The sequence below is a fragment of the Bellilinea sp. genome (genome assembly GCF_034432615.1).
Lineage (GTDB): Bacteria > Chloroflexota > Anaerolineae > Anaerolineales > Anaerolineaceae > Bellilinea.
This window is the reverse complement of record NZ_DAOUBL010000003.1, coordinates 1-42,682: the sequence shown is the minus strand read 5'-3', so window position 1 is coordinate 42,682 and position 42,682 is coordinate 1. Positions and strand designations below refer to the sequence as shown.

Annotated in this window: 42 protein-coding genes and 1 tRNA gene; 16 read left to right on the top strand and 27 right to left on the bottom strand. The window is 49.8% G+C overall.

What is annotated here, in order from left to right:
• Positions 1–872: branched-chain amino acid ABC transporter permease (locus VAE48_RS00310; RefSeq protein ID WP_416181001.1), on the bottom strand; the 872-nt coding region annotated here is incomplete at its 3' end.
• Between the two features lie 328 nt (positions 873–1,200).
• Complete coding sequence (locus tag VAE48_RS00305; protein WP_322791312.1) at positions 1,201–2,367, bottom strand: ABC transporter substrate-binding protein; 1,167 nt, start codon at positions 2,365–2,367, stop codon at positions 1,201–1,203.
• Between the two features lie 358 nt (positions 2,368–2,725).
• Here VAE48_RS00305 and VAE48_RS00300 point away from each other — a divergent pair, with 358 nt between their 5' ends.
• Entirely contained in the window at positions 2,726–3,142 is a 417-nt protein-coding gene (locus VAE48_RS00300; RefSeq protein WP_322791311.1) for a hypothetical protein, read from the top strand.
• Positions 3,143–3,228: 86 nt separating this feature from the next.
• Here VAE48_RS00300 and VAE48_RS00295 read toward each other — a convergent pair whose 3' ends face one another.
• The 5 genes from VAE48_RS00295 to VAE48_RS00275 all read right to left on the bottom strand — a co-directional run bounded on the left by VAE48_RS00295 (position 3,229) and on the right by VAE48_RS00275 (position 8,919).
• A complete protein-coding gene (locus tag VAE48_RS00295; RefSeq protein WP_322791310.1) occupies positions 3,229–4,386 on the bottom strand; it encodes an HD-GYP domain-containing protein in 1,158 nt (385 codons plus the stop codon).
• A 93-nt stretch (positions 4,387–4,479) separates the two neighbouring features.
• Positions 4,480–4,767, bottom strand: a complete 288-nt coding sequence (locus VAE48_RS00290) for a hypothetical protein (RefSeq protein ID WP_322791309.1) — start codon at positions 4,765–4,767, stop codon at positions 4,480–4,482.
• 2 nt (positions 4,768–4,769) lie between these two features.
• Positions 4,770–5,357 carry a DUF5317 domain-containing protein gene (locus VAE48_RS00285; protein ID WP_322791308.1) on the bottom strand — a complete coding sequence of 196 codons (588 nt, stop codon included), beginning with the start codon at positions 5,355–5,357 and terminating at the stop codon, positions 4,770–4,772.
• A gap of 23 nt (positions 5,358–5,380) precedes the next feature.
• Positions 5,381–5,506: a hypothetical protein gene (locus tag VAE48_RS00280; protein ID WP_322791307.1), complete on the bottom strand. Its 126-nt coding sequence runs from the start codon at positions 5,504–5,506 to the stop codon at positions 5,381–5,383.
• A 143-nt stretch (positions 5,507–5,649) separates the two neighbouring features.
• On the bottom strand, positions 5,650–8,919 hold the full coding sequence (locus tag VAE48_RS00275) for a tetratricopeptide repeat protein (RefSeq protein ID WP_322791306.1): 3,270 nt from the start codon (positions 8,917–8,919) through the stop codon (positions 5,650–5,652).
• A gap of 267 nt (positions 8,920–9,186) precedes the next feature.
• Between VAE48_RS00275 and VAE48_RS00270 the strand changes: the two genes are divergently transcribed.
• On the top strand, positions 9,187–10,179 hold the full coding sequence (locus VAE48_RS00270) for an aldo/keto reductase (protein ID WP_322791305.1): 993 nt from the start codon (positions 9,187–9,189) through the stop codon (positions 10,177–10,179).
• A 57-nt stretch (positions 10,180–10,236) separates the two neighbouring features.
• Here VAE48_RS00270 and VAE48_RS00265 read toward each other — a convergent pair whose 3' ends face one another.
• Positions 10,237–10,812, bottom strand: coding sequence for a hypothetical protein (locus tag VAE48_RS00265; RefSeq protein WP_322791304.1), 576 nt, complete (start codon positions 10,810–10,812; stop codon positions 10,237–10,239).
• Between the two features lie 131 nt (positions 10,813–10,943).
• Here VAE48_RS00265 and VAE48_RS00260 point away from each other — a divergent pair, with 131 nt between their 5' ends.
• From VAE48_RS00260 to VAE48_RS00240, 5 genes are read left to right on the top strand one after another with little or no spacing between them, the layout of a single operon-like run.
• Positions 10,944–12,800 carry an HD domain-containing protein gene (locus VAE48_RS00260; RefSeq protein WP_322791303.1) on the top strand — a complete coding sequence of 619 codons (1,857 nt, stop codon included), beginning with the start codon at positions 10,944–10,946 and terminating at the stop codon, positions 12,798–12,800.
• Positions 12,801–12,805: 5 nt separating this feature from the next.
• On the top strand, positions 12,806–13,300 hold the full coding sequence (locus VAE48_RS00255; RefSeq protein WP_322791302.1) for a YfcE family phosphodiesterase: 495 nt from the start codon (positions 12,806–12,808) through the stop codon (positions 13,298–13,300).
• Between the two features lie 36 nt (positions 13,301–13,336).
• Entirely contained in the window at positions 13,337–13,984 is a 648-nt protein-coding gene (udk, locus tag VAE48_RS00250) for a uridine kinase (RefSeq protein ID WP_322791301.1), read from the top strand.
• Positions 13,981–14,520: a VTT domain-containing protein gene (locus VAE48_RS00245; protein ID WP_322791300.1), complete on the top strand. Its 540-nt coding sequence runs from the start codon at positions 13,981–13,983 to the stop codon at positions 14,518–14,520. Before udk ends, VAE48_RS00245 begins: the two co-directional genes overlap by 4 nt.
• Before the next feature lie 26 nt (positions 14,521–14,546).
• Positions 14,547–15,920, top strand: coding sequence for a M20/M25/M40 family metallo-hydrolase (locus tag VAE48_RS00240; protein WP_322791299.1), 1,374 nt, complete (start codon positions 14,547–14,549; stop codon positions 15,918–15,920).
• Between the two features lie 18 nt (positions 15,921–15,938).
• Here the strand turns inward: VAE48_RS00240 and VAE48_RS00235 are convergent, their stop codons facing one another.
• The 10 genes from VAE48_RS00235 to hisG all read right to left on the bottom strand — a co-directional run bounded on the left by VAE48_RS00235 (position 15,939) and on the right by hisG (position 23,344).
• On the bottom strand, positions 15,939–16,733 hold the full coding sequence (locus tag VAE48_RS00235; protein ID WP_322791298.1) for an SAM-dependent chlorinase/fluorinase: 795 nt from the start codon (positions 16,731–16,733) through the stop codon (positions 15,939–15,941).
• A 22-nt stretch (positions 16,734–16,755) separates the two neighbouring features.
• Positions 16,756–17,325: an SET domain-containing protein gene (locus tag VAE48_RS00230; protein ID WP_322791297.1), complete on the bottom strand. Its 570-nt coding sequence runs from the start codon at positions 17,323–17,325 to the stop codon at positions 16,756–16,758.
• Positions 17,326–17,788: 463 nt separating this feature from the next.
• Positions 17,789–18,070: a phosphoribosyl-ATP diphosphatase gene (gene hisE, locus VAE48_RS00225; RefSeq protein ID WP_322791296.1), complete on the bottom strand. Its 282-nt coding sequence runs from the start codon at positions 18,068–18,070 to the stop codon at positions 17,789–17,791.
• Positions 18,070–18,408: a phosphoribosyl-AMP cyclohydrolase gene (gene hisI, locus VAE48_RS00220; protein ID WP_322791295.1), complete on the bottom strand. Its 339-nt coding sequence runs from the start codon at positions 18,406–18,408 to the stop codon at positions 18,070–18,072. The genes hisE and hisI overlap by 1 nt, the downstream gene beginning before the upstream one ends.
• Positions 18,405–19,196: an imidazole glycerol phosphate synthase subunit HisF gene (hisF, locus tag VAE48_RS00215; protein ID WP_322791294.1), complete on the bottom strand. Its 792-nt coding sequence runs from the start codon at positions 19,194–19,196 to the stop codon at positions 18,405–18,407. Before hisF ends, hisI begins: the two co-directional genes overlap by 4 nt.
• Positions 19,186–19,938 (bottom strand): 1-(5-phosphoribosyl)-5-[(5-phosphoribosylamino)methylideneamino] imidazole-4-carboxamide isomerase, encoded by a 753-nt coding sequence (locus VAE48_RS00210; RefSeq protein WP_322791293.1) that lies wholly within the window; start codon positions 19,936–19,938, stop codon positions 19,186–19,188. The genes hisF and VAE48_RS00210 overlap by 11 nt, the downstream gene beginning before the upstream one ends.
• A gap of 17 nt (positions 19,939–19,955) precedes the next feature.
• Positions 19,956–20,570, bottom strand: a complete 615-nt coding sequence (gene hisH / locus VAE48_RS00205; RefSeq protein ID WP_322791292.1) for an imidazole glycerol phosphate synthase subunit HisH — start codon at positions 20,568–20,570, stop codon at positions 19,956–19,958.
• Positions 20,563–21,177 (bottom strand): imidazoleglycerol-phosphate dehydratase HisB, encoded by a 615-nt coding sequence (gene hisB / locus VAE48_RS00200; protein ID WP_322791291.1) that lies wholly within the window; start codon positions 21,175–21,177, stop codon positions 20,563–20,565. The genes hisH and hisB overlap by 8 nt, the downstream gene beginning before the upstream one ends.
• Positions 21,174–22,310, bottom strand: a complete 1,137-nt coding sequence (gene hisC, locus VAE48_RS00195) for a histidinol-phosphate transaminase (RefSeq protein ID WP_322791290.1) — start codon at positions 22,308–22,310, stop codon at positions 21,174–21,176. The genes hisB and hisC overlap by 4 nt, the downstream gene beginning before the upstream one ends.
• Positions 22,307–23,344: an ATP phosphoribosyltransferase gene (gene hisG / locus VAE48_RS00190; protein ID WP_322791289.1), complete on the bottom strand. Its 1,038-nt coding sequence runs from the start codon at positions 23,342–23,344 to the stop codon at positions 22,307–22,309. Before hisG ends, hisC begins: the two co-directional genes overlap by 4 nt.
• Before the next feature lie 334 nt (positions 23,345–23,678).
• Between hisG and VAE48_RS00185 the strand changes: the two genes are divergently transcribed.
• The gene (locus VAE48_RS00185) at positions 23,679–23,879 is read left to right on the top strand and encodes a hypothetical protein (protein ID WP_322791288.1); all 201 of its coding nucleotides are present in this window, start codon (positions 23,679–23,681) and stop codon (positions 23,877–23,879) included.
• A 207-nt stretch (positions 23,880–24,086) separates the two neighbouring features.
• Here the strand turns inward: VAE48_RS00185 and VAE48_RS00180 are convergent.
• A tRNA-Thr gene (locus VAE48_RS00180) sits at positions 24,087–24,159 on the bottom strand.
• Between the two features lie 50 nt (positions 24,160–24,209).
• Between VAE48_RS00180 and VAE48_RS00175 the strand changes: the two genes are divergently transcribed.
• Positions 24,210–25,496 carry a glycosyltransferase gene (locus VAE48_RS00175; RefSeq protein ID WP_322791287.1) on the top strand — a complete coding sequence of 429 codons (1,287 nt, stop codon included), beginning with the start codon at positions 24,210–24,212 and terminating at the stop codon, positions 25,494–25,496.
• Between the two features lie 11 nt (positions 25,497–25,507).
• On the opposite strand, the gene VAE48_RS00170 is transcribed toward VAE48_RS00175, so the two are convergent.
• Both VAE48_RS00170 and VAE48_RS00165 read right to left on the bottom strand, forming a co-directional pair.
• Positions 25,508–26,323, bottom strand: coding sequence for a hypothetical protein (locus VAE48_RS00170; protein ID WP_322791286.1), 816 nt, complete (start codon positions 26,321–26,323; stop codon positions 25,508–25,510).
• Between the two features lie 143 nt (positions 26,324–26,466).
• A complete protein-coding gene (locus VAE48_RS00165) occupies positions 26,467–27,153 on the bottom strand; it encodes an FHA domain-containing protein (protein ID WP_322791285.1) in 687 nt (228 codons plus the stop codon).
• A 190-nt stretch (positions 27,154–27,343) separates the two neighbouring features.
• Here VAE48_RS00165 and VAE48_RS00160 point away from each other — a divergent pair, with 190 nt between their 5' ends.
• A complete protein-coding gene (locus tag VAE48_RS00160; protein WP_322791284.1) occupies positions 27,344–28,297 on the top strand; it encodes a serine/threonine-protein kinase in 954 nt (317 codons plus the stop codon).
• On the opposite strand, the gene VAE48_RS00155 is transcribed toward VAE48_RS00160, so the two are convergent.
• Genes VAE48_RS00155 through VAE48_RS00145 form a run of 3 tightly spaced genes read right to left on the bottom strand, consistent with a single transcriptional unit; the run spans position 28,294 to position 33,217 of the window.
• Positions 28,294–31,122: a glycoside hydrolase family 3 protein gene (locus VAE48_RS00155; protein WP_322791283.1), complete on the bottom strand. Its 2,829-nt coding sequence runs from the start codon at positions 31,120–31,122 to the stop codon at positions 28,294–28,296. The genes VAE48_RS00160 and VAE48_RS00155 overlap by 4 nt on opposite strands.
• Before the next feature lie 2 nt (positions 31,123–31,124).
• Positions 31,125–31,880 carry a glycerophosphodiester phosphodiesterase gene (locus VAE48_RS00150; RefSeq protein ID WP_322791282.1) on the bottom strand — a complete coding sequence of 252 codons (756 nt, stop codon included), beginning with the start codon at positions 31,878–31,880 and terminating at the stop codon, positions 31,125–31,127.
• A complete protein-coding gene (locus tag VAE48_RS00145) occupies positions 31,877–33,217 on the bottom strand; it encodes an AAA family ATPase (RefSeq protein ID WP_322791281.1) in 1,341 nt (446 codons plus the stop codon). The genes VAE48_RS00150 and VAE48_RS00145 overlap by 4 nt, the downstream gene beginning before the upstream one ends.
• Before the next feature lie 134 nt (positions 33,218–33,351).
• On the opposite strand from VAE48_RS00145, the gene VAE48_RS00140 reads away from it, so the two are divergent.
• Positions 33,352–34,035 (top strand): glycosyltransferase family 2 protein, encoded by a 684-nt coding sequence (locus tag VAE48_RS00140; protein WP_322791280.1) that lies wholly within the window; start codon positions 33,352–33,354, stop codon positions 34,033–34,035.
• Between the two features lie 19 nt (positions 34,036–34,054).
• Here VAE48_RS00140 and recJ read toward each other — a convergent pair whose 3' ends face one another.
• A complete protein-coding gene (gene recJ, locus VAE48_RS00135; protein ID WP_322791279.1) occupies positions 34,055–35,755 on the bottom strand; it encodes a single-stranded-DNA-specific exonuclease RecJ in 1,701 nt (566 codons plus the stop codon).
• A gap of 2 nt (positions 35,756–35,757) precedes the next feature.
• On the bottom strand, positions 35,758–36,945 hold the full coding sequence (gene alr / locus VAE48_RS00130) for an alanine racemase (RefSeq protein WP_322791278.1): 1,188 nt from the start codon (positions 36,943–36,945) through the stop codon (positions 35,758–35,760).
• A gap of 60 nt (positions 36,946–37,005) precedes the next feature.
• Between alr and tgt the strand changes: the two genes are divergently transcribed.
• The 5 genes from tgt to VAE48_RS00105 are packed head-to-tail and all read left to right on the top strand — an operon-like array spanning position 37,006 to position 40,855.
• Positions 37,006–38,127 carry a tRNA guanosine(34) transglycosylase Tgt gene (gene tgt / locus VAE48_RS00125; protein ID WP_322791277.1) on the top strand — a complete coding sequence of 374 codons (1,122 nt, stop codon included), beginning with the start codon at positions 37,006–37,008 and terminating at the stop codon, positions 38,125–38,127.
• On the top strand, positions 38,124–38,948 hold the full coding sequence (uppP, locus tag VAE48_RS00120) for an undecaprenyl-diphosphatase UppP (protein WP_322791276.1): 825 nt from the start codon (positions 38,124–38,126) through the stop codon (positions 38,946–38,948). Before tgt ends, uppP begins: the two co-directional genes overlap by 4 nt.
• 10 nt (positions 38,949–38,958) lie before the next feature.
• A complete protein-coding gene (locus tag VAE48_RS00115) occupies positions 38,959–39,666 on the top strand; it encodes a substrate-binding domain-containing protein (RefSeq protein ID WP_322791275.1) in 708 nt (235 codons plus the stop codon).
• A gap of 53 nt (positions 39,667–39,719) precedes the next feature.
• The gene (locus VAE48_RS00110; RefSeq protein WP_322791274.1) at positions 39,720–39,920 is read left to right on the top strand and encodes a MoaD/ThiS family protein; all 201 of its coding nucleotides are present in this window, start codon (positions 39,720–39,722) and stop codon (positions 39,918–39,920) included.
• Positions 39,917–40,855 (top strand): ATP-binding protein, encoded by a 939-nt coding sequence (locus tag VAE48_RS00105; protein ID WP_322791273.1) that lies wholly within the window; start codon positions 39,917–39,919, stop codon positions 40,853–40,855. Before VAE48_RS00110 ends, VAE48_RS00105 begins: the two co-directional genes overlap by 4 nt.
• Positions 40,856–40,857: 2 nt before the next feature.
• On the opposite strand, the gene glnA is transcribed toward VAE48_RS00105, so the two are convergent.
• Positions 40,858–42,198, bottom strand: coding sequence for a type I glutamate--ammonia ligase (gene glnA, locus VAE48_RS00100; protein ID WP_322791272.1), 1,341 nt, complete (start codon positions 42,196–42,198; stop codon positions 40,858–40,860).
• Positions 42,199–42,682: the final 484 nt, after the last annotated feature.

Sequence of the window (42,682 nt, the reverse complement as noted above, 5' to 3'; positions counted from 1 at the left end):
ATGATCAAGATGGTGAAGGCAACCGCATCGCGCATCGGGGTGGAGATATACCCCATCGTCATCGCTTCCGCCTGCCCCATGATTAAAGCGCCGACAAATGCACCGGGGATACTCCCAATTCCCCCCAACACTGCTGCAACAAAAGCTTTCAAACCGGGTAAAATTCCCAGCTGAGTCCAGATTGAACTGTATGCAATCGCATACAGGACACCACCCAAACCGGCAAATGCAGCGCCAATGGCAAAGGTAAATGAAATTACCGAATCAACGTTGATGCCCATCAGCCGTGCAGCCGGTTTATCGTATGAGGAAGCTCGCATGGCAATACCGATTTTTGTGCGCCGAACCAAAAATTGCAAAAAGATTTGCACAAGAATTGAAGCCAGCATGATAATCACTAAAATATTTGAGAAGGTAATCGCTCCATCAGGCGGCGCTTCCCCTGGTCTGATCAGATGAATCCCATCTTTGATATACCACGCCACAACTTCAAATGGGCGTTCATAAGGAATGAAACGGGGTGAAAAAACAAAATTCAAAGCCCCAAAATATTCCAGGAAAAATGAGACCCCAATTGCTGTGATTAAGGCCGCAATACGCGGCGCATCTCGCAAGGGTTTGTAGGCAACCCGTTCTATGGTCACTGCTAAGGCAGAACAGATTACCATAGAAAGCAAAATAACCGTAATTGAACCAATTACAACACCCAGCCCGGGTGAAATTTGGGGAAATGCTGCCAGGGGCCATTGATGAAGCCGAAAACGGGCAACCGCAAAATAGGATACAAAAGCACCTACCATAAAGACATCGCCGTGGGCAAAATTAATCAGTTTGACAATTCCATACACCATGGTGTAACCCAGAGCGATCATGGCGTACACAAAACCCAATTGCAACCCGCTGATAAAAAATTGCGCAAACAGGGTTGGCTGGCGGATCAGGTTGCTGATCAAAATCGCTGCAACAACAATACCGAGGATAATAAAAAATGCTTGACCAACCCAGGCAAGGGGTGGTCGTTTCTTTCTGGTTGGCGCAGGAATTGCTGCTTGAGATGAACCGCTCAACTGTTGCATCGTTCGAGCACCTCCAAATCGGGAATGCCTGTTTCTTGCAATAAAAACAATGGGAACAGGATCAAACCAAAGATGGAGGGCAACTCGAGGCTGCCCTCCATGGTTCGGTTAGAAACTTGGATAACTAGGGGTTAACAATGGTTTCGAATTTAACCCCATCGGGTTTGACCGCCAGTAATGCAGCCGATTTGATCGGGTTATGGTTGGCATCAAAAGTGATGGTGCCGGAAACACCTTTGTAGGTAATTTTCTCCAGGGTTTCCTTCACTTTAGCCGTATCGGTCGTACCCGCATCGTTGATCGCTTGCAGCAATACATTGGCAGCATCATAAGCCAGCGCCGCTAAAGCATCTGGAACTTTGGGATTACCGCTTTCATCTTTGTACTTTTCGCCGTAGGCTTTCAGGAAATTGACCACCTCGGGGCGCGGGTCATCCGGTGAATAGTGATTGGTGAAGAAGCCGCCTGCAGCAGAATTTACATCCAGATCCGGCGAGTCCCAACCATCACCACCGATGAAGGGCACGTTGATCCCTTTTTCCTTGGCTTGTTTGGTGACCAGATTGACAATGTTGTAATAGTCAGGCAGGTAAACCACGTCCGGTTTGGCATCCGCAATCTTACCAAGAATGACTGAGAAGTCGGTATCGGTGGAAGTGTAGGACTCAGTTCCAACCACCTTGCCACCCATCATCTCAAAATTCTTGGAAAACTCGGTTGCCAGACCCTTAACATAGTCGTTGGCCTGATCCAGCATCACGAAGGCAGTCTTGGCACCCAGCTGATCAATGGCGAATTTGGCGCCCACATAACCCTGGAAAGGATCAATGAAGCAGGCGCGGAAGATGTATGGTTTTACGTTGCCATTGGCATCCACGGTGACTTGCTCGTTCGTGGAAGTTGGGCTGATTTGGATAACGCCCTTGGAATTGGCGATCTCGGATACCGGAATGGATGCTTTGGAGCATACCTCGCCGATGATGAACTTGACCCCATCCTGATCAATCACTTTGTTGGCAGCATTGACGGCAGGGTCGGGTGTACACTGGCTGTCCTCAACGATTGGGACAATCTTCATCCCCAATACCCCGCCTTTGGCATTCCATTCATCAATCGCCATCAAAGCCCCATCGCGGGTAGACACCCCAAAAGTCGGCACTGGGCCGGATAACGGAGCCAGAATAGCCACCTTCAGCTCTTTCTGCTGGCCGCCGGTGCTGCCTCCCTGCGCGCAGGCTGACAGGATCAGGGCAGCCACAATTAACAAACTAAAAAATTTTACGGAACGCATTTTCTCCTCCATATATTGGCAAATGATTGATGAACATATTCAAATTTTATCCCCCGTCAGGCATCAGTCTCAATCTGCGCCTTTGATAATCCCTATTTATGTAGAACAATACCACCTCCTTCCCGAAAGGCAAAATCTCGCATATTCACGATAAAAAAAGAGGGAATTAATCAATACCAGCAATTTCGATATTGCTTGAAATTGCATAGTGCATATAATAGAGAAACATGCTCAAAATGTCAAGTGTTTACTTACCTCCATTTTTTGGTAGCATTGCTTGACAATTGCACTCACCAATTGTAATATTGAGCTGTTAGTTATCCTTTTTTTCCACTTCTATGTCTGGAGCAATTGAATTATGTTGCGGAAAAAACTAGCCCAACCGAATGTTGTCATTATTTTGTTAATTATCCAGTTTTTTCCAATCTTACTGTTACCTCCTGAATCTTACTCGCCTACCACACAGGAATGGTGGTTGCCCTTTCTTCTTGCCATTCTGGCGTTAGTAGCTTCCATTCAACTGGTATTTCGTGGGGCAGTTCAGCTGTGGCCATGGTATCTGATTTCCTTTGCTCATGGCTTCAATATCATCAGTCGCCTCATGCTGCTCATGCCACGCGCCTCAATTCTTGTTGACGGTTCGGTGCGCTTAAACACCTCATATGTTTTTTTAACTCTGCTGAGCATTTTTCTGTCAGCTCTGTATTTGCTTTACACCGACCTGCCAGAAGTCCGGATCAGCCTGATTAATCGGCGCGCCGCTTCTAGCGGGTAAGGCAGATCCTGAAGATCAATTAAAATTGGGTGCCCCGTCGCGCTGTACACTTCGCACGGGGCACCCGGCTTAAGATTGGGATGACTTCACCCTACATCTTCCATCCCATCCGAATCTGCCTTCAACATTTCAAGGAAAACATCCACAACCCGCGGATCAAAATCGGTACCTGCACATCGTTTTAATTCTGCTATTGCATCACGGTAGGATAGAGCCGGCCGATAGATGCGGTCAGTGGTCATTGCACTAAAAGCATCCACCACCGTGAGAATACGCGCGCCCAAAGGGATCGCATCCCCGCTCAAACCATAGGGATACCCGGAGCCATCGTAATGTTCATGATGTGCCAACACCAGTCTGGCAACCTCAGTTAAGCCATGCACCAGCCTCAAGATGCGCGCCCCAATTTCGGGGTGCTGACGCATAATCGCCCATTCACGCTCGGAGAGTGGACCGGGTTTATGTAAGATTTGATCCGGAATTCCAATCTTGCCGATGTCATGAAGCAAGGCAGCCCTTCGAATATCCTGGATCTCCCGGAAGGTACACCCCATGCGCAGGGCTACCTGCTCTGCAGTACGGGTTACTCTACGACAATGCGAACCGGTGGAAAGATCTCTGGACTCAAGAGCCTTGGCTAAGGCCAGCACAATTTCAACTGCCGATTCTTCTTCCGTCAGTGCCAAACCTTCCCGCTGAATGGCTTGGGCGGCCTGTTCAGAGAACATCATCGCCAACGGTAAGCGCTGTTCAATGGAATGGAACCTGTCAAATGAGAGACCGAAAATACCGACCGGTTCGCTTTCCAACCTCATTGGAATGAGCACCAGATTTTCATTGGACTGAAGTTTTAACAAACGACGTTCTTCTGCCCCTAAATATGTATCTCGATAACCAATCAGCACAGGCCCATCACTGAGGGCTACTCTTTGAAGAAAATGATTGAGTCGTTGATAATTGCGTAAAACGCCGTTGGAGCGGCTTAACAAGGTTTGAGCCTGATAATATGCCTGTCGGTGGAAAGTGCCATCTGCACATAAAACCAGCACCTGACAATGCTTAACTTCCAGCAATTCAACTGCTTTGACCACAATTTCAAATAGCAAACTGGACGATCCTTCAACCTGCAGCCATTGTGCAGCCAGATCGCCCGTCTCACCCCAAACCTCTGTTACGAGAGGGGTTTTTAATTTTGCGAGGCGGTTGAAGAAATCACCGCCAAAGTAAAGATTCCCTGTAATCATGGAGTCCATTCCTTGTGAGCTGAAGCGCAGGCTTCGATGTACGGGCAGGGAAACGATTTCCGATATCCCCATACCTTTTTTGTGAATCGACCTTTAATCTCCACACACCGCCGATTGAACCGAGCGGTTTGCGTTGTAACCGCTCAACTGGGAGGCAAAATCTGCCAATGAGGTGGCCCGAATGGCAACCAAACGAGAACGGTCTTCACTGCTAAGCTGAAAAGCCTCACCGCCAAACCCTGCTGCCAGCGCTTTGGCTGGATTGCTTAGCAGTAATTGCCGGAATTGAGCACTGATTACCGCTGCGGTGAGGATGCGGCCGTATTCTTCTGAAACATCCCGATAATTGCTTTTTCTTGTTTCCATAAGTGTAGGTGTCATCGCTAAGTCTCCTTTCTCGAATTTTGCTCTGACCGCCCGCCAACTGACCACAACAACCAGAATGCTCCAAATGCAATCAATACATCCCCTGCGCTGAAGGCAACCCGGTAATACGGGTTATCGGGTGTTCGGAAACGGTCGGAAAGAAATTCGAGTTCGGTTTGTTCAACCGGGAGCACAACATCTTTTCCCGTTCCTAACCGCTCACCGACTTCCCACCCGGCTGAAATAGGGTCACCCCGCAACCAGTGGGTAGTTTCCGGGCTGATGGGCATAAAGCCGCCGTTCAGGCTGATGACCAATAGATTGAGCACCAGACCGGTGATCAGCAGCCAGAAACCGGGAATCTTCCGATTGAACCATGCAAAAATGAGCAAAATAAATTGTGAAAGGACTAAACTGATACTTGCTGCCTCATCCGGGTAAATGGCTCTTGTGAGGGGAAACCCAAAAGCAAGCCACTGGATGATGAGCGCCACCAGAACCATCCAACCCCAGCGCATGGAGAAGGGACGGTAAGGGCGGTTGCCGACTTTTGCTCGAATAAGCCCAAGGGTCAGGCCTGCAATGACCGCTGCAAGGAGTATCATTCAAGCAGAAATTTTGCGCAGGATTACCAACCCGGGAAAGTGATGATGGAGTTGATGATGCCGCCACCGGCCTCCGGTGCGCCCGAACCCAAAACGAACAAGGCAACCGTCAAAACAAACCACACGACACGCGAATTGATCTTTTTCATTTCAGCCTCTCCTTTTTTCTTGTGTTTGGATAAATTCAGTTTAATCAGGGGTAGGCTTCCAAAGAGGCTTCCGTAAACCGGTTTTGAGGCTGTTTTTGGGTGTTTTAATGTTAACGAATGGTTAACATTTTATTAAGATGTGTTCAGATATCGGCTTCGGTTTTGCGGCGATTGCGGGTCAGCAAATCGTAAAGAGATACTGTTTGCGGGCTGGGTTGACTGCCCAATTCTTTTTCCAGCAGGGAACTCAATTTCTGATATTGCTTGACCACCATTCTCACATTACCCATGCTGGCGTAACAGCGCATGATCATTTGATGAACTTCTTCATTCACGGCGTCAAATTGAAGATATTTATTTGCAAACACCAGGGCTTCTACCGGTTGAGAGGTTTGCAAATACAAGTCAACCAACCGCTTAAGCGCGGTCATGAATTTTTGATGCAAACGTTCTCTTTCACCCAACACCCACTCCTCATTGATTTCCGGTAAAAAATCGCCTTTGTACAATTCAACGGCTCTCCGATAATGGGTGATTTCATGTTCCGCTTTTCGGGCAAGCCCGGCCAGTTGAATTTCGCGATTGAAGGTTTCGAAATCGGCTTCGTAATCTATTGCGCGGTTAAAGTAATAAAGGTCGTCCTCAAAGACCACCACATCTTTCCCGGCTGCGTGGCGCAAACGATAGATGGTATTCTTAAATCGAATCTTTAACTCCGCCGGACTGATATCCGGCCAGAAAATTAACCCAATCTGTTCCTTGGTCAAACCTTCGGGGTGCAGCATTAAAAGCAGCATTAAATCCCGCGCTGTTTGAGAACGCCACTCCATCCCACTGATGATGTGATCGCCAAGCGAAACTTGAATCCTTCCAAAAGTCAGAATGGTCAATTCCGGTGGAGAAACGGGCACTTCTTGAGATTGCTGTCTGAGTTGTTTACGAACATTGGGCAGTTGTCGGTTGTGCTGCCGAATCACCTTCAGATAGGGTGCAGATAATACGCGCAGTTCCTCTGAAAAAACGTTGTCTCCCTGGAAAATCCGCTCCAGGGGTTCACCACTGCATCCGATTAAATGATGGAATTTGACATCCCGCACTACCGGCAGCAATTCCTCCATGCGTTTCTTCAGCTCCAATTCATTACCCACGCGGGCATGTACCACCAGCAACAACATTCGGCAGCGGATGGCTTCCACATGATGCCTTTCAATTGAGAAATAGTTTTCCGCTTCTGTGAGACTGTCACGGGCGATGTCAAACTCCCCTTTGGCTATCGCAATTTTCCCGGATACCCATTTACACAGAGCTTCTTCATAGAGTGAACCCGCCTCCATTGCCGTTTGCCACGCGGAAAGCAAGGTTTTTTCCGCTTCGGGAATCTGTTCTTTTGCGAGCAGCAAATCGCTCTTTGCCAGCGTGAGGTAAAACCGAAGGAACTGGTCTTCGATTTGCTGGATTAATGCCGAGGCTTTTTGATAAGCCTGTTCGGCCTCTACAAAAGCACCCACGTCCTTGAACAAATCCCCAAGGCTGGTCAACGCATACGCTTCCAGGCGGCTGTATCCTCCCATTCTGGCATACTGTATGGCTTTTTCCAATTCCTCTATGGCGATTTCGTACAATCCTGCCAGAGAATGCAAAACGCCCAGGTTATTCAATAAATTGGCCTGCCAGATAACGTTACCACTGTTCTGGTAAAACAATAAGGTATCTTTGTAGATCTTCTCGGCATGTTCCAGATTTCCGAGGTAACGATAGACCATGGCAATTTCCATGGCAACTTTGGCAGCCGATTCTTCATCACCTAAATCAAAGAAGATATCTCTGGCCTGAATAAGCCATGTCAACGATTCATTGATTTTTCCCAAATAGTGCAATACCGTTCCTTTGGCATGCAGGGCGCTTGCAAACAATTGCTTTTCCTCTGGAAGATGACTTAAGACTTGAAGGGCTTTATCCGCATCTTCCAGTGCACGACGATATTCACCCTGCATACGGAACGCGCCAGAACGCCGGATTAATGTATGAGCAACCAGAGTGCTCTCATCCTCACCGCAAAGCCCCAACGCGAGGTCAAAGGCTTCAATTCCGCCACGAATATCTCCAAGCATCACCCGCACTGCCCCTTGAATGGACAGCAACAATGGGGAACGCTCGATATACAGGGAGGGCAGATCTTCCATCCAGCTTTGCAGGGTCAGAATTCTGCCTTTGGAAACCAGAATCGCACCGGCTCGTTCAATCAGGCGGGCTTTGGCTTCCTTGTTTCCCACCCGGTCGTAGATGTGATAGGCCCGCTCCCACTCTCCTACCTCCTGGTAATATTCTGAAAGTCGGTCAAGAATCCGCCGGGCTTCATCAGGGAATTCTTTGAATAAGCGATTTTGGAGAAAATCACGAAAGAGATGATGATACCGCAGCCAGATACGGTCTTCTTCGATTACTGGAAGGACAAACAGGTTATTTCTTTGAACTTCCTCCATCAAAATTTGCCAGTTGGCTTGAACCTTCAAGCCTTTTCCAAGCACTTCTTCACAAATTTGCGAATTAAATTCCTCGAAGAGGGAAGTCCGGTACAGAAACTTTTTCAGCTCATCCCTTTGTTGATCCAAAACCTGTTGGGCAAGATAATCATAAATGCTTACACCAGCAACTTTTTTCGGCTGAAAACGAGTTTTAACCTGACCATTTTCAACCTGTGTAGAGAGAATCAACCCCGTAATCCATCCTTCTGTCAGTCGGGAAAGTTCTTCAATCTGTTGCTCCGAAAGCGAGATGCCAAAATTTTGCAAGTATAAATTCTGGATTTCTTCGGGCTGAAAAGCCAGTTCCTCAAAGCTGATGCCGCCAACCAGGGAGCGGGCTACTAATAACGGCATATCGGCCAGCGGGAGCAACCGTCTCGAGGAAATCATCACATGGCAATTTTCATCCGCCAAAAGCAGGAAACGGTTAATGAAATAATTGATTTCCTGAATATTCTCAACCAGATGGTAGTCATCAATCACCAAAACAAAGTGCTCGTCAATGGTTTCGTAAATATCGTTAACAATCAGAGAAACCAGCGATTCCAGATTCAGACGCTCCTGAGGCATACCGTTAATTGCCGGAATGCTGGTTTTTCCAAATTTTGGAAAAACTTCTTGAAGAGCAGCAATAAAGCCGGCAACAAATCGCTGTGGCTCGGCATCCATTGCATCAAGAGAGAGCCAGCCAACCGGCATTGGGGTCTGATGAGCAAAATCAACCAGGAGGGATGTCTTCCCATATCCGGCAGGTGCGGCAATAATGATCAGGCGATTATCACTCAGATCATCCAGAGTGGAAATCAACCGTTGCCGCGTAAGAATATCCGCTCGTCGGCGTGGAAGAATGACCTTGGTTCGGATTACCGGTATGGAAAGCTCTACCATGATGATTTCAAAAAAAGAAAACTATCTGCCGGCGATGGGTCAAAGAAACTGCCTCTCTACCCTTGACCGCACTGGATTAAAAGAATCTATTCTCTTTTTTGATACTGGAATCGGTATTATCATAACAAAAAATTCATTCAAAGAATACCACCATTCGTCATATCTGTGAATTTCGGATGATGGTATGATTACCTGAAAAGACCGGCAATTCACAATATGTATTCATTATCACACTCCTCTATGTAATTTCATCCTCAGGAATGAACTATGAGATATACAGTCTTAGGCAAAACAGGCGTACAGGTTTCATCACTGTGTTTTGGTACAATGTCCTTTGGAGGTGATGCAGACCCGCATACTTCCGCTCAGCTGTACCAACTTTGTCGGGATGCCGGCATCAACTTCTTTGATTGTGCAAATGTATACACTGGCGGCAGATCCGAAGAAATTCTAGGGCAATTGATTCACGGTCACCGTGATGAGGTGATCATCACCAGCAAAGTCTATTTTCCAACCGGCGAAGATATTAACGCCCGCGGGGCATCCCGTCGTCACATTCTGCGTTCTGTTGAAGCATCTCTGAAACGATTGAATACCGATTGGATTGATGTTTACTTCATCCATCATTTTGACGACCTCACTGATTTAGAACAAACTTTACGCGCGCTGGATGATCTCGTTCAGCAGGGAAAGATCTTATATCCTGCGGTCAGCAATTTCGCCGCGTGGCAAATCATGAAAGCGCTGGCCATTTCTCACCAACATGGCTGGGCCGGCATTGAAGTGATTCAGCCGATGTACAACCTTGCCAAACGACAGGCAGAGGTTGAAATTTTACCGATGGCACAAGCCGAACAGCTGGCCGTTATCCCTTACAGCCCTCTGGGCGGCGGGCTGTTAAGCGGTAAATACGGCGTGAATAAAAAACCGCCCAGCGGCCGCCTTGTTGAAAACAAAATGTATCAAACCCGTTACGGCGACCCTTTGCTATACACACTTGCTGAACGGTTCAGCGAATTGGCTCGTTCACACGGCTTTGAACCGGCTCCGCTGGCGGTTGCATGGGTAGCCAGTCACCCGGCCGTTACGGCTCCAATCATCGGCGCACGCAACTCCGAACAGTTAAAACAACTTCTCCAATGCCTGGAAATTGAAATGACCCCGGAATTGCGCGCTGAAATTTCTGCGCTTACTCCCGAACCACCTCCCGCTACAGACCGCAATGAAGAAAGAACTCCCCATCAATACGGTTCACGATAAGGCAGCCCCGCCCTTCTTTCTGAATAATCAGGGAGAAGGGTGGAAAGACTTAATAGATCAATCACTAAACATTTCCAGCACAGTTTGTTTACCTGTGAGATCGGTGCGGAAGACGAAAACAATCCCACCCGATTCAAGCAAAATGCGAAAACCGGGGGTAATGACCATGTTGCAGTTCATCCCCGGTTGTTCCAAACCAAGGCAACTGTCCGGCCAGTCCACTTTTTCAATGGAAACCCAGCGCACAAATTCGGGTTCAACATTCAACCGATTGGCCAGGACCGATTGAGCCGCCTTCAGCGCGATGGGGACGATTCGCATGCGTTCCCCCGTTTGATCACTGCGAAACTCGTATTGAGCACCATCCAGCGAGATGATTCCCTGATAGCCCCGAATCAGCATTTCGGCACATTGCTCATCTACGGCCGGGATGCCAAGACAGGTGTTCGAATAATCTAACTGAGTAATTTTATTGAATTCAATCTGACCGGCTTCCACTTTCAGGTTACGGCTCAACGAATCTACCACGCCCTCAGGTAATTCAACCTTAATCGGCTCGGGGGTTGCTTTCTGACCAGTACAGGCAATTAGAACCATACTGAAGATCAGGAAAACAAGGGGCAACTTTTTCATCAATTGACTACTCCTCAAGGCAGGTTTACGATTGGAATTGACCACACCCCAATTTTAGTCACTTTTTACGGAATGCGCTTAAAATAAATTTTCAATTAAAGTTGGTGCTTATCGGCAAGAAATGGAATCCCATGGTCAATATCAAACCGGTTCACGAAATTCGCCCCCGTCTGGATGATGAGTTCAACCCCGGCGCTTTTATCCCGCGCACACCCGCCATCGCCGAAGCCTACCGCTGGGGTAAAGAACTGCACGCCGGTCAACTGCGATTGAGCGGTGAGCCTTATTTTGAAACGCATTGTGCCTGGGTGGCCGCCTTTGTAGATAAACTGGTAGCCAATGAAGCCTGGACGATTGCCGCATTACTGCATGACAGTGTGGAAGATCAGGGAGAGAGCCTGGAACAGATTAAACGGCACTTTCCGGGCCGACTGGGAGAAGAAATTGCCTATATTGTAGATGGAGTTACCAAAATCAGCGCCCCGCGCGATGGACGCTCGCGGGAAATGGAAACCCTGCGCAAAATTGCCCAATACCGTGATCCGGGCGTGTTCCTGGTCAAACTGGCGGACAAAAGCCACAACCTGCTCACCCTGCACCACATGCCCGCCCACAAACGGCAACTGAAAGCCACTGAAGCCATCCGTGCTTACGGCAAACTGGCAGGGGTGCTTAACTGTTACCGCTGGCGGCGCTGGATCGAAGATCTCGCCTTTCCTTACGCTGAACCGGAAACTTATACCTTTGTCAAATCTACTATTGATGCCGATCCCCGCCTTGACCTGAACTTCATCAATCCCATGATGGAACAACTCGGCGGTATCATGGAAAAAAGCGGTTTGAGCGGTTCAATTGAAATTACTGTCAACGGCTACTGGCAGTCATGGCAGAAACTGCGCCGAATGGCGCGCGCCCGCAAAACTTCCATGAATTCGTTTCGCGATGTAAACGACATCGTTAGTTTTCGCATGGTTGTGGATGAAGATGATGAATCCGCCTGTTATCAATTATTGCCGCGTGTCAACCGCTTCTTGGGACCCTATCTCGACCAAAACCGTTTCGACGATTACATCGCCTGTCCGCAGAATGGGTACCGCGCCTTACAAATCACAGCCTGGCTGCCGGATTTAGGGGCAGTAGAGGTAGCCATTGCCACTCGGGATATGGAAGGGGAAAACCATTGGGGTGTAGTGTACGCTATCCAACAAGGCAAAGACATCAGCCACTACCGCCCGGTAGAAATTTTAACTCCCACCGGCGGCACACGTTTCCTCCCCGAAGGTTCAACCGTTCTGGATGCGGTTGCTTCCATTCAACAGGAATTTTTGCTCGATAAAATCAGCGCCGTCAAAGTGAACGGCGCCCTTGTGCGTCTTTCGGATCGCGTTCATTCTGGAGATGTTATTGAAGTGATTACCGATGGCACTCGCCAGCCTCCCACTGAAGAATGGCTGGCTTATGCCAACAATTCCACCGCCCGCCTGCTCCGCTCTGTGCTGGTTACCGAAGCATTAAAAAAGAGTGCGGAAAAAGGGCGGCAAATCATCAAACCAATTCTGGCTCAGCATGGCATCCTTGCCCTTGAGGATGTTCAGACACTCGAACCGGTGCGCTTTGTGATATTGTTGGAAACACTGGCAGCCTCCAGCCTGGAAGATCTGTATGCCTCGGTTGGATCGGGTGCTATTCGCGAACTGGATTTTGCTGATGCTTTAATCAACGCCGGCATTTCCCAACAAAACCTGAACTGGACGACATTTTCAATCAGCGGAACCAGGAACGCCAATCGTCCGGGAGTGCTGGCGCGTCTTGCCCATCTGGTTTCACAGGCTGGCGGTAACATCCTCCGTTCTGTCAATGACACCCAGCCGGATGGCGGTTTTTACTTACGGCTGGTCATTAAAAACCTCTCCCCCCAAAAGCAAGAAGCCCTGCGGCTGGCTTTTCTCAACGCGGATATTGAGATTGCTTCTCTGGAGGTTGCCTGAGATTCATGAAAATTGCCATTATTTCCGATACCCATAATCACCTGACGAACCTGTATAAAGCCCTGCAGATGATCGAAGACGAGGATATTCATACCATCATCCACTGTGGAGACGTAACCACCACCGAAACTCTTTCGTCCCTCTCGGCTTTTCGGGTTATTCTCACTTTCGGAAATGGCGATTTTACCAGCGGGGAGATGCGCGAAGCCTTATTGAAAATGAATCCCGATTCCTATGCGGGGTCAGTCTTTCAGGGCGAAATTGACGGATTGCGTATCGCAGTTACCCACGGTCACATCTTTTCTCAGTTTCAAACCTTGCTCAACAGTCGGCAATTCGACCTGCTTTTTCACGGTCATACACACCGCCGCGAAGATACCCTGCATGGCAATACCCGTCTGATCAACCCCGGCGCGCTAGGTGGTTTACGCAAAGAAGAGCGTTCTTTTTGCATTTTGGACACTCACAGCCGGCAACTGCGATTTGTTTTGTTGGATTAACCCGCCCTCAAGGGTTTTCGACTATAATCTGGTTAGATGAAACCTGCAATTTCCTCTCTCGTTATTGCCATTGCCGGAGGTTCCGGCTCCGGGAAAACCACCGTTGCAACCGAAATCCTGAAGCGGGTCGGTTCCCACCGGATTGCGTATCTCCCTCACGATGCTTACTACCGCGATTTGAAAGACCTTCCCCCCGCCCAGCGTGAACAGGTCAATTTCGACCATCCCAATTCGCTGGAAACGTCCTTGATGATTGAACACATTAGAAAACTGAAAAACTGGGAACCGATTGAATTGCCGGTTTATGACTTTACCACCCACACCCGCACCAGTCGCACCATTCATATAGAGCCCCAGCGGGTAATTCTGGTAGAGGGCATTCTCATTTTTGCCGAACCTGCACTCAGAGAATTGTTTGATGTCAAAATCTTTGTGGATACCGATCCAGATTTGCGCTTCATCCGCCGGCTGGAACGGGATATCCGCGAACGTGGGCGTACCACCGAGTCGGTTATTCGACAGTACCTCAACACCGTCCGCCCAATGCACATGGATTTTGTGGAGCCTTCCAAACGCTACGCCGATGTGATTATTCCCGAAGGGGGTTTTAATACAGTAGCACTGGATATGGTCATCTCCCGCATCGAAACCCTTTTGGAAAATAAAGAACACAACCCCGAATGAATAAAGAAACCCGCCTCAAAATTGCCCGCATCCTTGCCCTGGTTTTTGTGGTGGGTTTGACCATTTTCCTTTACATTAACCGTGAAAAAGTCCGCGAGCTGGAGTCTTTTGGCTATCCCGGAATTTTTCTGGTATCTTTGCTGGCAAACGCAACGTTGATTTTACCGCTGCCGGGTGTTTTATTCACCTCAGCCATGGGGGCGGTGTTCAATCCCTTTTGGGTGGCAGTTGCCGCTGGCAGTGGCGCAGCCCTGGGGGAACTTTCCGGGTATCTGGCAGGTTTTAGCGGGCAGGGAATTGTCGAAAAGACCGAATGGAGTGAAAAATTTGAACGATGGATGCGCAAATACGGTCCCATTACCATTCTGGTGCTTTCGTTCGTTCCAAATCCCATTTTTGATGTAGCCGGAATCACTGCCGGGATCCTCAAAATGCCATTGTGGCAGTTTTTGCTTTTTTCATGGATTGGCAAGGTATTGAAAATGCTTATTTTTTCCTACGGTGGTTCCTTTATCCTGAACCTTTTCCCGTTTTAGCATTCCATCAATCCAACGGAGGCAGCATGATGACCCTCACCAGCATTGACCGCTATCTGGAAGAACATCTCGAGGAAAGTATCGCCGAACTGAGCCGATTTTGCGAGCAGCCCAGTGTATCAGCACAAAACTGGGGAATTGAAGATACCGCCCGCATGGTGGAAAAAATGCTCAAAAAACGGGGGTTTGAAACCCACATCATCCCCACCGCTGGCGCGCCGGTGGTCACCGCATTTCGGGCGGGCAAATCACCGCGCACCCTCTTATTCTACAATCATTACGATGTGCAACCGCCCGAACCCCTGGAATTATGGGAATCGCCTCCCTTTCAGCCCACGCTGCGGGATGGAAAGTTATTTGCGCGCGGCGTCAGCGACGACAAGGGACATCTGCTCAGCCGCTTGTTTGCAATAGATGCCATCCTTGCCGAGTATGGCGAGCTGCCCTGCAACATCCGCTTCGTCGTCGAGGGAGAGGAAGAGATCGGTAGCCCAAATCTCAAACCATTCATGGAAGCGCATGCTTCAAACTTACAGGCAGACGCCTGCATCTGGGAGTTTGGTGGAGTGGATCACCGCGATGTGCCAGTACAGTACCTCGGTTTACGGGGGTTGTGCTATGTTGAACTCCGGGTTGAAACCGCCAATCAGGATGTTCATTCCGGTCTGGGTGGTTCAATTTTCCCAAATGCCGCCTGGCGGCTGGTTTGGGCATTGAATACCCTCAAATCGCCTGATGAAACCATCCTCCTGGCCGGCTTTTACGATAAAGTCCGCCCACCCTCCAAACGCGACCTTGAATTATTTGAATTAATGCCTGAAACCGCCGACGAATATCGCAACCGCTACGGGATCAAAGAGTTCTTGAAAGGCATGACCGGGGGAGTGGAATTGAGGGTTGCAGAAAGCATGTTGCCCACCTGTACCATCTGCGGTTTAACTTCCGGTTATCAAGGTCCCGGTTCAAAGACGGTACTGCCGGCACGGGCCAGCGCCAAGGTGGATTTTCGGCTGGTTCCCGATCAGACGCCTGAAGATGTACTGCACCAACTGCGCCAGCATCTGGACAATCACGGTTTTAGCGATGTCCAAATTACCTATCTGGGCGGTGAGGCTCCAGCCCGCACCGATGTTGACCATCCCTTTGTCAAGATGGTGGTCGAATCAGCCGCTGAGGTATACGGCCGACCCATGCAAATCATCCCGATGAGTGGTGGTTCCGGCCCCAACCATCTTTTCATGGAAATGCTGCACGTCCCTATTGTTACCGCAGGTATCGGGCATCCCGGTTCACAGGCTCACGCCCCGAACGAAAATATCCGCCTGGATTTATACCTGAAAGGCGCCAAGCACATCGCCCGCATCCTGGTTCAGTTTGGGCTGGAAACAACACAGGATTGAATTTAGTGTGGCTATCCACTAACCTGTAATCACTTCCAGAGGTTCGCCAATCCGCACATTCAACTGCTTTTGGGCATTCCCATTGACCACACAAATGCTCAAATAACCAGAGCTATCAAACATGCTGATTAAAGAACCAGGAGGCGCCTCACCGAAGGTACGGGTGAATTGTTCAATGGATACCCCGGCAATCCGTACACTGCGGATTGCTTGACCGCCCAAGTCATCCATCGTCAGATTGCTGATTAAGTTTCCGAAAACATCCACCATCAGAATCTGCGCCTGCCAACCGCCTTTGATCGGTTGCGGTTTTGGAATGACTACACGCACCAATGCGCTGGAATCCAGCCGACTTCCCATTTCATCCAGCGGCACTCCCGTTGCCAGATGGGCAGCACAGGGTGCAAAGATATCCCGCCCATGAAATGACTTACTCACCTCCGGCAGCCAAAAGCGCGGTTCGTTCAATTCCACCACGTGAATTGGTTCTCCCAGCCTTTCAGACTGTTCCAAAGGCAGGGTGAGCAAGCCATTATCCGGAGCAACAAAGAAAAACTTGCCGATGCGCGCGGCAATTGCTTTGCGTTGGGTGCCAACTCCCGGATCTACCACCGCCACATGCACGCTGCCTTCCGGAAAGTAAGCATACGACTGACCGAGTATCAACGCGCCGTGCATTACATTTTGCGGTTCGATCCAATGCGTCAGGTCGGCAATTTGAACCTGAGGGGCAATCTTCCAGATCACCCCTTTCATGATTCCCACAAACGCATCCCGATCACCGAAATCGGTTAAGAGCGAAATGACTGCCAAACTCAACCCTTCAGGTTAAGAATTATTTTTTTCCGTTGGTCTTTTTGATGGATTTACTGCCGTTGCCCTTGAGACGAATTTCTTCACGCAGTTTTTCAATTCGTCGCTGGAGATACGGTGAAAAATAACCAGCATACCGCTCCTGCAACTCAGGAATCATCCAGTCTCGACCGGTGATGGTTTTACGGCAGGTGGGTGAGCCGCAGTGGCACTCAAATTCATCGTAATCCGACGAATCGCTCATCGCATAATCAAAGCAAGCCTCTTCGCCTACCTCAATGTCCCGCATCGCCACCAGCGAAATCGGCGAGTCCAACCCGCAATTCGGATTGCAGGAATGATTGAAGTAATCAGCAGGTTCACCATGGGTAACTGGAACCAGATACAGGTCTTCATGAATTTGAATCCCATGAGTCTGACGGTCAACCGGCAGGTACTGCAACTGCTCACCGGTAACAACTTGCCCGCCCCACATGGCTAATAACTCACCCGCGCTGATCGGCTCGATTGCAAATAGACCAAATCCCCCCTTTTCAGGACAGGGACGCAACTCCAATTTTGGAGAGCAATATGAAAATGTTTGAATCTCCATTTTTCTCCTTTGAAGTGAAAAAAAATATTAAACTGTTAACCTCGCCGGAGACGCCCGGTCTTTGGTTAAATTGCCATGGTTATTCACCATGAGCCTGTCCCGGACAAACCATTGGTTCGTCCACAAAAACACGCCATAACGACCGCCTTACCGCAAGTGCTGTGATCACTCTGATCTGCGGCGCAATGTCGAGGCAAAAAAATTGGCTCCGCAGTTCCGCTTGCCGGAAAAGCGGTGCCAAAAATCATCCAGCCGCCGTTTGGCTGCCGGATTTTTTCGTTACAGCATTTTTAAGGTGCGTAACGGACAGACGCATGCCTTGCCAGGGCAACTTTCGGGTCAGTGCAAACTGATGTAGTCTGCCTGTAACCGGGCAATGGATTGACCTAATTATAATCGTAATTTGCTCGAATGGAAGACTTTTTCCTTTTCAATTTAATTTTGATGGGGAATATTTTTTTCCTTATCCACCATGTCGGCGGCGTAATTCAGCCTCAATTTCTCCCAGTGAGATTCCTTTCAGCGTTAACATCACCAGCAGATGATAGAGCAAATCACTGACTTCCTCTACGATCCGCCGGTTACCCTGCCCCTTGCCGGCCAGAATGACTTCAATTGCCTCTTCGCCGATCTTTTTATAAATTTCATCTTCACCACTGGCAAATAATTGACTGGTGTAAGATCCCACACGGGGATTCTTGCGCCGATCTTCTATGACTTCTCTCAATTCATCTAAAAACAACATTATTTTCCATCCTCCTTGTCAACCGGATTATGAAAACAGGTAATCATGCCGGTATGACAGGCCGGCCCTTTTCGCAACACCCTTACCAATAACGCATCCCGATCACAATCGGCAATGATTTCCACCACCTGCATAAAATTTCCGGATGTTTCACCCTTTTTCCATAAACGCTGACGACTGCGCGACCAGAAATGCACCAGTCCTGTGCTGCGGGTCAGCTCGTAGGACTCGCGGCTCATCCAGCCCAGCATCAACACCTGTTGACTGAAGGCATCCTGGATAATCGCAGGCAGCAACCCCTTCTCATCGAATTGCAATTCATCAGCCTGGTTCATCATCCTTCTCCTTTCTCCAATAGACGTACAGGAATACCCTTTTGAAACAGATACGCCTTAAGATCGGGAATTTGAATCACCCCATCGTGGAACAGTGTGGCAGCCAGAGCAGCATCCGCCCCGCCTGCACTCAGAATTTCAGCAAAATGTTCCATCTCACCTGCCCCACCGGAGGCAATAATCGGCACCGGCAGGTTCTGACTAAAGGTGCGGGTCAGTTCAATGTCATAACCAGCGCGTGTCCCATCCCGGTCCATACTGGTTAAGAGGATTTCGCCTGCCCCCAAACCCACGGCTTGCTGTGCCCACTCCAGCGCGTCCAGCCCGGTTGGTGTTCTGCCGCCGTCTACAATCACTTCCCAGCCTGCCGAGACTCCCTCACCCCCCATACGCCGCCTTACATCCACAGCCAGAACAATACACTGACTGCCAAAACGGTCGGCTCCTTCGCGTAGGATTTGTGGGTTGCGCACCGCTGCAGAATTAATGCTGATTTTATCCGCGCCGGCCAGCAGTAAACGGCGCATATCCTCAACACTGCGCACGCCGCCCCCCACCGTAAGCGGCATTCGGATTTCTTCAGCAACACGCGCCACCAGATCCACCACCGTTGTGCGTCCCGCAGGGGTTGCTTGAATATCCAGAAAGACGAGTTCATCTGCGCCCAACGCGTCATAAATAGCGGCCTGCCGGATTGGGTCGCCGGCATCGCGCAAGGAGATGAAGTTGATTCCTTTCACCACCCTGCCGTCTTTGATATCCAAACAGGGGATGATACGTTTAGCCAGCATCGGATACCTCCCGCAGCAATTCAGACAAATTCAATTCACCCGTGTACAAGGCTCTCCCAATAATCACCCCGGCCAGGCCGGCGGTTCTGGCTGCCTGAATATCCGCCTTGCGGCTCACTCCGCCAGCCAGTACCAGTCGAAGTCTTGAATCCGCCTTCAGCCAATCAGCCATCTGAGGATTTGCACCGCTCAACATTCCATCCCGTTCGACATCTGTAATCATCACCCAGCGCAAACCTTCATCCGCCAGTCCTTGAAGCCACTCTTCAAGCGGCAGAAGCGCGCTTTTCTGCCAGCCATGAGTTTGCATTATTCCCGCCCGCAAATCCACACTCACCGCGATTCGATCCGCTCCCCATTGGCGGATTGCATCTGCCACTGCTTGGGGCTGTTCAACGGCCAGTGTACCCAGAATCACTCGCTGGACTCCCAAATCTAACAAATCCCGAATTGCCCCAATCGTACGCAGTCCTCCACCCACCTGAATGTGCGCCTCAAGTGAAGAGGTTATTTCCAATATGCGGGCAATCGCCCTTTCGTTCTGCCTCGCCTGTTGTGTATCACCAAAAGCTCCGTCCAGATTAATGACATGCAGCCAACGCGCCCCAGCCTTTAAAAAACGATCAGCTACCTCGGCCGGATCATTACTGAATACGGTTTGGCGGGAAGGGTCACCCTCTTCCAGGCGCACCACCTTTCCACCGCGCAAATCAATCGCTGGAAATATTGTGAAATCTTCCATGTTCAAACCCCAACCAATCAGATAGACAGAAAATTCGATAACAGGCGTTCACCAACCTGCTGACTTTTTTCGGGATGAAACTGTACTCCAAACAATGCTCCCTCTCCAACGATGCTGGCAAAATCCACCACATAATCCGTGAAAGCCAGAATTTGCGATACCTTCTGAGGTACACAATAATAACTGTGATTGAAATACGCATAAAAACCGGAAGAAAGCCCTTTGGTCAGCAATGATTGGCGTGAAAACCACACCTGATTCCAGCCGGTATGGGGCACCTTGAAGGATGGAGATTCCTCAAAACGCACCACAGCTCCCGGCAGAATGCCAAGCCCTTCAAAACGCCCCAACTCCTCGCTCACCTCCATCAAGGCCTGCATACCCACACAAATTCCCAGCAGCGGACGGCCGCGCCGGATGAATTCCTTAAGGGCGTCTTGCAAGTGATTCTGGTTAATTCCCTGCATGAATTCTCCAAATGCCCCAACCCCCGGCAAAACGATTCGTTCTGCCTTCAAAACTTCCTCAGCCAGCGAGGTCACCCTGACTGATGCGCCAATTTTGGTCAATGCACCGACCACCGAACGCAAGTTGCCGGTGCCGGCATCCACCACCACCACCTGATCAGACATTCAACGCTCCCTTTGTGGAAGGTATTTCTCCCATGCGGCGCGGATCCAGCCGACTGGCTGCGCAAAGCGCTCTTCCCAGCGCTTTGAACACAGCTTCCAGCTGGTGATGACCATCTTTACCATACAGTACCTTTACGTGCAGGTTGCAGCGGGAACGGAGTGCAAACGATTCAAGAAAATGCTCCCACAGACTGGTCGGGACGCCGCCAATTTGATCAGCAGCCCAGCGGGCGCGGATGACACTGTATGGCCGGCCCGAGAAATCTACAATCACTCGCGCCAGACTGTCATCCATCGGTGCGTATTGTACCGCCATGCGCACCAACCCTTTTCGGTCACCCAGGGCACGGTCAAACGCTTCACCGATTACCAAACCGCAGTCTTCAACAGTATGGTGAAAATCCACCTCCAGATCACCCTGAGCCTCCAACTGTAGATCAAATAAGCCATGAAAAGCCACCTGAGCCAGCATGTGATTAAGAAACCCAATGCCGCTTTGAATCTGGAATTGTCCTGTTCCATCCAGATTCAATTGCAAATTGATTGAAGTTTCGCGGGTCTGGCGGCTGAGGGAAACGAAACGGCCTTTTGTTTCCACCGTGGTCATAAGTGCTCTTCCTCCATTTCTTTCAAAGCTTGAAACAGGACATCATGATGCTGGGGCAATCCAATGCTGACACGGATAAAATTTTGCAACAAGGGTGTGTCAAAATAACGCACAAAGATGCCTTTTTTCATCAACTCCGCTTTCACCGCCTTTGCAGAACGTCCTTTCACGCGGCAGAGAATAAAATTTGCCTGCGAGGGGATCGGCTCCAGCCAGTCAATTTGAGCAAGTAATTGATATAAACGCACCCGCTCCGAACGGATTTTTTGCACGCGTTCGATCAGGCAAGTTAAGTCTTGCAGTGAGGCAATTGCTGCAGCGCTTGCAGCAACACTGACGTTATAAGGCTGTTTCACTTTCCATAAAACCGGCAACATCCACTGTGGAAACACACCAAAACCCACCCGCAGTCCTGCCAGGCCGGCCCATTTGCTAAACGTCCGCAGAACGACTAAATTATCACGCTTCAGTGGTTGATGAATTTGAGAAGCCTGCTCGCCTAGCTGTCCGCCATCACTGAATTCAATGTAGGCCTCATCCAGTACGACCAGGATACCCCATCCTAAAATTTCTTCCAGTTCCAGCGGGGTCAACATTCCACCATCCGGGTTGTTCGGCGATGCCAGCAAAATGGCAGATGGTTTATTATCCCTTACCACTCGCCTCATCTCTTCGAGATTCAGGCTGAAATCACGGTTACGAGGGATTTCCAGCGCCTGTCCGCCATTGATACGCGCGTCAAAGGCATACATCCCAAAAGTTGGCGGTGCAACCAGCACCGAGTCGTTCGGGCGTAAAATCACACGTAAAATCAAATCAATTAATTCATCCGCGCCTGCCCCCGCCACAATATGTTCAACGGGTACACCCATATAGGCAGCAATAGCCTGGCGGAGAGCCCGGCTTTCAGGGTCCGGATATATGTTGCCCCAGCGCAGATCAGCCAGCGCCTTTTTCGCTTGAGGCGCAAGGCCGTAAGGATTTTCGTTGGCATCCAGTTTAATTATTTGCTCGGGGCTTCTGCCCACCCGTTCTGCAATCACCTCAAACGGTTCAATCGGCACATAGGCAGGAATTTGCTCAAACCGACGACTGACCTGCTCTTGTAAGTCTTTGATGAGCGGCTGTTTCATTTTATTAAGCCCCCTTCAAGATCAGATAATTCCGGCGGTTGATCAAGACGCAGTGCCTGCGTCATCTTCAGGCAACGCGGGGGTTCTTCATCAAAAATATAGGTGACTGGCACAACCACCACGCCGCTCCCGCCAACCGCGCGCAGTTCGTTCACCGCCCGGTAAATATCATTCTTTTCGACGACCACATGCACGGCATACCAGTCTCCATTGCCGTGAGGTGTGAAAACCGGTGAGATGGTCGGCCCTTGTAAACCATGTAATGTGCTGTGGTCAAAAATGCGCTGAGCCACAGCCTGGGCAGAGGTGCCGCGCATATTGGCAAACACCGAGTAATTGGTACTGCCTCGTAAATGAGCTTCAATCAATTCCAGCAAATTGCGGGCAAGCGATTGGGCTGCTTCACTGGCCTTCAATCGGTAAAAATTCGCAATCAGCACTGCCTGAGAGTTTAGAATTTGCCCCCCTTCAATCACCTTCAGGCGATTATCCCGCAGCGTTTGCCCGGAAGCCACCAGATCACTGATCATATCGGCATATCCAATCGCCGGAGCCGTTTCGAGAGTGCCTTCGGCTGAAATCAGTGTAAAAGGAATTGCATACCTGCTTAAGAATTTTCCGGTCAGGCGCGAAAACTTGGTCGCAACCCGCAGCGGACGTCCTAACCGGCGGGTGTAGGTTTGCAGTCCTTCCATCGTTGTCACCCCCTCCCAGCTTTCCGGGATAGCCAGACTCAAGGTGCAGCCCCCAAAACCCAATGCCTCATGCAAAATCAGTATGGAGGTCGGCTCGGGGTTCTTTTCCATCACCATATCCAGGCCGGTAATCCCAAAATCAACACTACCATCCGCCACGCTGGCCACAATATCGCCCGGTCTTTGAAAGAGAACTTTCAAATCCGGCAAATCCGGTAATACGGCTTCATACTGGCGTGGATTTGGCTTATATACTTGTAGACCGCAAGATTCCAGAAAAGTCAGCGCGTCTTCAGATAGACGTCCTTTAGAGGGGAGAGAGATACGGAAAGTTGTCATAAAATACCTGCCTCACAAAATTCATAAATAAAAACCCCCGCCGATTGGCGGGGGTTGGCTGGATGACGCAAAACCTGACTCAACCACTCACCGAATCGGACAGCGGAGGTATATGGCGAAATGATGATGATGCAGTGAATTGGGAGATGTCATGTCAGGTTTCATGGTTTTATTTTAATGACAGGAGTCTGCAATTGTCAAGCAATTTCCACATTTGATATAAAGAAGGTTTATACAATTTTGTTGATCATAACAAATTTCTCATTCAGCAACTTTTTTCCCCACTTTTCGTAAAAGGAGTGTGAAGTGAGAGAAGTGAGAAAGGAAAAAACAAGTGGACAATCGCCCCGGCTGCTTATCTGGTTTATTGAAATTGTTCCTCCTGGACCGCCTGTTTAACTGGTTGCAATCCAGAATTGGGTTTGGAAGTGGTTCCTGCCTTGGCTGTGGTTGCGGTGTGTTTCTGCTGATTTTGTTTCTCCTGCTGGCACTTTCGGTCATTACCGGAACCGATTGGTTGCGCATTGGCTTTTAAGTTGACCCTGATTCACGCCTTCAGAGGTTGAGGTTTAATGACCCGCCTGTGATTTTGGCATCCATTTAAGGTTTGGATTTCATTAATCCGTTGCCTTTCAAAAAAACACGCAACGGTCTCCTCACCGGTGCAGGCAACTACTGCTGACCGCTAAGGTTCTACAGCTTATTTCCTGTTGGTTATTTTATAGTAGAGTAGAATCAAAAGAGCCACCGAAGGGACTCGAACCCTTGACCAGACGTTTACGAAACGCCTGCTCTACCGTCTGAGCTACGGTGGCGTGGTCGAAATTATACCAGCACACAGATTTTTCGGGCAAGGATTTTTCCAATGAACGTTGCCATGATCTCCTACCACACCTGCCCTTTGGCTACCCTGGGCGGTAAAGATACCGGCGGAATGAATGTGTATGTGGCTGAATTGACTCGATTTTTAGGGAAAGCCGGCATCCATGTGGATGTCTTTACCCGTTCCCAGGATGAACACGTTCCGCATGTTTTGCATAACCTGGGTTACGGTAATCGGGTTGTTCACATTCCCGCCGGACCGGAAATCCCTCTCCCCAAAAAGGAACTTGCCAGTTATCTGCCGGATTTTGTTCAAGGCATCCTCAATTTTACCCGTACAAAGGGATTGCAATATGATGTCATTCACAGCCATTACTGGATGTCCGGAATCGCAGCAGAAAAGCTCAAAGCCGAGTGGAACACACCCATCATCCATATGTTCCATACTCTCGTTCTTATGAAAAACCGGGTCGCCCGTTCACCAGAAGAAGTCGAAGGGGATTACCGGCTGGAAGGAGAACGGAAAATTTTACAAACCGCTGACCGTATTATCGCTGCCACACCGGCAGAGCAATCTCAACTGGAATTTCTATATGGAGCCAATTCTAAAAAACTGCGCGTGATTCCTCCCGGTGTGGATTTGAGCCGCTTTTATCCCATTCCGCGCGATGAGGCACGTGAGGTCATCGGTGTCCCCATCAAAAACCGGATGATCTTGTTTGTGGGGCGAATTGAACCACTCAAAGGGTTGGAAACGCTCATCCGCGCCGTTGCCTGGATGCAGCAAGCCTCCGAACTGCTTTGCTGTCCACATTCTCTGGTAATTGTTGGTGGCGATCCGGAGGAGAGTGAGCTCAGCGTCAACGCTGAAATGGCCCGCTTACAAAATCTCGTCAAAAGCTTGGGTTTGCGTGATTTCGTCCTGTTCCTCGGCAAACGCGACCAGGAATCGTTGCCCTATTACTACTCCGCTGCCGATGTCGTTGTTGTTCCTTCACATTATGAATCGTTTGGCATGGTTGCTCTGGAAGCAATGGCGTGCGGTACACCGGTAGTGGCTTCCCAGGTGGGGGGGTTGGCCTTCCTGGTTCAGGATGGCATAACCGGTTTCGTCATCCCCGATGGTGAGCCGGAAATTCTCGGCAACCGCCTGAAGGAACTCATCCTCAACCCCGAACTGCGGGATCGGTTGGGAGAACAGGCAAACCTGCTGGCACAATCCTACTCCTGGGAACGAATCGCCAGCGAAATCAAGTCGGTTTATCTGGAAGTGTTGAATCTACCACCCGGAGGAGAACGCGGAACTACACGCTTCTATTCTCCGATATAAGCCAGTGAATCTTAAAGCGGCATTCGGAAAAATACAATCATCACCATCAATGTACAGAACCAAATCCCCACCGCAGCCCACAGATGATGAACCCGACTTTCGGCTTTTAAGAACATCCACATCAGGAAAAAGATCAAGCCAGAAAGCGAAATAAATCCGGTCAGATAATAACTCCACTGGAAAAACTCAAAACTTTCAGCCAGAAAAGCGTGAATACCCAACCAGAATCGCAGCGTCCAATCAACCAGAAACACAAAAGCCAGAAACCTCAACCCCAATGGAAAGACGGTTTTCCACAAGGTTGTAACGACCAGAACAGCCAAAAGCAGAATCATAGCCTCAACTTCCATTGAAACGGTAATTTCCCCCAAACGCCCGGAAGTATTGACCGCAAACCACAACAAAAGACCGGAAATCACTCCATACCAGGCGCGTGTAATTTCATCAAAGCGCAATTGCACACATTTGCCTAATGTGTAAACCCCCCCGGCGAGAATAATCAATGTATAGATTAGTAATCCCGGTGTACCGAAAACAATTTTGACCGGTATAAAAAGAAGATTGAACAACAGGGTCAGCAAAATCATCACCAGGGCCGGCAAAATACCGTCATACAACTTGCTTTTCCACAACCTTGGCCCAAACCAGTTCTGTTCAAATAGAGCGGGAATATTCAACTTAAACACTTTATAGAAACGGCCTTCTACCGGCTTGGTTTCATTCAGGCCGCTTTCGTAACCTGAAACAGCGACCGATTGCCTGAACGAATAAAGGGTTGAATCTTTTGTGGGGGATGAATCTTGTACGGACTGGAGGCGTTTCAACATAGTGATCTTCCCGCCTTAAAACAAACATCGAATTGCAGAAATTTCTTGAATTAATACTAAACCAAAGCCGGTTCACAATCAATTGTTCAAACTTACAATTTGTTTTCAGTTTTTTTAGGGTAGTTTATCAGGTCCCAAATCTATCAAAGCGCAGACGGAGGATTGTCCAGCCGCAATCCGTACCCGCGCACCGTGATCAGATAAGCGTGATTGGGGTCTAACACCGCCAAACGATCTCTTAACCGTCTCACCAGCGCATCTAAAGCCTGTTCTGAAACACCTACGGCTTCCTCATCCCCCCATACTGCCAAGACCAGATCCTGTCTTGAAACAACTTTTCCTTCGTTGTCATATAACGCTTCCAAAAGTCGAAATTGGGGAACCGAAAGCGGTGGTAAAAGTTCCTCTCCATTGACCCATACCCGCCGCGAAAGTTTATCCAAAACCAACCGTTTATTGAATTCATGTTTCACTTCTTCAATGGGTAATTCAAATTCAGTTCCCAACGGCAAGGTTGAATCGGAACTAAGGTATACAAAATACTGAACCAGTGCAATTTGAACCACATCACCATCTTGAAGAACAACCGGTTCTTCAACTCGTTTGCCATTTCGGTACGTTCCATTTTTGCTGGAAAGATCGTGAAGAATGGTTCGATCTGCACGCACTTCAAAGCGGGCATGATAGCGTGAAACCTGCCGGTCCGGAATGACCAGATCACAATCCTTTTCACGCCCAATCGTCATTCCATCAAAAATATCCCACCGCTTTCCGTTCAGCGGTCCACTCTGTGCAATCAGTATTGGTTGATCAACGAGATGTGAATCCACTGCCCGTCTCCAAAGTACAGGATTGGGAATGATTGCCTCACCCAGTAAGGTATAATATATCAAAGAATCGATACTTTGTGTAAAAGTAATTTTCAGGCATTCTGGTTACGCGCCGAAAATGAAGCCAGATTGCCTATCCCATCAAACAGGGATTGGACCAATGCCCTTGCCTCTAAAATCTGGAGAAGTCTTGCGGGGTCGTTATCGCATTGTCCGTATTATCGGGCAAGGCGGTATGGGCAGCATTTACCTTGCAGATGATCTGCGCCTGGAAGGGCGTCAGTGCGCCCTCAAAGAAGTTGAACACGACCGTTCGCTACCTCCTGATTTATTACAAGAGGCTCGCGAACAGTTTTTCCGCGAAGCCACTGTTCTGGCAAGATTGGATCATCCCAATTTACCCAAAGTTTCCGACTTTTTTTCCACCGGTTCGCGCGATTATCTTGTCATGGATTTCATCCCCGGCCGAGATCTGCGCACCCTCATGCTGGAAGCCAAACAACAAAACCGTTTCCTTTCTGAAGCCGAAGTTCTCAATTGGGCTGACCAGCTGGCCAGCGCACTTTCCTACCTTCACAGTCAAAATCCGCCCATCCTGCACCGCGATATCAAACCGTCCAACTTAAAAGTGACACCCAGCGGGTTGTTAAAACTGGTGGACTTTGGGCTGGTCAAAGTCCTCGCGCCAGGGGAAGTGACCATTACCGTTCTTCAAGGACAGGGAACCGCACTCTATACCCCGCTTGAGCAATACGGCGGGGATAGCGGGCATACCGATGTGCGCAGCGATATCTACGCCTTTGGTGCAACTCTCTACCACCTCTTGACCAATGAACCCCCTGCGGATGCCCGCGAACGCTTCCTCGACCCCAGCCGGTTGATTCCACCCCGCCAAATCAATCCCGATATCTCCCTGCGAACAGAACGCTGTATTTTATGGGCAATGGGTCTTCATCCGGATGAGCGCCCCGAGTCAGTAGAGGCTTTCCGTAAAAGCCTGCTGGGAGACCGACATACCCTCCCACTGCTCAAAACACAAACCACATCACCGTGGAGTTTCATCAATTATCCGCTGGAGCAAAGTCTCATTGCGATTACCGCCTTCCTCATGGTTGTCAGTCTTTTGATGACCTTGCTGCGTTAATTTTTTCGGTTTGGTGGCTGGGCTTTTTGTAAACGCATCTGCCACAACCACCCAATCCCCCAGCCACTTAACAAGCCGACCAGACTGGTGATGACCACTCCCCATCGGCCAGCCTGTTCAAACGGCGCTAATGGCACAAACCAACCGCTGACCAGATAAAGATATGCCACAATTCCCCCAATGACTGCCATCATTCCCCAACGGAAGCCCCAACGCAATGAAACCCGCCGCTGCCCAATGAAGGCAATTCCTGCGCCGCCTCCCCCCACCATCAGCAGCATAATGATCCAATCGCTAAACCCATAATCAACCGTTACCTCAGTAATCTCCTCCACATCCTCAGTAGGTTGGATCGTTGGCGTAATGGTCGGTGTTGGTGTTGAGGTGGGCTGTGGAGTGGGAACATCGGTGGAAATATTGGCTTCGCCGTTTTGGGTGTTGATGGTAATGATCTGGGAAGTCATTGCCGGTTCGCTGACTACGCGAATTTCAATGGTTGCCGGAAGAGTTATGCGGTAGCTTGCTCTGGCAATTCCTCCGGTTGTCACAGTTTCAATTTGTTGAGTCGCACCGCTCTCGCCCAATGTATTGATCATAAAACGGACGATGGTGCCATCCGGTACTGGATTGCCGTTTTGATCAATGATCACCCCCGTTCGAAACGGCACCACATCCCCCACCTTAAACTCTGGGATTTGGGTTGGTTGAGGTGTGGTGGTCGTTGTAGCTTCCACACTTTCAGTGGGAGGCGGAAAATCAAAATATAGCGGAATGACCTGAAGCGGGTTGGGTGAAGTAACCCGAATAATATCGTAACCGATACCAGGAATGGAAACTGGAGAAGCCCCGTTAGCGCTTTGCTCCTGAAACAGAATTCGGGCTGCCGTATCCACAAATGCCGGTATTTTACTGTACAAACCATAATAGGCAGTTAATTTGGCGATATCGGTGGCATCCAGTAAATAAGGCGCCCCAAAGGCAAAAACAATCACCTTTTTATTGACAATCAAATCGGGGCGCTCATTCAATAATCGCCTCAAGGCTTGCGATTCTGGACGCGTGGAGATATCCCCCGTCAACGCGAAAACCACCCATTCAGCATCTGCCAGATTAACCCCCAGCGCGGCTAAACCCTCCGGATTATTCAAATAAGTGTTGAGATCGAGAAAAGAATAAGAAAACAGGTATCCCTGAATGATCGAACCCCCGGCTGCTGGGCCGTACAAACGGATTACGGCATTTTTCAGGCTGTCAACCGACAAAATCCACTGATCTCCGCAAGTGCTGCACTGACGGGCATTGACGACATCGGTGAAAAAGATGATCTGATCGCGGCTTTCCGGCGGGCGCGGCAGACGGATATTTAATTCCGCGGCTGAAGGGCTGAGCAGCGTTGCTGCCTTACGGGCAACTTCCAGCGCTACCGATTGTGAACGACCTACCTCCGCCAGCTGGCTGGCTGGCGGAAGGACCCTGTCCACGCGAAACTCGCCAAACAGACGCAATTTCAATTTCAAAATACGTTCCACCGATTGATCCACTCGTTCGGCGAAGGCAGGATCTTCGCGGTATTTTTGTGCGAACGAATCCACAACCCGCATGATGGTGGTAGCGCTATCCGGGTCCGTAGGTTCGATGAAATTGTTCAAATAAAGCAGATCGTTTCCGGCAAGGAAGGCGTTTCTGGCAACCGCCCGGGCATCAAAGGTTTGGCCGGTAGGATCATAGAACCGCCTCACTGCATTACTGCCTAAATTATCACTGACAATAACCCCCCCTTGTTGATACCATGTCGCTGCCGGCTCCAGCGTTAACACCTGGCGCATCGCCTCTGCGTCCAGGCTGACTGGTGGTGTAATTTCGCGGATATTTTCCTGCAAACCCTGATAGCGGATGTGCGAAACCATCACCCCATCAACGCGGGCTTTGCTCTCCATATCTGCCTGCATGGAAGCAAAAAACGGTGCCAGTTCAATTTGACGGAGCGCGTCCAGTGACTTGCGAACGGTTGCTACTTCCTCCTCCGGCAAACGGTCAGAGGCCCCTCTTCCGGGAAAGTGCTTGGCTATTACTGCCATTTGATCGCGGCTGCCCTGGTGCAGGCCGCGCACGTAAGCTTTGCCCATTTCCCCCACCCAAAAAGGATCACCCCCAAATGTTCGAACGCCAAGGGTGTTGGCTGAGGTCGCCGTGACTTCTAACACATCCAGGGAAGGCCCCAAATATAAATTAAATCCAATCGCCCGCAGTTCCTTTCCCATAACATTACCAACAGCTTCAGCCATGGAAGGATTCCAGGTCGCCCCAATAGCCATCAAACTGGGCAGGGATGTCATGCCACTGAAAATTTGGTCATTGGGGTAGAGATCTCCTTCTTGTGAAATGCCAATGAACAGGGGAATATAGGGGAGTGTTTGGGAACCGGCGCTACGGTCTTGAGTTTGCGAAGCGTCCCAAACATGATTTTGTAAAGCGCGGATCAGCTCAGCCGCTTTTGGCACGGTATTACCCGCCACTTCAAAATTATCATTGTCGGCCCGCAGAACAACACCTCCCACTTTATAATCAACGATAAGTTTGTAAACTGGTGAATCGCGCCGCGCATCGGTGCCTTTGAAAGTCACCAAAAACAACTGGCCGACCTTTTGTTCCGGCGACATTTGATCCATGATCAGCCTGACGCGGGTATCCAATTCGCTTTGCGGCTCAAACGCCGCGTGAGCAACGAAATTCTGCCGCGTGCCCAAAGCAGCCTGTGCCATGATAAACACAAGGAATACAAGGATATTCAAACATTTCCGGATGGACGGGAAGAACTTTTGCATGCTCACATTTGATTTCGAATTTTCTGGGCGGTAAGGGGATCATCGGTAAAAATCCCATCAACCCTATCCTGAAATAGCCGTTCAATATCCTGCGGTTCGTTCACCGTCCAGACATGAACACGCCGATTTCGCTGGTGTTCTTTTTGGATAAAACCCGCGCTGGCATCCTTTAAATTGGGGTGGATAATCTGAGGTGCAAACCATCTACCGATGAATGAACGTGCCAGCCATCCAGCAGTTCCTTCCAATGCCAGAATGCCCACCGGACAATCCGGCAGCTCCCGCCGGACCCGTATCAGATTAAATGGATTGAAAGACGAGAACAAAACCCATTCTTCGAGTTGATATTCTTTAACCAGCGTTGCTACCTTCTCTGGAAGTTGATCGCGCGGGGTCGCATAGTTCGTCAGTTCAACATTAATGAATAGTTTTTTACCCAATTCCTCAAATACCTGTCTTAGGGTGGGTACAGGCTCGCCTCGAAATTCCTCAGAAAAATGGCTGCCGGCATCCATTTGTTGAAATTCCCGCACGCTGAACTTCCGCACTTCTCCTTTTGCATTGGTAGTACGGTCAACTGTGGTATCGTGGATTACGATAACTTCACCATCCGCTGAAAGTTTGGCATCCAACTCAATGGCCTCCACCCCTTGCTGCGCAGCGAGGCGAAAGGCTGCCATTGTATTTTCGGGAGCATAAGCTGATGCGCCGCGGTGAGCAAAAATGACTGGTTTGGGTAGTTCAAAGAGTCGATTCATAATTCCACAAAGTAGGATTTAACTGCCCGGTCAATCAATTCTTTGGTCATTTCTGGTTCCATTCCAAGGTAGCGCGAAATATCCAGAATCTGGTCGCACAAATCCCGTGGATGCGAAGCACGCAACTTGCGGTTTGCCTTGATGTAGTACTCCTGCAACAGGTAGGCCAGCCCTTGATCGTTATAAGCAACTCCTTTTTGAGCCGCAACCCGCTTAAAAATTTCGCGGTACTCCTCGTAAGTCGGATCGGTAATCTCAATTTTATGGCGCAGGCGGCGCAAAAAGGCTTCATCTACCAGCTCTTTTGGCGGCAGATTGGTTGAAAAGATCACCAGCACATCAAACGGCACTTCAAATTTCCTGCCGGTGTGCAGACTCATGTAATCAATCCGGTTTTCAAGCGGCACAATCCAGCGGTTAAGCAAGTCACGAGGCCGCACCTGTTGCCGGCCGAAGTCATCAATCAGTAAAATCCCGCCGTTTGCCTTAATCTGGAAGGGAGCTTCATAGTATTTCAGGGTGTCATCAAAGACCAGATCAAGACCCGCCATGGTTAATTCACCGCCGGTGACGATGAACGGCCGCCGGATTTGAACCCAGCGCGGATCACGACGCACCGTGGAACGCATCCCACCCGTAGCTTGCACGGAGGCATCTTCTTCCCCCGCCAGTTGGTGGTTGACCGAATCATACAGGGTAATCACCTGACCATCCACGTAAATTGCGTAAGGGATGTACATTTTCTGAGCCTGAATCAGGTTTCCAATCGCGCGCGCTATGGTAGTTTTCCCATTCCCCGGCGGACCATACAGGAAAATGGACATTCCCGAATTGACCGCCGGTCCCAATCGCTGGTAAGTATCTTCGGAAAGAACCACATGGGAAAGCACCTGCCGCATCACCCGGTTCGTCACCTGCAGCCTGCCGCGGCTTTGCCGTCGAATTGCATCGTTGTACATCTCCAACGGTACAGGCGCCGGACCGGCATATTGCGAACGTTCGATAGCCTCTCTCGCCCGTGCAATACCCGCTCCCGTGATGGCATAAATGTAGGCGCCTTCCCCTACTCCGGCTTGTGAAGAACGCACCTCAATTAATTTTTCGCGCTTAAGCGCATCCAGAATCAGGCTGAGCACACCCGTAAACGGCAGGGCAATTTCTTCTGCCAGCTTGAAGCCGCTCATGTATCCCTGAAAGTAAAAAATTTTCAGCGCCAGGTCCTGAAGCCACAATGGATTTAAACCGGTATCTTCAATCGTGTTAATTGGCGGTGGCACAAATGGACCGGTGGCTACTGGTGTGGCTGCAGAAGTGGGCGGGCGAGTCATTTTGGTCATCCTACCCCTCCAGAGATCGTATGCATAACCATTTCATTTTTGAAATTTAATATCATGGAAATTCTCATAACGACATCCAAATTATAGCACGCCATGCCTTGTTGATTTGCTGTTCATCCCTTATAATTCCCGCCATGAAAATTTCTGTCATCATACCAGCATATAACGAACGAAATACAATCTCCGAGATCATCAAACGCGTTCAGGCAACAGGACTGGCTGATGAAATTCTGGTTGTGGATGACGGCTCCAAGGACGGAACCAGAGAAATTTTAAGTGAACTGCAACAGCAGGGACAAATCCGCACGATTTTCCACGAAAATAATATGGGAAAAGGCGCAGCCGTCAGAACCGGTATTCAGAATGCCAGCGGGGATGTGATCATCATCCAGGATGCCGATTTGGAATACGACCCGCGGGAATACCCCAATCTTTTGCAACCGATCCGCGACGGTATCGCAGAGGTAGTATACGGTTCGCGTTTTTTAGGCGCTGCCAGGCGTCCAATTTTATTTTGGAACATGGTTGCCAATAAACTGCTGACCACGTTCACCAACATCCTGTATAACAACATTCTCAGTGATATGGAAACCGGTTACAAAGTCTTCAAGCGGGATGTGATTAAGGATATTCCGCTTCATGCCCGCCGGTTTGAGTTTGAACCGGAGTTCACCGCCAAAATCCTCAAGCGCAAAATCCGCATCTACGAAGTGCCGATTGCCTTCAATCCGCGGGATTACTCGGAAGGCAAGAAAATCAAACTGTGGGATGCCTTTGAGGCATTGTGGGCATTAATCAAATATCGCTTCGTGGATTGATCATCCCCAAAAACACAATTCAGTCGCTGCCAGCCGGTTTGATATCCACCACATTGAGCTGCAAATTCTCGCGGCCGTTGTAGGTGTTCAGCTCAAAACGGTAGAGGATATCCACCTCTTTTGGTAAACCGGATTCCATCCAGTGCCCCTGCCGGAAAGCAACCGCATCATAGGTTATCCATCCATCGGTAACCAGAAATTTCAGGTGCTTGCCATCAGCCCCAATCGCCCGAGGGTTGAGAGTCCTGACATTGCGCGAAACAAAGTAAACCTCCGGATTATCCATTCCGGTTGGCTCCAATAGATGCAAATACTTCAAAAATTCGGGATGCAGTTCGCCCAGCGGCAACTCCACATCTGCCCGCAACACGGGACGTAAATCCAAATCCCCCAATTGATCAGCGGCAATTTTGGCCAGCCGTAGTTTAAGCTCAGGCAGGTGGTCTCGATGAATAGTAAAGCCCGCCGCCAGCGCATGCCCCCCATGATGCACCATCAGGTCTGCACAGGCATCCAACGCCTGGGTAACATGAAAAGCAGGAATACTGCGGCAGGAAGCCCGCACGTACTCACCGTTGATGGTTCCAACCACCGCCGGACGGTAGTAACTTTCGGTCAACTTGCCAGCCACCAAACCCACCACACCTGGGTTGAAACTGGTATCAAAGGCAAATAAAATTTCTTCAAATTCCTCTTGCTGGATGAGCTCTTCGGCTCGCTGCTGCATTTCAGCGGTTATTTTCTGTCTTTCACGATTCTGGTCATCCAAACGCTGCACCAGGAGCCCAATTTGTTGAACATCTCGTTCTAAAAGCAGCTGATAAGAAGCCAGCGCTGATTCCAACCGTCCGGCAGCGTTTAATCGCGGGGCTAAACCAAAGCCAATATCTGCTGTGCTCAGAGTCGAAGGCGTCAATCTGGCCGCCTGTGCCAGTGACCGCAGGCCCGCACGCCAACCACGCCTCAACTCCTTCAACCCTGCCCGCACCAGCATCCGATTCTCACCGGTCAAAGGCACAACATCCGCTACCGTGCCTAAAGCCACCAAATCCAGCCCAAATCCTTCATAAGGCAGTTCTTTCAAACAGCGCTGCACCAATGCCTGAGCAATTTTATAGGCCACCCCCACACCCGCCAGATTTTTCTCCGGGTATAGATCACCTTTTTGTTTGGGGCAAATCACAAACTGGGCTGCGGGAATTTGCTCCAATGGGTGATGGTGATCGCTGATAATTAAATCCAGCCCAATTTGCCTGGCATGTTCCGCCTCACCCAGTGAGCGAATCCCACAATCCACGGTCAGCACCAGTTGTATACCCTGCTCCCGCAAATAATTTAACGCTTCGATGTTTAACCCGTAACCTTCATCAAAACGATTGGGAATATAAGCTGTAACATTCCCCCCAAGCAGCTGTATGATTTCCACCAGTAAAGCGGTTGCGCTGACTCCATCCACATCATAATCCCCATAAACTGCAATGGCTTCCTTCCGGTCAATTGCATAGGAAAGCCGTTCCACCACCCCATCCATATTCAACAGCAGCATCGGGTCATAAAAATTTTCACCCGGGTTGAGAAAAGCCATTGCCTGATCGGTGTTTTTAATGCCGCGGTTATACAAAACCTGACGAAAGAAAGGAGGATAATAGCTTAAAGCCTGTTCGACCTCGGCAGGAATTTTTTCTGCAAGTTTCCAGCGCTTTGATGCAACTTTTTGCATGATTATCCTTTTCCCTCATCTGTATATAAAAATATCCGCGGCAGACGGTCTGCCATGCCGCATACCACTTCATAGTTGACTGTTCCCCATTCTCTGGCAACATCTTCAGCCGTGCGCTGAAGTGAACCCTGTTTTCCGATCAACACGACTTCATCCCCCACCTGCACACCAGCCAATCCATCCAGCGAAATCATACATTGATCCATACATACCGACCCGACCACGCGAGTCTCTTTCTTGTGAAGAAGCACCTTATTACCCATCACCCGGCGGAAACCATCCGCATAACCAATCGAAATCGTGGCTATTTTTTCGGTTTTCGTCGTGCGATAGCGATAGTTATACCCAACCCCTTCGCCGGCTGCCAGATCTCGTATACTGGTAATCCGCGCCTTAAGGGTCAGCGCCGGCTTGAAAGTACCCGGCAACATGGTTTCGGGGGACGGATGCAGACCGTACAGGGCAATGCCGCAACGCACCATGTCATAAGCTGCCTGCGGAAAATTGAAAACCGCTGCAGAGTTGGAAGCATGTACCAGCGGCGGTTTGAGCCCGGCAGAGTGCAGACCGGCTAAAACTTCTTCAAACTTTCGGATTTGCCAATCGGTTGTATCCACCTCTGGCTCATCGGCACGCGCAAAGTGCGTAAAGATGCCCTCCAATTCCAAGCCGGGCAAACTTGCTGCCCAACGGGTAAAATCCAGTACTTCCTCTGGTGAAATACCCAATCGGTTCATGCCGGTATTGACCTTGAGGTGCACCTTCACCTTCATCCCGCGTGTATGGGTTAATTCCGAGTACTGCAACGCGGTCTGGCGGTCAAACAGGGTCAAACGGATATTTTCCTTCGCGGCTTCCAAAACATGCTCGGGCGGAGTATATCCCATTACCAGCACCGGCGCTAAAATCCAGTTAGAACGCAACCGCGCGGCTTCTTCAAAACGGGCAACCGCCAGCCATTCACCCCCAGCTCTGATCACCGCCTGTGAAACTTCAATCAACCCGTGCCCATAGGCATTGGCTTTGACCACCGCAGCCACCTTTGTCCGGCTGATTCGGCACAACTCCCGATAATTATTTTGAATTGCGCTTAGGTCAATTTCCAACCACGTTGTGAGGGCAGGGTGATTCATGCGGACAAGTATAAAACGGGCTTTGCTTTCCTGCAAGCCAAACAGAAGGTTTGCCAAATAACAGATTCCGGCTATAATCCGTTGAACTTTGTAATATCCTGTTCAGATATTGGTGGAATGACGAACTTCAACTTTGAACTAACCAGAAAAGATCACCATGCCCGTGCCGGCATTTTTCACACCCCGCACGGCGAACTGCTGACACCCGTTTTTGCGCCGGTGGGAACTCAGGCAACTGTGAAAGCAGTCACACCGGCTCAATTGAAAGAAATCGGCGTAAGCCTGGTTTTGGCAAACACCTACCACCTGTATTTACGCCCCGGCGCGGATCTGGTAGCCGAAATGGGGGGACTGCATCATTTCATGCAGTGGGATGCTCCGATTTTGACCGACTCTGGCGGTTTTCAAGTCTTTTCACTGGCGGGAATGCGCAAAATAGACGAAGATGGGGTAACTTTCAAAAGTCATATTGACGGCTCAATCCACCGCCTTACCCCTCAAAAAGCCGTTCAGATTCAAGAACAACTGGGTGCAGATATCATCATGGCATTGGATGAATGTGCACCACCGTATGACCGCGCCTACAACGAACAGGCACTTCGCCGCACGCACCTGTGGGCTGAAGGCTGCCTTTCCGCTCAAACCCGCCGCGATCAAGCTCTGTTTGGCATTGTTCAGGGGGGAATTTTTCCGGACTTGCGTGAGCAATCCGCCCGATTCATTTCCTCCTTAGGTTTTCCGGGTCACGCCATTGGCGGCCTTTCGGTGGGCGAAACCAAAGAAGAGATGCACCGCACGCTGGAGTTGGTCAACGATATTCTGCCGGAAGACAAACCCCGCTATTTGATGGGGGTCGGCTCCCCCGAAGACCTGATCAACGGCATCCGTCGTGGGGTAGATATTTTTGATTGTGTGCTTCCAACCCGGCTTGCCCGACATCAAGCTGCAATGACTCGCCACGGGCGCATTAACCTGATGAATGCCGTTCACGCCCGCGATCCCCGTCCGATAGATGAAAATTGCTCCTGTTATACCTGTACCCATTTCAGCCGGGCTTATTTGCGCCATTTGATTGTCGCCAAAGAAATGCTGGCTGCCACCCTTATCTCCATTCACAACATTGCCACATTAGTTTTTCTGGTACAGGATGCCCGCAAGGCAATTCTCGAAGGTACTTTTGAGCAATTTGCAGAGGAATTCCTCACCCAATACGCTCTCACAGAAAAGTCACAGGTATGAATTTTTTCCAGGCATTTGTACTCGGCATCATTCAGGGAATCACCGAATTTTTGCCCATTTCCAGTTCGGCTCACCTGGTACTGACCCCGTTCTTTTTCGGCTGGCAAATCCCGGAAGAGCAAATCTTCCCGTTCGATGTGCTGGTTCAGGTTGGCACTCTGGTTGCGGTAATTGTCTATTTCCGCAGCGACCTGCTGACCATTCTGAGCGATGTCATTCAAGGATTGATAAACCGCCAGCCGTTTACTTCATCCTCCTCGCGTTTGGGTTGGTTGTTATTGCTTGCCAGTCTGCCGGCTGGTGTTGCCGGCATTTTGCTCAAGGATTTGGTTGAAGCCGCCTTCAAAAGCCCGGTGAATGTCGCCTTTTTTTTGATTGGAACTGCAGGTCTGTTGTGGATTGCCGAGAGCATTGGGAAACGCAACCGCACCCTTGCATCCATCCGCTGGTTAGATGCCATCTGGATTGGAGCCGGGCAGGCCCTTGCGCTCTTTCCGGGCGTTTCCCGCTCAGGTGCAACGATTTCCGCCGGCATGGCACGCCACCTTGAACGCCCCGCGGCAGCCCGTTTCTCGTTTCTGATGTCCATACCCATCATGACCGCCGCCGGATTAGTCGGTCTGGTTGATTTGTTTAGACTGTCCAATTGGACAGCCTTTCTGCCTGTTATGACGACCGGCTTTTTCACCGCAGCAGTGGTGGGATATTTAGCCATTCACTGGCTGTTGGGCTTTCTTGCCCGCCGCTCACTGCGTCCTTTTGCGGTTTACTGCCTTTCCCTGGCAGTCATCACATTGATTTTTTCCTATGCGGGTTTATAAGCACTTTTTAATGTGGGTTGCATCTTTGCTGATGACAGCATGCAGCGCCAACCCCATCCCATTACCCACCTCAACCCCTTTGCCATCTGTTCAGGTTCGGCTCGACCCGCTATTGGAGTGGTCAAAGTCCGCCATGCAAATGTGCAGCCGGCAAATCCCGGAACGCAATTGGGTCATCGTTCCCGCCGACGATCCTCTTTCGACCACTGGTGAATCAACCGTCCATATTTACTGGGGATCCGAAACGAACGGCTCGCAGAACACCTTTCTCCTCACCAGTGAGCATCTTGTAATTGTTGTCAACCCAACTCTTCCGGTTACAAGCCTGAGTCTTGCCGAATTACAAGACATTTTTAGCGGAAAAATTAACCGCTGGGATGAGATTGCCGAAGATCTGCCCGCTGCTGAAATCGAGGTGTGGTACTATCCCCCAAATCTCTCGATTATGGAAAACTTTTTTCGATGGAGCGGTTTGTCGTCAGAAAATTTATCCCCCTTGGGTTTGTTTGCCCCTCATCCCCTTGAATTACGCAATGCCATTGCAGAAAACCCGCTGGCAATCGGCATTTTGACAACCCGGTGGATGGATGATACAGTTGAAGGGATAACCATTGAAGGAAATCAGAACACCTCCGAATTCCCGGTACTGGCAGCCGTAACCACATCGGATGCTTTTCTTCAAGAATGGCTCTTTTGCCTTCAAAATCAAATCCGGTAGATGAGCACCTCCCCAGCCTGTGTTAAAATGATTAACCCCCTGAGGAGGTAATCATGCCGGTAATTTTGATTTATCGTAAACAAAAATTAGAGGTTGAAGGTACGCTCACCGTGCGCGAAGCGCTCCAGCAACTGGGGTTATCACCGGAAAGTCACCTCATCGTGCGCAAGGGTGAATTGCTGAATGATAACGACGTTTTACGCAACGGAGAGGAAGTCAAAGTCATTTCGGCAATTTCGGGAGGTGCACTTTGACCACAATTCGCTGCCATAAGTGTCACCAGCGCGCTGTGATTCGGATGCGTCAGCACCGCCTTGCACTCTGCAAGGACCATTACCCTCAATGGTTCATCGAACAGACCCAACGTTTCATCGAGAAGTACCAGATGTTCACCCCGCAGGATCGTATTCTGGTGGCAGTATCTGGCGGTAAAGATTCGCTTGCATTGTGGGACGTGCTCTGGCAATTGGGTTATGATGCCGAAGGTTTTTACATCAACCTCGGTATTGACGGAGAAAAGCTCTATTCCGACCAATCCGAGCAGGCTGCCCAAAAATTTGCCGATGAACGTCATCTGAAATTGCACATTTACCGGGTAGAAGAACAGCGCGGCGAATCCGTACCTGCCATCGCCCTGCGCACCCACCGCGGCCGACAAAAGCCCTGTGCTGTGTGCGGCTTAATTAAACGCCACACCATGAATCAGATGGCACGTCAACTGGGCTTTAATGTTCTGGCAACCGCTCATAATCTGGATGACGAGGTTTCTTTCCTGTTTGGAAATCTGCTCTCATGGAATCTGCGTCAGATTCCGCGGCAATCTCCGGTTTTGGAAGCAGAGGAAGGCTTTATCCGCAAAGTAAAACCCTTCATCCGCTTCTCGGAACGCGAAACCGCTGCCTATTCCATTGTGCGCGGTATTGAATACATCGAAGACGAATGTCCCTTTGCAGAGGGCAGCAAACAACTGCAATACAAAGAACTGTTGAACCGTCTTGAAGAGCAGCAACCCGGGGTAAAATTGCGCTTTCTGTTGGGTTTCTTCAATGCCATGCAGCAAGGCTTCATTCAGCCCATTGAAGACGAACAGGGGGAGGTTATCCTCAGCCCCTGCCCGTCCTGCGGTCAGCCCACCTCCACCGGTGGATTATGCGCAACTTGCCGCCTCTTCGAGGAAGATCACCGCTAAAATCAGGCCGTCTCTAAAAAGCGTTCGATCTCCCAATCTGAAACCTGTGTTCGAAATTCGTCCCATTCGACCCATTTCGCCCGCATGAAAGCTTCATACAAACTGGGCGAAAAGGCGCTTTGAATCACCTCATCCTTTTCCAATTCCTCCAATGCTTGACGCAATGAACCGGGCAATTCAGCCACCCCTCTTTCATGGCGCTCGCTGGCATCCATCTCATACACATTCACATTATTGAGCGGTGCGGGCGGAGTTAATTGGCGATCAATCCCATCCAGCGCTGCCTTCAGCATTGCATTAAACGCCAGATAAGGGTTGCAAGAGGGATCCGGGCAGCGCAATTCTGCCCGCGTGGCTTTGTGCATGCCGGGAGTGTAGCGCGGAATACGAATCAAAGCGGAACGATTGATTTGTGCCCAGCCAATATAGACGGGCGCTTCATAACCCGGCACCAATCGTTTGTACGAGTTAACGGTTGGCGCAACCACTGCTGAAAGCGCACGGGCATGGGCCAATTGCCCGGCAATAAAGCCATACGCAATTTGCGAAAGATGGAACGGGTCGTTTTCTGCGAAGAAGAGATTATTACCATCTTTGTCAAAGAGCGACTGGTGGCAGTGCATTCCCGAACCATTAATTCCAAATATTGGTTTGGGCATAAAGGATGCAATCAATCCATGCTGGGCGGCAATGGCCTTAACCGTATATTTCAAAGTAACTACATTATCGGCAGCTTTTAATGCGTCAGCAAAGCGAAAATCAATTTCGTGCTGACCAAGGGCTACTTCATGATGACCAACCTCAACCTCTAAACCCATTGTGTTGAGAGCTTCCATCAATTCCGTGCGTACCCGTACCGCTTCATCGTTGGGAGAAAAGTCAAAATAACCGCCAACATCATGCGGCACCGGTCGAATGCTTTCGGTGCCGTTCCGCCGAAAGAGGAAAAATTCCGGTTCCGGGCCGACGTTATATGTCCAACCACGCTCTTCTTTTAACTTTTGAAGGGCACGTTTCAGACTGCCACGCGGGTCACCAGCAAAGGGAGTGCCATCCGGGTGGAAAATATCACAGAACACTCTTGCTCTCCTTAATTCGGGAGGAGACCACGGAAGCACTGCGTAGGTTTCGGGGTCAATGCGCAAGTGCATGTCCGATTCCTGAATACGGGCAAAACCCTCCACAGAAGAGCCGTCAAACCAAATACCGTTCTCCAATGCGCCTTCCAGCTGTGCAACCGGTGCATCCACCGACTTGACCGATCCCAGCACATCAATAAATTGGAAAGAAATGAACTTAATGTCATCTTCTTTCACTTTTTTAAGTAAATCTTTGGCGTCCATAAAAAATTACCTCCTTTGGTTTAAAGAATAAAGGGCATGCCGGGCATGCCCTTGTTTAACAGAATTTAGAGCGCCTGCCCTTCCATCAATAGAACAGATAAGCCAATCGGCTTTTCCGGCCACTGTGCTGGCTTTGGTTCGAACGTTACCGCCGGGTTTCAGCCAGCCACTTCTTCTGGAAGGGAGAAAGGAGCCTGTGACCGGGCTCCAGAGGCATCCGCTGATCCTTCGATTTTCCCCTGCAATTCAGGGTTAGCGCTCTCTTCGCAGAGAGGAACCTCCACCTCGTCATCCTGTCCCTTTCAGACAGGACTCAGCCGCTATTTCTCCGTTATTCATTTGTAAATTGCCAAAAACTGGTATTATATTAGCAACTTCATCAACCAATGTCAAGAGGTATTTTGTAAAATGTTATTTAAACTTGAAAGTTGGACAGTTTAAAGCTGAAAAGTGGACAGGGAGATTCCTTAAGATTTGAAGATAT

Excerpts from the sequence above, each read along its gene's own strand:
- VAE48_RS00210 (WP_322791293.1), bottom strand. The coding sequence starts at position 19,938 with ATGGAAGATTTCACAATATTTCCAGCGATTGATTTGCGCGGTGGAAAG.
- hisH (WP_322791292.1), bottom strand. The coding sequence starts at position 20,570 with ATGTCTGATCAGGTGGTGGTGGTGGATGCCGGCACCGGCAACTTGCGT.
- VAE48_RS00260 (WP_322791303.1), top strand. The coding sequence starts at position 10,944 with ATGGTCAATATCAAACCGGTTCACGAAATTCGCCCCCGTCTGGATGAT.
- tgt (WP_322791277.1), top strand. The coding sequence starts at position 37,006 with ATGACGAACTTCAACTTTGAACTAACCAGAAAAGATCACCATGCCCGT.
- udk (WP_322791301.1), top strand. The coding sequence starts at position 13,337 with ATGAAACCTGCAATTTCCTCTCTCGTTATTGCCATTGCCGGAGGTTCC.
- VAE48_RS00245 (WP_322791300.1), top strand. The coding sequence starts at position 13,981 with ATGAATAAAGAAACCCGCCTCAAAATTGCCCGCATCCTTGCCCTGGTT.
- VAE48_RS00270 (WP_322791305.1), top strand. The coding sequence starts at position 9,187 with ATGAGATATACAGTCTTAGGCAAAACAGGCGTACAGGTTTCATCACTG.
- hisG (WP_322791289.1), bottom strand. The coding sequence starts at position 23,344 with ATGACAACTTTCCGTATCTCTCTCCCCTCTAAAGGACGTCTATCTGAA.
- hisB (WP_322791291.1), bottom strand. The coding sequence starts at position 21,177 with ATGACCACGGTGGAAACAAAAGGCCGTTTCGTTTCCCTCAGCCGCCAG.
- VAE48_RS00240 (WP_322791299.1), top strand. The coding sequence starts at position 14,547 with ATGATGACCCTCACCAGCATTGACCGCTATCTGGAAGAACATCTCGAG.
- hisC (WP_322791290.1), bottom strand. The coding sequence starts at position 22,310 with ATGAAACAGCCGCTCATCAAAGACTTACAAGAGCAGGTCAGTCGTCGG.
- VAE48_RS00265 (WP_322791304.1), bottom strand. The coding sequence starts at position 10,812 with ATGAAAAAGTTGCCCCTTGTTTTCCTGATCTTCAGTATGGTTCTAATT.
- VAE48_RS00305 (WP_322791312.1), bottom strand. The coding sequence starts at position 2,367 with ATGCGTTCCGTAAAATTTTTTAGTTTGTTAATTGTGGCTGCCCTGATC.
- hisE (WP_322791296.1), bottom strand. The coding sequence starts at position 18,070 with ATGTTGTTTTTAGATGAATTGAGAGAAGTCATAGAAGATCGGCGCAAG.
- VAE48_RS00280 (WP_322791307.1), bottom strand. The coding sequence starts at position 5,506 with ATGAAAAAGATCAATTCGCGTGTCGTGTGGTTTGTTTTGACGGTTGCC.
- VAE48_RS00275 (WP_322791306.1), bottom strand. The coding sequence starts at position 8,919 with ATGGTAGAGCTTTCCATACCGGTAATCCGAACCAAGGTCATTCTTCCA.
- VAE48_RS00170 (WP_322791286.1), bottom strand. The coding sequence starts at position 26,323 with ATGTTGAAACGCCTCCAGTCCGTACAAGATTCATCCCCCACAAAAGAT.
- glnA (WP_322791272.1), bottom strand. The coding sequence starts at position 42,198 with ATGGACGCCAAAGATTTACTTAAAAAAGTGAAAGAAGATGACATTAAG.
- VAE48_RS00115 (WP_322791275.1), top strand. The coding sequence starts at position 38,959 with ATGTGGGTTGCATCTTTGCTGATGACAGCATGCAGCGCCAACCCCATC.
- uppP (WP_322791276.1), top strand. The coding sequence starts at position 38,124 with ATGAATTTTTTCCAGGCATTTGTACTCGGCATCATTCAGGGAATCACC.
- VAE48_RS00110 (WP_322791274.1), top strand. The coding sequence starts at position 39,720 with ATGCCGGTAATTTTGATTTATCGTAAACAAAAATTAGAGGTTGAAGGT.
- VAE48_RS00155 (WP_322791283.1), bottom strand. The coding sequence starts at position 31,122 with ATGCAAAAGTTCTTCCCGTCCATCCGGAAATGTTTGAATATCCTTGTA.
- VAE48_RS00145 (WP_322791281.1), bottom strand. The coding sequence starts at position 33,217 with ATGACCAAAATGACTCGCCCGCCCACTTCTGCAGCCACACCAGTAGCC.
- VAE48_RS00300 (WP_322791311.1), top strand. The coding sequence starts at position 2,726 with ATGTTGCGGAAAAAACTAGCCCAACCGAATGTTGTCATTATTTTGTTA.
- VAE48_RS00175 (WP_322791287.1), top strand. The coding sequence starts at position 24,210 with ATGAACGTTGCCATGATCTCCTACCACACCTGCCCTTTGGCTACCCTG.
- VAE48_RS00150 (WP_322791282.1), bottom strand. The coding sequence starts at position 31,880 with ATGAATCGACTCTTTGAACTACCCAAACCAGTCATTTTTGCTCACCGC.
- recJ (WP_322791279.1), bottom strand. The coding sequence starts at position 35,755 with ATGCAAAAAGTTGCATCAAAGCGCTGGAAACTTGCAGAAAAAATTCCT.
- VAE48_RS00295 (WP_322791310.1), bottom strand. The coding sequence starts at position 4,386 with ATGATTACAGGGAATCTTTACTTTGGCGGTGATTTCTTCAACCGCCTC.
- VAE48_RS00230 (WP_322791297.1), bottom strand. The coding sequence starts at position 17,325 with ATGGAGATTCAAACATTTTCATATTGCTCTCCAAAATTGGAGTTGCGT.
- VAE48_RS00140 (WP_322791280.1), top strand. The coding sequence starts at position 33,352 with ATGAAAATTTCTGTCATCATACCAGCATATAACGAACGAAATACAATC.
- VAE48_RS00285 (WP_322791308.1), bottom strand. The coding sequence starts at position 5,357 with ATGATACTCCTTGCAGCGGTCATTGCAGGCCTGACCCTTGGGCTTATT.
- hisF (WP_322791294.1), bottom strand. The coding sequence starts at position 19,196 with ATGCTGGCTAAACGTATCATCCCCTGTTTGGATATCAAAGACGGCAGG.
- hisI (WP_322791295.1), bottom strand. The coding sequence starts at position 18,408 with ATGATGAACCAGGCTGATGAATTGCAATTCGATGAGAAGGGGTTGCTG.
- VAE48_RS00255 (WP_322791302.1), top strand. The coding sequence starts at position 12,806 with ATGAAAATTGCCATTATTTCCGATACCCATAATCACCTGACGAACCTG.
- VAE48_RS00290 (WP_322791309.1), bottom strand. The coding sequence starts at position 4,767 with ATGACACCTACACTTATGGAAACAAGAAAAAGCAATTATCGGGATGTT.